Here is a 56,917-nt window from a genome sequence, read left to right as displayed (position 1 = left end):
TGGTGGTTGTAGTCATTCCGCCAGGCTTCGATCCGAGACCGGGCATCGGCTATGGACAGGAACCAAGAGGCGTTGAGGCATTCGCTGCCCAGGCGGGCATTGAACGCCTCGATGAAGGCGTTGTCCGTCGGCTTTCCAGGCCTCCAGAAGTCCAACTCGACCTTGTTCAGGTAGGCCCACTGGTCGAGCATTCGACCGGCGAACTCCAGGCCGTTGTCCACCCGAATGCTCGTCGGCTTGCCGCGAAGGGCGACCAGCCGGTCGAGTTCCTCGGTGACCTGATACGCCCGAAAGTTCGTCCTCGCACAGGTCGCAAGAGCTTCTCTCGTATGGCAGTCGAGGATCGTCAGGATCCGGAACGGCCGATCGTCGAACAGCCGGTCCGACACGCGCGTCCATCGACCAGACCTTGTTGGCATGCTCCGCTGCAGCCCGCCCCACCCTGTACCGCGATGACCGACGGCGCTTCGGGCTGCGCGTGCGGCTCGACAGCCCTTCCTCGCTGTAGAGCCGATAGACTTGGCTGTGGTTGATCACCCAGCCCTCCCGCTGGAGCAGGACGTGCAGACGTCTGTACCCATAGTGAACCCGGCTCGCGGCCAAGTCCTTCAACCGCATGCGCAGCGCCGGCGCTAAGATCGCGGCGCGACTTGTAGCGATAGGAGGCCCGTCCAAAGCCGCTGGCTTGGCAGGCCCGGCGCTCTGACACGGCGAACGCCGCTTGAAAGTGCCGGACTTGCCTCGCGGCGCCGGACGGGCTTCACCACTTTTTTTGCAGGGCATCCTGCAGCATCGTCTTGTCCAGGCTGAGATCCGCGACCAGCCGCTTCAGCTTCGCGTTTTCCTCTTCGAGCTGCTTCAGGCGCCGGATCTCCGAAACGCCCATCCCGGCATAGACCTTCTTCCAGCGATAGAACGTCGCCTCGGCAACGCCCGTTCTCGCGCCGATCGATCCACTGGACCGATCGGTCTTCGCTCGAACTGCGGCAGATCTCGCCAACCAGCGTGCCGTTCTCCGCTTGGCCGCAGGGCAAAGGCGATCTGCTCGTTCGTGAACCGTTTCTTGGGCATCGGCTCTCTCCTCTCGTCGAGAAAACGTGCCCGAAAATTCTCACACAGTCCGGACCAGTTTCACGGGTCAGGACCACTGGCATGCTTTTCGACTTGCGATAAATGCAACGTTGCTTAACCTTGATGCTTCAGGCGGAATATTTACGGCACGAGGGGCGACTGAGGGTTGGTTCAACCCATCCGGCTCACCGATGGGATGCCTGGGTCGTCAGTGACTTCGCGCCATTCCCCCAGAAGCATTTCAAGAAAATGTCCCGCGGCGGGTGACAAGCGGCTCTGGCGACGGCGCACCACTCCGATCGACCGCGACACGTCCGGCTCCACCAGCGGACGAGTGGTGAGGTAGGGATGATCGTCCTGCGGCGTCGCCAAGCTTGGAAGCACAGAAACCCCGAGACCGGCCTCAACGAGGCCGAGCGAGGTCGACAGATGGGTCACCTCGTAGAACCACTGCAGGCGCAGGTTCGAACGCGCCAGCGCCGCGTCGAGCAGCGTCCGGTTGCCGCTGGTGCGCCCGACGGTGATGAGTCGGTGTCCCTCCAGCTCGGACCACCGGATCGGGCCTCCCGTTGCGGCCAGCGGATGGTCCTTCCGGCACGCCAATACGAACGGATCGTCCATCAGCGGCATGAACTGGAGGTCGGGATCGGACGAGGCCGACAGGTTGATGCCGAACTCGACCTCACCGCGCGCGACGCTCGCAAGTCCGTCCGAGGCGCTGAGATCGAGGATCCGGAAACGGATCTGCGGGTACTGCTCGTTGAACCGCTTGATGACGCGCGGTAGGAAGTAGAAGGCCGCCGTTGGCAGGCAGGCGATCGTCACCACCACCGACTGCCGCTGCCCGAGCTCGCGCACCGAGAAGAGCGAGGTGTCGAACTCGTCGAGCATACGCTTGACGAGGGGCACGAGTTCACGCCCGACCGCGGTCGGCGCCACGCGGCGGGTCGTTCGCTCCAGAAGCGAGGCACCCACCGCCGCCTCCAGCTTCTGGATCCGCCGTGTCAACGCGGGCTGGGAGAGGTTGAGCGCCTCCGCGGCCTTGTGAAACCCCTCCAGCTCGACGACAGCAAGGAAGGCCCTGAGGTCCAGCATTTCACAATTGATGCTCATGTCGCAACAAACCTCTGAATCTTTGCATTTAACGTCTCAGCTTGTCCGGCGTATTCGCATCAATACAGGTCATTGGTGCATCGGACGCAAGAGCCATGTCGATCCAGTCGCATTTCCCGCGCAAGCGCATTCCCACCGTTCTAATGCGGGGTGGAACGTCGCGTGGTCCGTTCATCCTGGAACGCGACCTTCCAGCCGATCCCGCCAACCGCGATCGTGTGCTGATCGAGATGATGGGTTCGCCCGATCCGCTCCAGGTGAACGGCATCGGTGGCGGCGACCCCCTGACCAGCAAGGTCGCGATCATCTCGCCGTCCGAGCGTCCCGATATCGACGTCGAGTACCTCTTCGCCCAGGTCGGCGTGACGCAGGCCGTGGTCGATACCAATCCCAACTGCGGCAACATGCTGTCGGCCGTCGGTCCCTTCGCGATCGAGGCCGGTCTCGTCCAACCCGGAGAGAGCGAGACCACGGTCCGCATCTTCAACCGCAACACGGCCAAGAGCATCCACGCGGTGGTGCAGACGCCGGGCGGCGCCGTGACCTATGACGGCGTCGCCGAGATCGACGGCGTCGCCGGATCGGCGGCTCCCATCAAGCTGACGTTCCTCGACGCGACCGGCTCGAAGACGAGCGGCCTGTTCCCGACGGGCGAGCGGCGCGAGACGATCGATGGCATCGAGGTGAGCCTCGTCGACTACGCCATGCCGATGATGCTGGTGCGCGCCGCCGACTTCGGGCTGGCTGGCAACGAGACGCCGGACGAGCTCGACGCCCGGCGCGACCTCTTCGGACGGCTTGAGATCATGCGCCGCGAGGCCGGGCGGCGAATGGGTCTTGGCGACGTGTCCAACGCCGTCGTGCCCAAGATCGGGATCCTGTCGGAGCCGCGCCGAACGGACGGCACGATCACCTCGCGCTACCTCGTGCCCCACCGCACCCACAAGGCGCACGCCGTCACCGGCGCGCTGTGCGTGGCCGTCGCGGCCCGCACCCCGGGAACCATCGCGTTCGATCTTGCAGCCGCCGACGACGTCGACGGCACGGGAACCGTCCTCGTCGAGCATCCCAGCGGCAAGATCGACATCGAACTCGAGACCGCCGAGGACGGCACCGTGCGCCGGGCGAGCCTCATCCGGACCGCCCGTCGGATCTTCGAGGGCAACGTCATCCTGTCCGACTCCGTCGCGGAGCTTGCGGCAGCTCACTGACCACAACCAGACAACGCATCCTTGGGAGGATTCAAATGCTGAACCGTCGCCTATTCTGTGCCCTGGCGCTTGCCGCCACCTCGCTCCTGTCCGCGCCCGCCGCCTTCGCGCAGTCGGATGACTACCCGAGCCGCCCGGTCAAGCTGATCGTGCCCTATGCCGCTGGCGGCGGCACGGACGCGATCGCCCGTCTCGTAGCCAACGGCGTCGGCGAGAAGCTCGGCCAGTCCATGGTGGTGGAGAACAACGGCTCGGCAGGCGGCAACGTCGCCTCGCAGCAGGCCGCCAACGCCGATCCCGACGGTTACACCGTCCTGATGGCCAACCAGGGCCCGATGGTCGTGAACCCGCACCTGTTCAAGAACATGAAGCTCGACCCGCTCACCGCCTTCGATCCGGTGACGTTGATCGCCGAGTCGCCGCTGGTGCTCGTGGTGTCGAAGAACTCGCCGTACAAGTCCTTCGCCGACCTCGTCGCCTACGGGAAGGCGAACCCGGGCGAACTGACCTACGGCTCGGCCGGCAACGGCTCGGCGAGCCACCTCGCCACCGAGCTCTTCCTGTCGCAGGCCGGCCTCGAAGCGGTACACGTGCCCTACAAGGGCGCGGGACCGGCGCTCAACGACATGCTGGGCGGTCGCGGCGACTTCATGGTCACCACCCTTCCCTCCGTACTCGGCCTCATGAACAGCGGCGACATGGTGCCGCTGGCCGTGACCACGACCGAGCGTGTCGCCTCGCTGAAGGACGTTCCGACCATCGCCGAGAGCGGCTATCCCGACTACGTGTCGGCCGCCTGGTACGGGTTCGCCGTCCCCAAGGGCACGCCGGCCCCGATCATCGAGAAGCTGCGCACGGCTACCGTCGAGGCCCTCGCCGCCCCGACCGTGAAGGAGCGCCTCGAGGCGGAGGGCGCCGTCATCGTCGGCGATACCCCGCAGGAGTTCGGCGACATGATGAAGGCCGAGTCCCAGCGCTGGGCGTCCTTCCTGACCGACGCCGGCATCAGCATCGACTGACCCGTCCGGGCGCCCGACCCGGCCCGGGCCGGGGCAGGCGCATTCCGAGCAGTCGCGGCGGAACCGCCGCCGATCGCCTCCGCAGAAAACGACTGCGGCGCCGTCCAGCCGGGAGGCATGAACGGTGGGGCGCTTCGACAAGATCAGGGAGAGATACGCCCATGAACACCGCAAAGGGTTCGGTGGTGCCGCACGCGCACCCACGCGCGGGCGCCGATCCGCGAAACATCGCCGCCGGCCTCGTGCTCATCGCCCTTGCCGCGCTGGCCTTCTGGCTGACCTCGGACATCTCGCGCGGAACGCTGCGCTCGGTCGGCCCGGCCGTGCTGCCGCAGGCCGTCGCCGTGTTGATCGCCATCTGCGGCGTGGCGCTCGTCGTGGCAGGCGCGACGCGCCGTTCGGATGCCGAACCGGTCGTCTGGACGCTGCGCGGGCCGTTCTTCGTCATGGCTGGCATCGCGCTCTTCGCCCTCACCATCAAGCCGATGCACTTCTCCAGTTTCGACACGGTGGAACTCGGGCTCGTGTTCGCCGGACCGCTCGCCATCGTCGTGGGCGGCTTCGCCTCCCCGCATGCGCGGCTGCGCGACCTCGCCATCCTCGCGCTCAGCCTCACGCCGTTCTGCATGCTGCTCTTCGGCGACATGCTGAACCTGCCGATTCCGATCATGCCGCGCCCGCTTGCCGACGTGCTGTTCTCCGGCTGGTCCTACAAGACCGCGCTTCGCGTGACCTCCGCGGTCTTCTTCGCCGCAGCCGCCCTCATTTTCCTGGCAACCCGCGGCAAGGCGCCTCCGGCGATGGATGTCGCCGGCCATGACGGGACGATCTGAGCCATGATGGACCTCATCTCCAACCTCGGCCTCGGTTTCGCCGTCGCCCTGACCCTCAAGAACATCGGCCTCTGCCTCGTCGGCTGCATCGTCGGCACGCTGGTCGGCATCCTGCCGGGCGTCGGCCCGATCGCCACGATCTCGATGCTCCTGCCGATCACCTTCGGCCTCGACCCGGTCGGCGCGCTGATCATGCTGGCCGGCATCTACTACGGCGCCCAGTACGGCGGCTCGACCACCGCCATCTTGGTCAACATTCCGGGCGAAGCGACGGCCGTCGTCACCACCCTCGACGGCCACCAGATGGCCCGGCAAGGCCGTGCCGGACAGGCGCTCGGCATCGCGGCGATCGGCTCCTTCATCGCGGGCACGGTCGCCACGCTGACGATCGCCGCTCTCGCCAAGCCGCTGACGGGTCTCGCCCTCGTGTTCGGCCCCGCCGAGTACTTCTCCCTGATGGTCATGGGCCTCGTCTTCGCGGTGGTGCTGGCGCATGGCTCGATCCTGAAAGCGATCGCCATGATCCTTGTCGGGATCCTGCTCTCGTGCGTCGGCGTCGACATCGAGACGGGCGAGTCGCGCATGACGCTCGGCCTCGACTTCCTCTACGACGGCATCGATTTCGCTGTTCTGGCCATGGGCGTCTTTGGCATTGCCGAGATCCTGCGCAATCTCGACAATGTCGAAACGCGCGACGTGGTGCGCCAGACGATCGGCCGCCTCCTGCCGGGCCGCGAGGAGTTCAGGCAGTCCGCCGCGCCGATCGCACGCGGCACGCTCATCGGCTCCATCCTCGGCATCCTGCCGGGCAACGGCGCAGTGCTTGCGCCGTTTGCCGCCTATTCGCTGGAGAAGAAGATCGCCAGGGAGCCAGGCCGCTTCGGCAAGGGCGCGATCGAAGGCGTCGCCGGGCCGGAAAGCGCCAACAATGCGGGTGCCCAGACCTCGTTCATCCCGCTCCTGACCCTCGGCATTCCGCCGAACGCGGTGATGGCCCTGATGGTCGGCGCGATGACCATCCACGGCATCGTGCCGGGGCCGCTGGTGATGACCAACACGCCCGATCTCTTCTGGGGCATGATCGCCTCCATGTGGATCGGCAACCTGCTGCTCCTTGTCATCAACCTGCCGATGATCGGCATGTGGGTGCGGCTCCTGAAGGTGCCCTACCAGTTGATGTTCCCGGCGATCCTGATGTTCTGCTGCATCGGCATCTTCTCGATCAACTCCGAGCCCGTGCAGGTGCTGATGATCGCCGTCTTCGGCTTCATCGGCTACCTGATCTCGAAGCTCGGCTTCGAGCCCGCCCCGCTGCTCCTCGGTTTCGTGCTCGGACGTCTCATGGAAGAAAACTTCCGCCGTGCACTTCTGATGTCGCGCGGCGACCTGATGACCTTCGTCGAGAGTCCGATCTCGGCCTCGCTGCTCGTGATCGCCGCTGTTCTCCTTGTCGTCTCGCTCCTGCCGAGCCTGCGCAAGAGCCGCGACGAAGCGTTCCAGGAGTAGCTTGCAGCGCATCCGCCCGGATAGACGACCCGACGCGCCCGCCACTCCGTTCTGCGAAGATCGGTCGTGGCGGGCGCTCTCGCATTGGCGCGACGGCAGCCATCGAGCCAATGCGGTCCCTGAAGCCGTTCCATGTGGGCGACGAGGTCGACCTCTATACCAAGACCCCGGATGTCGACCGCACCTCGATGCACACTACCGTCCAGGCTCGGCATCGAAGTCAGAAGGGAGCGAAGCTCGGACAAGTCACCGAGGTCGACTTTCCCATCGACGCCCGGCGCAAGCTGAGGGCGATCGACCCGGCGAGGGAGGCCAGTGAAGTCTTGGGATTCGACGGCTGCTATTCGCGTTGTTCGTCCAGAAGCGGATAATCAGAAGACTACCCAGTCCCGCCGCAAGGGAACGACGCAACCGGACCGGAAGCGGACCGGCATCTCTCCTCCGAGATCGGCGAGGAAGCTGCCGGGCGATGCCGAATACGAAGGAGACGCTCCTCTATCACGAACCGCGACGTTCCGTGATTTGAAGAGTTTGACCCTCGACACGCTTTCATGGATGGAAGATCCTGCCGGCCGGCCGTTCCATGACCAAGCGCCCGCTCTTCCACGATGCGATCGGTGCAGCGATTTGTCGGACGGCAGCGGATGAGCTTGCGACGTCCAGCAAGGCAAGGTCCGCCGGACCGCCGATCCGAAGACCATAGGCGCGCCCCATCAGCCGCGCCGCATCCGCCGAGACCATCGCAAAGACGGCGTCCATCTCATCGTCGCGGGCGAGTTGCGCGACGTTGGCGTAGAGGTTCGCCATGCGGATCAGCGAGGCATCGCCGAACGGCGTGAACGGGTTGAGGACGTTGTTCGTGGCGATCGTCGCGGTGACGCCGAACTGGCGCAGGAGGTGGGCAGGTGCCACACCGCGCGGCACGAGGCGTCTGGCGTCGCGGCCTGTGAGGAAGAGATCCGTCGCGGGCAGGACGGTCACGGCGATGCCGGTCGCTGCCAGACGCCGCGCCATCGCTTCCACCGCATTCGGCTCCAACGCCGAAAGCTTCGTCGCATGGCCGACCGAAACGCGCCCACCAAAACCGCGTCGCTCCGTTTCCGCGATGATGTGGGGGAGCGCGGACCCTTCGGGATCGAGATCGAAATCAGCATGGAAGTCGACCGGCGTGCCGAAGCGTTCCGCAAGATCGAAAATGCGCCGGACGTGCTCCGCGGGATCCGGATCGGTGTAGGGGCAGCCACCAACGAGATCGGCGCCGGCAGCCAGCGCCTGCGACAGAAGGTTCTCCGTCTCGGGTTCCTGCGTCAGCCCTTCCTGGGCGAAGGCGCAGATCTCGATGTCGACGGCGAAGGCGTAGTCGTGCTTGATGCGCCGGATCGCGGCCAGCGACCGAAGCCCGGCGCGCGGATCGACCTCGACGAACGTGCGCAAGAGCATCGTCCCGTGCAGGATCGCCTGCTCGACCAGACGGGCGGCGCGGGCGTAGACATCCTCCTCGGTGAACGCCGCCTTCGCGCGCGCCGTCTCGCGCACGGCCTCCGCCAGCGTGCCTTCGCAGATCGTGCAGCGGTCGAGGATGTAGGCTTTGTCGAGATGGATATGACAGTCGACGAAACCTGGAAACACCAGCCGTCCCGCCGCGTCTCGCTCGGAAGCGGCAGCACCAAGGTTCGGCGCCATCGCGGCGATCCGACCGTTCCTGACGCCGATATCGACGAGGTCGCCGTCCGTCACGACGCGAGCATTGCGCAGCACGAGATCCATCCGGCTCAAGTCTCCCTGGCCAGACCCAGCGCGCAGCCGTCGCTGCGCGGATCGTGCGCCCCGGTCACGTTGCCTGCGTCGTCCACCGCGATGACGCCGGCCTGCCCCGCCAGAGGACTGAGAACGTCCAATGCGGAAACCTCATGGCCGCGCCGCCGAAGATCTGCGAAGGTCGTCTCGCCGACGGAAGCTTCCAGCTTCAGTGCGTCGCGCGCGTCGGAAAAGGTGCGCCCGAGCAGGAAACGGGGCGCCGTGAGCGCGGCTTTCGGATCGAGGCCGCAATCGATCAGCCGCGCCAGCAGGAGGGCGAGCGTCTGGGGTTGGCCGTCCGCACCCTGCGTTCCGTAGACAAGCGCCGGCGCGCCGGCTCTCAAGGCGATGCCGGGGTTCAGCGTATAGAATGGACGTTTGGCCGGTTGCAGCCGGTTGGGACCGGTGGCACTGCGATCGAAGGCGGCACCGCGGTTCTGCCAGAGGATCCCAGTATCGCCGACGACGACGCCGCTTCCCCAGTCGTAGTAAAGGCTCTGAAGGAGTGCGACCGAGCGCCCTTCGCCGTCCACGACCCCGATGAAGGCGGTGTCGCCGGTGCGAACGACATGCGGCCAGGGGAGCGCCCGTCCCGCATCGATGGCGGCCGCCTTCGCACCGAGACGCTCCGGGTCCAGCATGCGCTCCAGCGGCACGGCGGCAAAGTCCGGATCTGCGATCGCGCCACGGTCGAGAAAGGACTGCTTCACCGCCTCGACGACCAAGTGCAGAAAATCCGCGCTGCGGTCGTCGACACCGGCCAACGACGGCAGCCGGCCGAGGATGCCCATGATCGCGAGCGTCGTCGCGCCCTGCGTGGGAGGCGGGGGCGCCAGAAGTTCGAAGCCACGATACGCCATCCGAAGCGGCGGCGCCTCGCGCGTCCGCGTCGCCGCCAGATCCGTGGCTCGAAGCGGGGAGCCGGCGTCCTCGAGGCCTCGGGCGATGCGCGCACCGAGTTCCCCCTCGTAGAACTCCCGCGCCCCACCGAGAGCCACGGCGCGAAGGGTTGCGGCAATGCCTGGCTGGCGAAACGGGCTCGAAGCTTCGCCGATGGAGAACAACGCGTCGAAGCGTGGCCAGCCGCTTCTTTCGGATGCGCGGAAGTCGATCCAGAACCGCTGCGAGTCGGACATCGGGAAGCCGCCGTCGGCCAGTTCGATCGCATCCGCCACGAGCCCGTCGAGCCCCTCAGACCCGCCCCAAGACCGGCGCGACCAGTCCAGCGCTGCGCCCCAGGAGTCGACGAGGCCGGCGCTTGTCAGCGCCGACAGGGGGCCGCGCGTCGGGATCGGGTCGGCATCGGGGAGCTCTTGCGCAGCCTGACCGATACCGAGGAGGCACACCGAGTGACCCGTACGGTCGGCCAGCATCCAGACGCCGTCGCCGCCGAGCCCGCAGAAATGCGGATAGGCGACAGCGAGCGCCGCGCTCGCCGCGACGGCGGCTTCGATGGCGTTGCCGCCCCTGGCCAGAACTCGCCGGCCGGCTTCGCTGGCCAGTCGATGCGGTGTCGTCACCATCGCCCTGGATGGGCGGGGTGCTGGCACCGGGGCGATGGAAAGGTTCGCGATCATGTAGTCCACCTAGCGCGCGATGGGTCGCTCATGCCGCCTCCTTTCGCGATGTCCGGGACGCGTGCAGTAAACCGGGTTCGATCTTCTACCCGATCGTCGCGGTCCGACCACCCGATATAAGCTGATCGGTGCTGTGCACTCTCGGTGCCATATCGTTTCGAAACGTGCGGGGATGGGCGCCTCGTCGCTTGCACCGAGCGCAGGTTACAGCCCGTTGGCCTGTAAGCCGAGCGTGCCGATGACACCGTGGACGTTCCACCAGCAGGTCTCGGCCGGAAGGTCCGCAGGATCGACCCCGACGTTGCGCGGCTCCCGGTGTGGCTCGGTCGGTCGGCGGGTCAGGGCGACGACTTGGGCGACGCGGGCGTCGGGGGGCGACAAACGACGTGCCTGGCCGCCGACGAGACCCGTTATGCCCGCGAGGAGGTCAGCGTTGTCGAAGCTCGAAGGCGTCGACTTGATCCGTCATGAGTTCGCCTTCGCGAACTCCTCGCGATGATCGCGGACGAAATCCGCGAAGCTGCGCGCTCGATCGCCCGTCAGGCGCTCGATCTCGAAGGTCGGGTCGATGTCGTGATGACCGGCGACGACATCCGCAAACTGCACGACCAGACCCTTGGTCATCCAGCGGGAGTTGCCCGTGAGCCGAAGCAGCGCGCGGAACAGGGGCTTCGGCAGGTTCAGGTAGCGGACCCTGTGCTCCACGACCTCCGATATGTGCCTGGCCGCTCCTTTCATGTCCAAGGTCTCCGGCCCCGTCAGGAAATAGGTCGCCCCTTCATGGCCATCCTGGGAAAGAACCGTCGCGGCGACACGGGCCACGTCACGCGTATCGACCCATGAGACCGAGCCCGTCCCCGTCACCTGCGGCAGAAAGCCCCTGGAGACCGGGTCCTTGAACCATAGGAAGTTCTGCATGAAGGCGGTGGGCTTGAGGAGCGTCCAGCCGATGCCGGCCGAGCGCAGGTGATGATCGATGAGGGCATGCGTTCGTGCCCACGGCACGGGAGAGCGCACGTTGCCGTCGGAGGCCGAGATCTTCACGATCCGGCCCACACCCGCGCGCTTGGCGGCGTCGATGGCCGCCGTTTCCTGTGCGAACTGGTCCGGTGTCGGCGGCGTGACGAGGAACATGACGTCGCAGTCCCGCAACGCGGCCGCGAGCGTATCCGGCCTGTCGAAGTCACCGAGGACGGCATCCATGCCGCCCCGCCTGAGGGTCTCCACCTGTTCGGGCTTGCGGGCCATCGCGCGGAACGGCGTTCCGGACGCCTCGAGCAGGCGACAGACCTCGCCGCCGATACCGCCGGTCGCGCCAGATACCAGGATCATGTCGGTCGGTCCTTCTGGGTTGTGGGTTCAGTGGTCGTCCGGGCCGTCCAGCCGATCCGAAATGACGCGCACCATCGCCTGGATGGTCGCTGTCGCTTCGCGGATGCGCGCCGCGCCGATCTCATCGACGATGGCCTGGTCGAGCGATGCAACCGCTCGCTCAGCCCCGAGGAGCGCGTCGGCTCCCGCGGGGGTCAGGATGGCAAGCTTCGCCCGGCGATGGTGCGGGTTCGGTCTGAACGCGACCAAACCCCGCTCGGCGAGGAGGTCGACGATGCGTTGGACCGCCTGCCGCGTCAGTCCCATGTTGCGCGCGATCGAGGCGACGGCGAGCGGAACGGGCGAGTAGCGAAGGGCCGCCAGAACCTGCCACCAGGCACTGGTGAGCCCCAGGTGAGCGACGAGATCGTTACCCGCACTCACCAGACGACCATTGGCCTCGAAGATCGCCAGCGCGAGTTCGCGCACGTCCGGATCGAGGTCGCCCATTCGCAGCAGACTTCCAAATTGACAATACGTTGTCAAGAATGCGGTCGTTGCGCGATGGTTCCAATGTGTGCAGACGCGCCGGGCAGGTTTCCCGACTGCGACGGGCCGGCGCAAGACTGAACTCGGCCGGTTAGGTTCGCCTGCGAGATCGCGGCGCGTGCGCTGCGTGGAGTGTCATTGAGGTCCGCACGGGTGCCGCAGGGCTCGAGCCGACACAGCTTCGGATCCGACGGTTCGCAGAGCCCGAAGGCACGTCGACCGCGCCCGCGCGGACCAGTCTTTGTCGGCAGGGGTTTGGACGGTGCAAAAGCGTAACCACGTCGTGTCGGGCGGATTGGGGCGCCGAGCCGCCCGACACGCACCGAAGCGACCGTTCACCGGATCGCGGCGACGGTGCCATCGCTTCCACGGGCCGACAACTCGCTGAGCAGAAGCGAGGCGATTCCCGCCAGGACGATGCCTCCCGCAAGAACCAGCACCGTGCCGTCGTAGAGGGCGCCGAGCCCCATCGCGAACAGCGTCGCGACCAGGCTCGATCCCGACGCGATCAGCGAGGCGCCCAGCCCTGCCAACTCGCCCAGCGCGCGCATCGCCATGGCGTTGAGGTTGCCGAACAGGACGCCGATCGCGAAGAAGGCCGCGAAGCCGGACCCGAGAAACAATGCGAGCGGCGGTCGGCCATCGAAACCGATCGAGGCGGCGAGCATCATCAGCCCGGCAAGCGTCAGGCCGAGAAAGCCGCCGCGCGCCATGGCGTCCATCCCGAAACGCCCGACGAGGCGGCCGTTGAGGTACGAGGCGAGTCCGATCCCGCCTGCCAGGAGGGCGAAGTAGACCGGAAAGGTCTCGCTGATGCCGTAGACGTCGGCGAAGAGGTCGGCGGCGATACTGAGATACAGAAGCTGCGCACCGAACACGAAGCCGGTCGCCACGATCAGAAGCGCGACACGCCGGTTGGCGAGAATGCGGGCGCCGTTGCGAACGAGGGTGCGGGGGCGCAGCGAAATGCGTCGTTCGGGCGGCAGCGTTTCGGGTTGGCGCAGCACGAGCCAGGCTCCCAACCCGAGGGCCAGCATGAAATAGAGCGCGAACATGCCTCGCCATCCGGCAAGCGCGATCACGCCCTGACCAAGGGCAGGCGCGACCATGGGGACGAGAATGAAGAGCGAGAACAGGAAGGACATGACACGCGCCATGGCCTCGCCCTCGAACTGATCCCGGATCATGGCGCGGGTCGCGATCTTCGGACCCGCCACGCCGATGCCTTGCAGGATGCGCCCGAGGATCACGCCTTCCAGCGAGGACGCGAACAGGGCAACCAGCGTCCCGACCGCGTAGACGCCAAGCCCGGCCACCAGAGCCCGCTTGCGACCGATCGCATCCGAGATGGGTCCGAGGAGCAGTTCGCCGAACACCATGCCGAAGATGAACAGCGTGACGACCTGTTGCGTGGACAAAGGTGGCGCCGCGCCAAGCTCGCCAGCAATATCGCGAAGCCCCGGCAGAAGCGCATCGATACTGATGGCGGTCAGCGCCGTGAGCGAGGCGTAAAGGACGATCCGCTCATGCGGGACGATGGGTGACATGCAGCCATGATCCTCGGCTGGAAGAGCTGTTTACCGTCTACCGTCCCGGCTCCGGATCGGAAAGCTGCGAGGGAGGTGTCTGCTTCTGGCTCGTGTCGACCCCGGCGGACAGGATCCGGACGGGTCGATAGCGGATGGACTGCCGAGGCGCGGGCGCCGCGACCTGCGATGGAGGCCACATTCTCTTCCGCTGCAAACCGCACTGTTCGCCGGGTCGGTCAGCGCACGCGCATGCCGGTGAAGAGTAAATCCACCAGATGGTCGACCCGCGGTGCCGGTGTGCTGTCCCGCTCGACCGCGATGGAGATGGCGCTCACGACGCAGATGACGTCGTCGAAGCTGGCATCCTCGCGCACGACCCCGGCCTCCTTGGCGCGTCCGAGAAGCCGATGCCCTTCCTCGGTGATCGCGTTGCAGCCGGGCGTCCCGTGCTGGATGACGGTCCCGAGCGAAGCGGCAAGGCTCTGGTAGACGCTCGTGTTCAGCGCGAGTTCTGCGAGGAAACGACGGAGCGCGTCTTCGGGCTCGTGATCCGCATCCCGCGCGCGACTCGCTTGCGCGACCGCCGTGAAGCGTTCGTTGCTGGTGGCGGCGAGAAGCGCCTCCCGCGTCGGGAACCGGCGGTAGAGCGTGCCGGCCCCGACCTTGGCTCGCTTGGCCACCTCGTCCAGCGACACGCTCGCCCCCCGTTCCAGGAAAAGCTCCTCCGCCGCGACGAGGATACGTTGGCGGTTCCGTTCCGCATCGGCGCGCAGCCCACCTTCGCTCATGCTTCCTTCCCCGGCTTGCAAAGTGGAGAGTGTCTCCATATCCTATGTGGAGACATTCTCCACTTGCTCGGATGATATGATGGCAAAGCGGTTCGAAGACAAGGTCGTGGTGGTCACCGGCGGAAGCGACGGGATCGGGTTGGCGTCCGCGCAGCGCTTCGCGCAGGAAGGCGCCCGCGTCTACATCACCGGACGGCGGCAGGACCTGCTCGACGAGGCGGTCGTCCGGATTGGTCACGGCGCGGTCGGCGTGCGGGGCGACGTCACGAGCCTTGCCGACCTTGCGTCGCTCTACGAGCGCGTCGGGCGTGACCACGGCAGGGTCGACGTCGTCTTCGCCAATGCCGGGATGCACCAACCCGTCCCGCTCGAGGCGATCGAGGAAACGCACTTCGACGCGACCTTCGGCCTCAACGTGAAGGGCCTGCTCTTCACGGTGCAGAAGGCGCTGCCGCTGATGGAACAAGGGGGCTCCATCGTCCTCAACGGCTCGATCGCGGGATCGAAGGCCTATCCCGGACAGTCGCTCTACAACGCCAGCAAGGCCGCGGTCCGCTCCTTCGCGCGAAGCTGGACCATTGATCTCAAGGACCGCGGCATCCGCGTGAACGTCGTCTCTCCCGGCGCGACCGAGACCCGCTTGCTGCGCAGCTTCCTCGACTCAGCGCCGGGGATCCAGGACGAAGTGGTGCGTGGGGTTCCGCTCGGACGCCTGGGTCACCTCGAGGAGGTCGCGGCTGCCGTGCTGTACCTCGCGTCGAGCGAGAGCAGCTTCGTCGCGGGCCACGAGCTCTTCGTCGACGGCGGGGTCGCGGCGGTCTGATCGGGCGCCGGACTGCACGCTGAATGACATGAGATGCCGGTTGGTCGGCAATGCAGGCTCTCGACGGGAAGGCGGCCGAAGGCGGACGGATAGGACAGCACCGATGCCGTCCTATCCGTCCGCGCGACAACGATGCGGAAGAGCGGACAAGCCGAAGGCCGCAAGCCCGATCACCCCGCCCAGCAACACTGCCTCCGTGGCCGCACGACCGGTCCGGTGCACGACGGCCGGGCAGCCGCTTCGACACACGGATGCCCGGAAGCATTCGCCGCTCACCCAAAAGCTGGAAGCCGACAATTCGAGTGTGCCGCCGATCGCAAGCCGCCTCGCCGCGACGCTGATCGCATTTGGAAAGCCGAGGGCCGTGCGGCCCGCCGAGACCGCCATGCCCTCCGCCCGCTCCCTTCAGGCGGCCAGCGCGAGGTCAGGATCAAACACCAGCGAACGGTGCGCGGCTGTGCCGGCCATCAAACCGGCCGCTGCGGCAAGGGTGGCGTTCGGCATGGGACTGGCGAGGTCGCCGGCGGCGAAGACGCCCGGGACCGTCGTTGCCTGCATGGCATCGACCTCGAGGTAGGGTCCCGTTGGCCCGTCCCTTGTCGCGCAGCCGAGCCGATTGGCGAGATCGCTGGACGGACGCGTCAGGGGGGCGACGAACAGGCCCGCGACCGGGATCGTCCGACCGTCGGCAAGCTGCACCGCCTCGAGCACCGGGGAAGGACCGAGGAGCGCTGTGACAGGCGTCCTCTCGACCCTAACGCCTCGGGCGTCGAGCGCCCGCTGCTGATCTCCAATCGGCACGAACGCCCCTTGCGTGAACAGCGTCGTCGGTCCCCAGTCCGGAAGCAGCATCGCCGGATGGAAGGCCATCTCGTTGCGCGCCAGGACCCCAACAGGCTGCCGGTCGAGTTCGTAGCCGTGGCAGTATGGGCAGTGCAGGACGCTCGTACCCCAGCGCTCGGCAAGGCCGGGCAGGTCCGGCAGGGTGTCGCGGACGCCGTAGGTAAGGATGAGCCGGCGCGCGGTGATTTCGCTCCCGGCGGCCAGCGAGACCGCGAACCCGTCGCCCTCTCGACGCGCCTCGACGGCGCCTTCGCTGGCGAAGGCCACCGTCGGATAGGCTGCAAGTTCGGCGCGGAGGGCCGCGCCGATCTCGGCGGGGCCCCGTCCGTCCTGCCCCGGGAAGCCGTGCGAGGTCGCGGCGAAGCGGTTGCGCGGCGCGTTCGTGTCGAGGACGAGCACGGTGCGTCGCGCCCTTGCCAGTTGCATGGCGGCCGACAGCCCCGCGAAGCTGCCTCCGATGACGACGACGTCATGGTCCATGGGACGATCCTTTCGATCCGTTACGACACTCGACGAGTTACATGACGGACAGCCTCGACGCAAGACATGACACTTTGCATGTTGCGTGATCTCGGCTACAACGTCCGCGCAGACAGGAAGGGTTCCCCAATGCCACGCGACCTGCGCATGTCCCGCATCCTGCACGTGCTCATCCACCTCGATCGCCACGTGCCGCTTGCGACTTCGGACGAGATCTCGAGGATGATCTCCACCAATCCGGTCGTGGTCCGCCGGATGATGGGCGGCTTGCGCGATCGCGGGATCGTCTCGTCCGAGAAGGGGCACGGCGGCGGATGGCAACTCGCCAGGCCGCTCGCGGACGTGACGCTGCGCGACGTCTACGAGGCCGTCGGTGCACCGCCCCTCTTCAACATCGGCTCCGGGGCGGAGCCATCCGAATGCTTGGTCGAAAGAGCCGTCGACGCCCGGCTCGACGCCTCCCTTCGCGAGGCCGAGGCCCGCCTGCTCGAACAGTTCTCGCAGGTCACCGTCGAGGACGTCGCCAGGGACTTCGAGCGCGACACCACCAGCCGCGGCGGAGATTCGGGGTGCTCAGGAGGCGGGCCTTCCCACAAGCTCGGCAACGGGACGATGTAGCGATCGGCATGGCGTGTGCCGGAGCGCTCATCACCCTGAAGACCTCAGAGAATGCGGGGTGCCGTCCGCCCGCCGAGGGCAGCGCAAACTTTGCGGCAGATCGATCTCCGTGCCACCCAAGATCATCGTCGCGGAGCCCTGAAAGGGGCGGAAACCCTGGCAGCAGCCTCGTCCGAGCCTTCGCAGCACCATCCGTTGCCCATGCGAGGCCGGTTTTCGCTCGCGAGTGGCGGGCGACGCTACCGGGCATATCGGCTTGTGTTGTCGGCGCGATGGCATTGCAGCTGTAGCCGATCCAGCAGGAAACGGTCACGCGGTTGTCATGTGCCTTCCTTAAGGGCAACGTAACGATTAATCGGCGCGGACCCGAGGTGAACCATGGCGACCACGACCGTCCTTGCGGGCCAGACCGTTTCCTCGCGCATCAACATCAGCGGCTCCGATCGCCTCGACGTCGAGGCGGGCGGCGCCGTTTCGGTCGGTTCCAACGCCCAGAGCGTGCGGTTCAACGCTCCGACGAACGGCGCCCTCATCGACAATGACGGGCTGATCGAGAACCTGCAGTCTAGCGGACGCGCCATCCGCTTCGAGACAAGCGTCGGCGTCACCTTGAACGCGACGATCGTCAACGGCGGCACCATCCGCTCGGCCGACGATGCGATCCAGATCCAGGCAGGCGCCGTCACCGGCGGCGTGGTCGAGATCGTCAACCAGGGGACCGTCCAGTCGACGGTCGGCCAGGCCGTGGACTTTGCCGGCGGGACCGGCGGCTTCACCACGGTGGTGAACAACGGTTCGAACGGCCGCATCACGAGCGACGAGAACGACGGCATCCGCATCGGCGGCGTCGGCGACATCACCAATTCCGGTCTCATCGACGGCGGCCGCAGCGCGACAGCCTTCGCTTCGGCCGACGGCGTCCAGTTCGAGGACGGCACGAGCGGCACCGTCATCAACGCCGGCACGATCTCCGGCGATCGCCATGGCATCAACGCCGGCGAGGGCTCCGACATTTCGGTCGAAAACGGAACGAACGGCGTCCTGATCGGTCGCAACGGTTCCGGTGTCGGTTCCGATGGCGCGGCCAGCGTGATCAATCGTGGATTGATCTCGGGCGGCTTCACGCCGGGCGTCGACATCAACAGCCCCGCCGGCGGCGGCACGCAGGACGGCGTCTTCGACGGCGACGGCGACGGCATCGACATCGACGGCCGGGCCGGGATCCTGAACTACGGCGTCATCGAGGGAACCGGGGCCGGCGGCAACGGCTCCGACGGCCTGCCGAACACGTCCGAGGGCATCGCGGCCGGTGGCGGATCGATCATCAACATGGCCGGTGCGATCATTCGCGGCCGGGGCCTCGGCATCCTGATCGACGACTCCTCGCAAGGGAACGCCCCCTTCGCGACCACGATCGTCAACAGCGGCACCATTTCCGGCGAGACGGGAACCGGCATCCGCATCGTCAGCGCGATCGGCGACTCCATCACCAACAACGGCACGATCTCCGGCGGGAACGGCATCGCCATCGCCTTCGGCACCGGCAACGACACGCTCTTCATCGGCGCCAACTCGGTGATCAAGGGTCTCAGCCAGGGCGGCGATGGCATCGATACGCTCGACTATCGCGTGTTCCAGGACGGCCGCAGCGTGAACGTCGACCTGTCGACGGGCACGGCGGACGGGACCGGCGGCGTCACCGGCTTCGAGAACATCATCGGCGGCAGCGGCAACGACACGCTGATCGGCGATGCGGGTCGCAACGTCATCCGGGGCGGTGCCGGCGACGACCGCATCGGCAGCGGCGGCGACGGCTCGGACTTCCTCGATGGCGGCAGCGGGGCCGACACCTACGTCGTCGGCCTCGGCCGCGGCGACACGCAATACGTCTTCGACAACGCCGGTGACAGGATCCAGACGGTCCGGGTGGACGGCACTATTACCGAAGGCGAGACAGCGGCCGGGGGTACCGACACCGTCTGGTCGTCAATCGACCTCGATCTGCGCCGCGACGACCTCGCCTTCGTCGAGAACCTGCGCCTCCAGGGGACCGCGAACCTCAACGCCACCGGCAATGGCCTCAACAACCTCATCACCGGCAATGCCGCGAGCAACACGATCGCCGGCGGCGCAGGCCGGGACAGCCTCTACGGCAAGGGCGGCGCGGACACGTTCGTCTTCACCGGAAAGGGTGCAGCGAACCGCGACTCGATCTGGGACTTCGACCAGGACGACAAGATCCAGCTCTCGCAGGCGACCTTCGCCAATCTCGATCGGGACGGCGACGGCCTCGTCGATGTCCTGTCGCAGACCGGCAAGGCCACCGGCACCGCCGCGCAGCTGATCTACAACAAGGCGACCGGCATCCTGTCCTACGATGCCGACGGCACCGGGGCGGGCGCTGCCGAAGACATCGCCTTCATCGGCGCGAAGCTCGCCTTCCTCGGCACCGACGACTTCATCCTTTCAGCCTGATCGACGCTGCAGCCGACATGCAGGCGCCGTCGGTCGCAAACCGGCGGCGTGTTGATCGGCATGAGCGATCTCATCGCCGATGGCTCTCCCGTCTGGGGGGTGTCCAGGCGAACGGCGCGATCCTTTTCTACCGCCCTGTCCACGACTGCAGGCACGTGGGTGGCGTCGCAAGCGTCGCGCGGATCGGCGACTTCGTCCTCACCCCTTCGCCACGCCGGGCTGGCCGCCGGTCTGGCGAACCATCCGAAGGCATCCGCCGCCCCGCGCAGGCAGGACCGCCAGCGCACCGGCCCGATAGAGGTCGGCGACATAGCCCTCCCGACGGCCGACGAACCGGGCGAAGTGACCGTCCCACTCGAGGATGGCGACGCTCTCCGGCAGCCGGACCGCCTCCGGCGAACGGGAAAACATCACGAGCACGGCCTCGGCCCGTTCCGTCGCCGCGAGGATCGCGGCATTCGCGCCGACCCACCCCGCAGCGATGAACCCGGCGAGCGCGAGCGTCCGGGCGACAGCGCGGCCGCGGCGTTCAATAGTCGAAGACATGCTCGACACGATAGCCGCCCTCCCCCTCGCCGCGCAGAAGCGGCGACAGGTTGGAAACCTTGGTGAGGACGAGCGTGCGGACTTCGCCGTCCGCTGGCGTATCGAACGTATGAAGTGCTGTCGTCTCGCCCGGGAGGCTCGCGCCGGGCGCAGATCGGACGGACACCATAATGTCGTCGTTGCCGGCGACCTCGAACGTCGATCCGCCGGCAGTCGCGATCGTCCGCAGGAGGGCCGTGAAAGCGGCGTAGCGGTCGCTCTCGATGATAACGCCGTCCGGCAACGCCGCCACGACGGCGATGCCCGGAATGGCGGCGAGCCGATCGGGAGCCAGATCGCGCACGACGCTGCGAATGCGCAGTTCATCGGGTCCCGTGGCGGCCACCGCGCGCGCGATCAGATCGGCATAGGCCTGCTTCACCCGCCATTCGCCACCAAGGGCGAGGTCGCGCTCCCAGGAGCGAAACCCGCCTCCCGGCGCTGCCGCAAGCCTCCGCGCCCATTCCGAGAAGGGAAACCGGTACCAGGGCGTCTGGTGCAGGAAGGCGCCGTAGTCGCGCGCCATCGTCGCCGCCACCTGATCCTGCGGCGTTTTCACCGGCCCGCGAAGCCAGGCTGCCAACCGGCCGATGGTCTCTTCGTAGGCCGCCTTGGCCGCCATCTCCAGGTTGAAGCTCGTGCCGATCGTATAGATCATCTGCCGGGTCGGTCCGTCGGCGCCGCCGTGCGCGTCCGCCTGGCGGTTGAGGACGCAATAGGAGGTCCAGAACGAGGCGACGCTCCGCCAGAAGGCGAACGCATGCTCGTCTCCCGTTTCCAGAACCGTCGCGAAATCCTCGTAGGCGTAGACCATGTGCCATTCGGGATAGGTGAGGAAGGTTCGGGACTCCGGCCTCTGCCAGGCGGCCTCCGTGATGACCGGTCGATAGGCGTCGTTGCCGGATGGACCTCGGCAGGCGGTCTCGATCGCAACGATGGGCGCCGCCACACAAGCGATCGCGGCGAGCGAGAGGATGCCCAGCGCCCAGCCGAGCTTGGCGCGCCGTCTCACGCGAGACGCGTCCGGCGCCCGTCGAGGAGCGCCGCGGCAAGAGCGATACCCCCCAGGGCGATATGCGGCAGGTTGGCCAGTACCTTGAAGCCGAGCGGCAGGTCCTGGATCCCGTAGTTCAGGATGCCGAGATCGAGATAGCCCGAGCCCGTGGCGAGCCCGAGCAGTCCGTCGGCCAGGTAGAGCGTACCGAACAGAAGCAGGAACGTGCGTGCCGCACGGTGCGACAGAAGGGCGGCGGTCAGAGCCCAGACGGCCGAGGCGAGGTGGAGGAGGTCGTCATAGATATCGAGCGCGAAGATGCCGAACGCGCGGCCCTCCGCGTCGGTCAGACCGGGCACGTAGTTGAGGCTGGCAGCGCCCAGAAGAACGATCGCATAGGCGATGCAGAGCAGGCGAAGCTTCGTCACGCGTCGGCTCCATCGGAGAGATACTGGTCCCAGAAGGGAGAGCGGAACGTCGGCCCGGGATCGACGCTTCGCTTGAAGGCGGCGAACCGGGCATGATCCGGATAGGCGCGTCGAAACTGCGAAAGCGTCGCATGCGGGCGGTATGGCAGGTAGTAGGTGCCCCCGCACGCCAGCACGCGCTCGATCAGCTCCCGCGTCATCCGCTGCATGTCCTCTTCGGCGCGCCGGCTCATCTCCTGCGAGAAGAGCATGACGGCCGCGATGCGCGGGCCTGTCGCGTAGCGCAGGACGCTGTCCGGGTCCTCAGCGACGTAGCGCAGGGTCACGTTCAGGAGTTCCTGGTAAGACGACGGGATCACGTCCCGGCAGGCGGCCACGAAGTCGGCGAACCGGTCCGGCGGGACGAAGTACTCGTGTAGGATGTCGGTCCGCGACGCATCGCGGTCATCGAGGGTCGCCACCGGCTCGTTGAGAAGGCTGTTGCGCGTCGCGGCGCCGTAGAGGCGCGGCGCGAGCCGTGTCTCGATCCCCCAGCGCAGCCGCTTCACCGCATCCGAGCCGACCTGCTCGCGAAAGACGATGCGCGACGCGCGGCTGAGGAAACCCGAGCCAACCGCCTCGGGAATGAGGCCCTGCTCGGCGGCCGAACGGTAGGAAACCAGCAGGGCTTCCTCGAAGAAGGAGCCGAGCGTCACGTCCAGGTGGCCATAGGCCATGTGGACCGAGGGCTCGTTCGCCGTCACCGGGAAGCGTGTGCCGAAGTCGGCCGCCGGCATCCGCTCGAAACGCGGCTCCAGTTGTTCGTTGCGCGTCATCTCCACGTCGAGATCGAGGATCACGCCCGTCAGCCCGTAGCCGCCCATCGTCGCTCGAAAGAGTTCGGGCTCCCGTTCGCGCGAGCACTCCACGACATCGCCCGTCGCCGTCACGAGCCGCAGCGAGCGTACGGTGGAGCCGAACGGCCCGTGGGCGACCGGCCAGCCGTGGGCGTTCACGCAGAAGGTGCTCGCGACGCCGAAATCGTTGTTGGACTGCATGACGCTCGGCGACCAGCCGGCGGCGTCGAGCGCACGGATGACATCGATCCAGCGGGCTCCGGCGGGCACGCGGTAGAGGCCCTGCCCGGCATCGATCTCGATCGCCTTCTGGTCGAGAGTCGCGACCGTGCCGGCGGACGCAAGGCTGTGCGCCCCCATGGAATGGCGCGCCGCGCTCGCGATGAACGGACGGCCCGCACTGCGCGCCTCGGCGAGTTCCCGCCGCAGGGTGCCGAGCGCTTCGTCGCCCGTGTCGGATATCGTCACATGCCGCGCGACCGTCACCGGGCTGAGGCCGCTTGCGTCGTTCATCCTGTCCGGAGCAAGAACCGCCTCGGCCGCGAGGCGACCGGCCTGCGGCGCCTCCGCTCCGAGAGCCAGGACCGCCCCACCCCCGACAAGCGCGCCGCCGCCGACCAGCAGCGTCCGGCGCGTCAACTTCGTCAACGGTCGCGCCACGATGAGCCCCCGACGAGGTTTCCAGCCCTGCCTGCGCCGGCCTCGCCGCCCATGTGGGGCGCGGTCGGAGCGACATCGAGCGCGCGCACATCCACGCCGTTGTCCATGTCTTCCTTCTTCCGTCCTTCGGGGTCCGCCCCTCGTCGGCGATCCCAAGACCGATGCCGCATGCCGGCGAGCGCCCCGCCCCCCAATGCGAGGTCGAACCAGCGACCGTGAACTCGACCGACGCGGTGCTGCCTGTCAAGGCAACAGGTCGGCGGGCGGCGGCACGACCGGCCGACCGGCGGAAGGAGCGGGGCAAAAGACTGTATCGGCCGGGAGCGGGCCGAGCGGGACAGCGTCAGCCCCGGCGCTCGACAGCTTCGATCATCGCCCGATCGATCGGTGCGCGGGCTTTCTCGAAGCCGGCCCACGGATCCGGCTCGGCGAGGCGATCGAGAACGTCGCCGGGCCCGAAGCCGTTCGCGCCGTGGAGATCTGCCAGTTCCGTCCAGGATACGGGCGTCGCAACCGGAGCCCCGTCCCTCGCCCGTGTCGAGTAGGGGGCGACCGCCGTCTGCCCCCGTTCGTTGCGGAGCCAGTCGATGAAGATGCGACCGCGTCGCTTCGCCTTCGACATGGTGGCGACGAAATGATCCGGGTCGCTCGCGGCGATACGGCCGGCCAGCCCCTTGGCGAAACGCGCGACGTCCTCGAAGTCTGCCGTCGGAGCCAGCGGCGCGACCACATGGATGCCCTTGCCACCGGTCACCATCGCAAACGCGTTCAGGCCCAGCGCCTCCAGCGCGCCGCGCACCAGTTCGGCCGCATCCCGCACCGCGGCGAAACCGACGGACGGATCGGGATCGAGGTCGAACACGAGGCGGTCGGGGATCTCGACAGCCTCGTTGCGCGAACCCCAGATGTGGAACTCCAGCGCCCCCATCTGCACGGCCGCCGCAAGGCTCGACGGATCGAGAAGCGTCATGTAGCGCGCCGGCTCGCCATCGTGCTCCAGAAGATCGACCGTTCCCATCTCCGCAGGGAAGCCCTCGCCCACGTGCTTCTGGAAGAAGCAGGGTCGCGCCATGCCCGACGGACAGCGCTTCAGGCTCAGCGGGCGGTGGCCGGCATGAGCGAGCATGCGCCCGGCAACGCGCTCGTAGTAGCGGGCCAGATCGCCCTTGGTGACGGCGCCTGCGCGATAGACGACGCGATCGGGATGCGAGATGCGCACGCCCGAGACGACGAGACTTGCGGCCTTCGATCCGGCCTGTGGGGCCGCGGGCCTCTCGGCACGCTCGTCCACGACGTCATCGACCGGCTTGTCCGCCCTCAAGCCCTTGAACACGCCGTGGCGCACCTGCCGGTCGGCCGTCAGTTCTGCGAAGTCCACCTCGGCGACGAGGTTCGGCCGCACGAAGCGCGCGTTGCGCGCGACGGGTCGCGGCAGGTCGGCGAAGGGCGATGCCTTCGTCCCGCTCGCCCGGAAGCGGGCGGCGAGGTCTTCGAGGGCCTCGGCGTCGAAGCCCGATCCGACGCGGCCGCGATAGACGAGCCGCCCCTCCTCCATGACCCCGACGAGGATCGAGGAGAAGGGCCTCCCGGGCTTGGCCGACGGCGACCAGCCGCCGATCACGAACTCCTGCCGCCGCGTGCATTTCACCTTCAGCCAGTCGCCGTTGCGTGAGCCCACGTAGGGCGCATCGGCACGTTTGGAGACGAGGCCCTCCTGTCCCGCTTCGCAGATGCCCCGGAAAACGGACGGGCCGTTGCCGCGCACGTGCTCGCTGTAGAGGAGCGCGCCGTCCCCACCCGCCTCGAGCAGCGCCTTCAGGAGCGCTTTGCGCTCGACGAGCGGCGCGCCGCTCAGGTCGTTGCCGTCGAGTTCGAGAAGGTCGAAACAGAAACAGGACAGGGGGGATTTGTCGCCGAGCGCCTTCTGGAGCGTGGAGAAGTCGGCGCGCCCGTCGGCGTCGAAGGCGACGACCTCGCCGTCGATCAGCGCGCTCCGGCAGGGCAGCGCCAGCGCCGCGTCCGTCAGGCTTGCAAAGCGCGTCGTCCAGTCCTGCTCGTTGCGGGTCGAGAAGCGCACCGCGCCGCCACCCAGCGCGATCTCGACACGGTAGCCATCGTACTTCACCTCGTGCAGCCAGTCGTCGCCTTCGGGCGCGGCGTCGGTCAGGAGAGCCAGTTGCACGGGACGGAAGGCGGGAAGCTCAGCCGGCCGCCCCTTCGCCTTGCGTCGGCTCGCCTTCGGGCGTGCCACCGGCTCCGACGCCTCCCCGGCCGGCCGCGCTGCCTTCCTTGCAGGACTTCCCTTCGCGATCTCATCGAGGCTGCGTCCCGTCTTGACGCTCCGGTCGAGGGCGAGGAGGTCCTCCCCGGGAGCAGCGTCCTCGTCGCGTTCCTTGATGAGGAGCCAGTTCTCGCGCGAGCCGCGGTCCCTGCCTTTCATGCGCACCAGCGCCCAGCGGCCACGCATCTTCTCGCCGTGGAGCCGCATCTTGAGATTGCCGCGTTCCAACCCTTCGCTGGGGTCGCCTTCCGGCTCCCACCAGCCCCGATCCCAGAGCATCACCGTGCCGCCACCGTACTCGCCGGCGGGGATCGTTCCCTCGAACGTACCGTAGTCCAGCGGATGGTCCTCGACGCGTACCGCCAGCCGCTTGTCGGCCGGGTCGAGGCTCGGGCCGCGCGTCACCGCCCAGCTCTTGAGGACGCCCTCCCATTCGATGCGGAAATCGTAGTGCAGGCGACGCGCGTCGTGCTTCTGCACCGTGAAGGCGAGCCGCTCGCCCGTGTTGCTGCCGCCCTCGGGCTCGGCGGTCCGCGTGAAGTCCCGTTTCTCGCGGTAGCGCTTCAGAAGCGTGTCGGCGCGCGAGGCCACGGGGCCGACCCAGCCTCAGGCTCGCTTGCGCTTGGGCGCGGGCTTCGCCTTGCCTGCCGACTTGCGAGCGGGTGCCGTGCCGCCCTCGCCCCGGCTGCTTTCCAGACTCTTCTTCAGGCTGGCCATGAGATCGACGACGTTGGACTTCGCGTTGCCCTTGGGCGCCTCGTCCGGCTCGTCCTCGATCTCCACCTCGCCATGCTTGCGGCGCTTCTCCTCGACCAGCGCCTTCACGGCCGCAAGATAGTGGTTCTTGAAGGCCCCGGCCTTGAACGGATGGGTCTTGCGCTCGATCAGCTCCTGCGCGACCGCGAGGAGATCGTCGTCGGTCTCGCCCTTGGCGATGTCCTCGAAGAGCTCGTCCGCCTTGCGGATCTCGTCCGCGTAATGAAGCGTCTCGAGAAGCAGCCCCGTCCCGTAGGGACGCACGGCGGCGAGGTATTCCTTGCCGCGCATCGTCATCTGGCCGAGCCCGGTCTTGCCGCCCTCCTTGAGGGCATCGCGCAGCACACGGAAGGCATCCTCGGCCAGTTCGTCCTGCGGCACCACGTAATACGGTTTGTCGAAGTAGAGCGGCGGGATTTCCGTCGCCTCGACGAACTGGACAAGCTCCAGCGTCTTCTTCGTCTCCAGCTTCACCGCGTCGAGCTCCTCGTCGGTGAGGATGACGTACTGGTCCTTCTTCACTTCGAAGCCGCGCACGATGTCCTCGGGCGAGACCGGCTTATGCCCCTCGACGACCTTGTCGTAGTGGATGCGCTGACCGCTCTTGCGGTCGATCTGGTGGAAGCTCACCGTGCCGGTCGAGGAGGTCGCCGGAAAGATCTCGACGGGGATGGAGACGAGGGACAGGCGGATCTGGCCCTTCCAGATGGGACGCCGCGCCATGCGAGAACTCCGAACCGAACAATGGCAGACAAACGTGCGCCGTGGCCGCCGCGTTCCTGCAATGCGGCCGGCGGAAACCGGTCATGGGAAACGAGGTCAGGAGCCCTCCGGCGCGGCCGGTCAGGACCCGTCTTCCAGCCGTTCCTCGACCTTGCGCCGGCTGTTGCCGACCGCCTTCACCGCATCCTTGACGTCGGCCTTCGAAACGCCCTCCTTGCCGGCCTCGTAGCGGACCTCGTGATCCTGACCGGCTGCGACGCGAGCCCGGTCCTGGGCGCGACCACGGGATGTATGCTCGTTCGGCATGGTGCTCTCCCTTGCCTCCGGGTTCGGACGCGCAGACCGTCGGCGGCCGGGCCACCCGGGTGTCGGTCCAGCAACGCGACACCCAACCGTGGGTTGCCGCCGTCGCGCCTGAAGTCTTTTGACGGCTCCGGGCATCCACCAGACCGGAAGCATACGGCGTGGCCGGTCGGGTCATGGCGGTCCTGCGTGCCGACAGTCCGAACGAAACGGTTCGCCCACAGGTCAGTTTGCGCGCGCGATGGAGCCATCCGCGACGCCGCCCCGTCAGGGCATCAGCGGGTCGGTGGCACCGGCTCGTCGCGCAGCAGCGGCAGCAGCGTCCGCCCTTGCCGCTCGATCTCGCGCAGATACGGCGTGTCGGACAGGATGAAGGTCGAAATGCCGAGGTCGCGATAGCGCCGGAGCGACGCTGCGACCTCCTCGGCCGAGCCGACGAGCCAGGTCGTGCCGGCCCCGCCGCCGCCGAAGCGACCGGGCGCCGTGTAGAGGTTGGTGTCGAGAACGTCGCCGCGCGCCTGGAGGTCGAGAAGCCGCTGCTGTCCGACCGCGACCTCGCCCTTGTGATCGTGCCATCCGGCGCCCGCCGTCTCGGCCATCCGGGCGACCTTGGCCTCGGCGTCGCGCCAGGCTTGCGCGCTCGTCTCGCGCACGAGCGTCGTGATGCGCAGACCGAAGCGCAGGGGCGCATGCCGGCGCCCGACCTCGCCTGAAAGCCGCTTGAGCCGCGCGATGCGCTCGGCGATGTCGGCGAGCGGTTCGCCCCAGAAAAGCTGCACGTCGGCTTCCGCCGCGGCGACGCGCTCCGCGGCGTCCGAAGCGCCGCCGAAGTAGAGGGTCGGGTGCGGGCGTCCTGGAAGGCTCGGCGGACGCGGCCGCAGCGTCGATCCGGAAAGCTGGTAATGCTTCCCTTCGAAACGAACGTCGTCCTCGGTCCAGAGCCTGCGCAGGATCTGCATGAACTCGCGCGTCCGCTCGTATCGCCCGGCCTTGTCGAAGGCGCCGTCGCCGTAGGCGGCGGGATCGTCGATGCCCGACACGATGTTCACCCGGACCCGGCCGCCGGTGAGGTCGTCGAGCGTCGCCAGAGCGGACGCCGCCAGGGCCGGTGGCCAGAAGCCCGGCCGGATCGCGATCAGCGGCTCGAAGCTCGTGGTTCGTGCGGCGAGCGCCGCGGCGACCGTGAACGTATCGGGCCGCCCCCAGCCAGCGCCGAGCAACGCGCCCTTCCAGCCGTGGCGCTCGATGGCTTCCGCCTGCGCAACGAGGGTCCCGAGGCTGTTGTGGCCGGGCTCGGCCGTATCGCCGCGATGCCCGGCAACGGACTGGTTGGGGATGTACCAGAGATAATCCATTCGTGCCCTTCCGGCATGCCGCCCATGACGTGTCCGATCCGGCGAGATCGACGCGGTCGACGATCCGAGCCGACCCGGCAACTTCGCTGCCCCGCTCATCGGACCAGCGACGCCGGACCGCTTGTCACCTCCCGTTCTCGCAGCAGGACGCTGCGCGAGGGGAGAGAGGCCGCGCCGCCTTGTCCGCCAACGATAGCCCGGCGGCCTTTGAAGACCGAGGTCAGATATTGTCCACTCTGGCGGTAGAATGAGTAGTCTTTTTCTCGCGATCGCTTCCTGCGGGTCCTAGTCTCCTCCTGTCGCGCTTGCGGCGCCGACCGGTCCGCATGGAGACGCCCCTGATGTCGCCCACCAAGATCCGATATCTCAAACGTGCCGTGCCCGCGACGACCACCGGGTTGCCGTTCTGATGCTGGCTCGCCCCAATGCGGTCGATGTCGGCATATCCTTCGAGGCGCGTGGACTGACGATCGACTTTCCTGTTGGTGGGAGCACCGTCCGCGCCGTCGACGACGTGAGCTTCTCGGCAGCGGAGGGCGATCGTCTCGTTCTTCTCGGGCGCTCGGGCTGCGGCAAGTCGTCGATCCTGAAGTCTGTCGCAGGCTTCATCCAGCCCGTTGCCGGAGACATCCGGGTGAAGGGGCGCCGGGTGTCGGGTCCCGGACCCGACAGGATCGTGGTCTTCCAGGAGTTCGACCAGCTTCTTCCCTGGAAGACGGTGCGCGAGAACGTCGCCTTCCCCTTGCGCGTCTCGGCGCGGGCGGGCGGAAGGGTTCCGAAGGCCGAAGCCCGGGAGCTTGCGGCCGAAGCCCTGCGCAAGGTCGGCCTGGAGCGGGTGATCGATGCCTACCCCCATACCCTGTCCGGCGGCATGAAGCAGCGCGCGGCCATCGCGCGGGCCCTCGTCACGAATGCCGACGTCCTCCTGATGGACGAACCCTTCGCAGCACTCGACGCGCTCACCCGGCGGCAGTTGCAGGAGGATCTCCTCGCCCTCGCCGAGGCGGAGCGCTTCACACTCCTGTTCGTGACCCATTCGATCGAGGAGGCGATCCTCATCGGAACGAAGCTGCATCTCCTGTCCCCTCACCCCGGCCGGACGATCGCCTCGTTCGACACGTCCGAGTTCGGCCTCGGCAACAGCGGCGGGGCCCGGTTCGAGAGCGTCGTGCGGGAGGTGAACCATCTCCTCTTCGGCGCGAGGCCCGAGCGGAGCCCGGTCCATGTCTGATGCAATCGCAACGACGACCCTGCCGCGACCACGGCTGTCGGACGGGTCCACCAGCTTCCTGCGCAAGCTCGCGATCTTGGCGCTCCTCGCCGCGCTCTGGCAGGGGGCAGCGCTGTGGACCGGCAAGCCGATGCTTCTTCCGAGCTTCACCGACACGATGCGGGCCCTTGTTGCCGGCATTCTCGAGGACGGGCTCCTCGCCTCGTCCTGGCGGTCGCTCACCGTGCTCATGAAGGGCTATGCGATCGCCGTCGCGTTTTCGCTCGTTCTCGTCTCGCTGGCGGTCGCCAACAGCTTCGCCCGTGAGGCGTTGCGTACGCTCATCTCCATGTTCAACCCGCTGCCCGCCATCGCGATCCTCCCCCTCGCGATGCTGTGGTTCGGCCTCGGCGAGGCGAGCCTCGTCTTCGTGCTCGTCCATTCCGTTCTCTGGCCCTTCTCGCTCGCGACGCTCGGCGGCTTCGACGGCGTTCCGGAAACGCAGCGCCTCGTCGGGCGGAACTACGGCCTCAAAGGTCCCGCCTATGTCGCGCTCATTCTCGTTCCTGCCGCGCTCCCGTCCGTCATCTACGGGCTGAAGATCGGGTGGGCCTTCGCTTGGCGGACCCTGATCGCCGCGGAACTCGTGTTCGGCGTCTCGGCGGGACAGGGCGGCCTTGGCTGGTACATCTTCCGCAACCGCAACGAGCTCTTCACGGACAAGGTCTTCGCCGGACTGGTGCTGGTGATCGTCATCGGCCTCCTCGTTGAAGGCGTTGTGTTCCGCCTTCTGGAATCCCTCACCGTCCGCCGTTGGGGCATGCAGCGCTGACGCGGCCTCCTCTCCCGACGCACTTCCTCATCTCCCATCAGCAGAAGGCCTTCTCCCATGAGTTCGCGTCCCGACCGCATCCCCACCTGTCGCAGGCTTCTCCTCGCGGCAACGACCTTTGCCGCGCTGCTGGCCGCCCTTCCCTCGGCAGCGCTGGCGGAGGGCAAGATCCGCATCGCCCAGCAGTTCGGCATCGCCTACCTCATCCTTGACGTCGTCCGGGACCAGAAGCTGATCGAGAAGCATGGCCGCGAGGCCGGGATCGACATCGCGGTCGAATGGGCGAGCATCTCCGGCGCGACGGCCATGAACGAAGCGCTCCTGTCCGGCTCGCTCGACATCGTATCGGCCGGCGTTCCGCCGGCGCTCACGATGTGGGACCGCACCAAGGGCAGCGGCCAAGAGGTGAAGCTGGTATCGTCGCTGGGCTCGCTGCCGAACTACCTCATCACCAACAACCCGGCGGTGAAGACGCTGGCCGACTTCGGACCGAACGACCGCATCGCCGTCCCGGCCGCGGGCGTCGGCTTCCAGTCGCGCACGCTGCAGATCGAGACCGCCCGGCAGTTCGGCGCGGAGAACTTCAAGAAGTTCGACGACATCTCGGTGAGCCTGCCCCATCCGGACGCGACGGCCGCCCTGGTCGCGGGCGGCACTGAGATCAACTCGCACTTCTCCTCGGCGCCCTTCTATTACCAGGCGCTCGCCGCCAACCCCGCGGTCCACAAGGTCCTGAGCTCCTACGACATCCTCGGAGGGCCGGCGACGTTCAACGTCCTCTATGCCACCGCGCCTTTCCACGACGAGAACCCGAAGACCTACAAGGCGCTCTACGCGGCCCTCGGCGAGGCTGCCGGCTGGATCGCCGCCAACAAGGACGCCGCCGCTGAGACCTTCATTCGCCAGCAGAACTCCAAGCTCTCGCCCGAACTCGTGTTGGAGATCATCAACGACCCCGAGAACGACTTCACCATCACGCCGGAGAAGACCGAAGTCTACGCGCGCGAGTTGCACAAGCTGGGCGTCCTCAAGAACGAGGCGGCGTCGTGGAAGGACTTCTTCTTCGAGGAAGCCGCGGCCGGAAGCGGCAGTTAGACGCGAGCTCCGGCACGGGTTCGCATCATGGCGGGGGTCGTCGATCGATAGCATCGGCCGATCCTCACCATGGAAGCGGAAGGACCGGCCCCGACCGTCGATACCGCGGTTCTCGACATGAGCGACAAAGTGAACTTCAAAGTGGAACGGCCTTTGGCGTAGACGCCCTGAGGGTCCGGCCGCGCCGCTTGCCCGTCGCAGCCTCACGCCACCCGTGCGTTGTCGCGCCGTGATTCGACACGGGGTGGTCTGAAGGATGTTCGATCGTGCCGCCTCGCCACAGCCGGCATCCCTTTTGCCAACGGTCCGGACCACGAAGACCGAAGAGGTCGCAGCGAGCGTCGATCGACAAGCGTCGCCCCTGCCCTCGCCGAAGCGGCCGTCGTCACCCGTCGCTACGGCCCGCTTCGAGAGCGGGCACCTGACATGCGCGGACGGTCAGCCGCTTCGCAGGCTTCCAGCTGTTGGCCGAGGATATGGGCGACGAGTTCGGCATGGGCCGTGACCTGCGGCAGTCCCATCAACTCGCCGAACGTGCCGCGAGCCAGCGGTCCGGCAATGAAGAGACCGGGCACGACGGAGCCGTCCCGGCGCAGGGCACGGTGCTCGGCGTCGACATGCAGGCCGAGACCCACACGGTCGAGATCGATGAGACCCGCCTCGAAGAGCGAGCGAACCGGCTCTCGCTCCACGACGGCGCGATGGGCTGGGCCGGTCGTGTTGACGACGATGTCGAAGTCCCGGTTCTCGATCGCCCGTCCGCCGCGCGGTCGATAGGCCACGGTGAGCCCCGCGTGCCCCGACTGCGAGGAGACGAGCGAGGCTGCGACGAGGCGCAGCCGCCCCTCCCCTTGCGCGCGGTCGAGGACCGCGGCCACCTGCGGCGCGATCCGGAAACGGTGGACGTCCCAGAAGCTGCGCAGCCGACGCACGAGCTGGCGTCGTTCCCGCTCGGGAAGAGCGCTCCAGATCGTCGGCCCTCCCGTCCGCAGGGCGTCGAGCACCGCGTGCCAGCTGATGCCCATCGCGGCCGCCTCGTCGATGGCGTAGCGGGTGTTGCGCGTCAGTTCACGGACCGTACGCGCCGGCGCCGAGGTGAAGTCGCCGAAGGGTTCGACCGCCGACGGGGCGTGGCCGCGCGAGCGCAAGCCGTTGCGCGACAGCATGAGGATCGGGCCGCGATGCCCGCGCCGGTCGAGCGAGGCGACCATGTCGGCGGCCGTCAGCCCGCTGCCGACGACGAGGACGCGCGCATCGCGTGGCACCGAATCCAGCACGCCCGGCTCGCCGGGATCGACGACGAAGCGCGGATCGCCGGACAGGGCGCGCAGCGCCGCCGGCACCGCCGGCGGCGGATGCGTCGTCGCCACGACGAGGAGATCGGCATGGAGCACCCCGTCCGCCAGAGCGACGTCGAACGTCCCGTCGGGACGGCGCGCGATCGCCTCGGCCGCCGTGCGGCGGTGGACGATCCGGCCGCTCGCGACGAAGGGCGCGAGGGCATCGGCGACGTAGCGCCCGAAGAGGCCCCGCTGCGGAAAGGCCTGGCCCGACGCGCTCACGGCGTCCGGATCGTCCGCGATAGTGCCGGTCGCCCGGAGCCAGCGCGCGAAGGCGTCCGGGTCCTGCGTGTCGAGGCTCATCCGGTCGGCGGGCACATTGATGCGGTGGGCGGGATCGCGCGTCGAATAGGCGAGCCCCGCCCCCAGCACCTCGCGCGGTTCGACGACGACGATCTGCGCCCGCCGCCTCGCCGGGGACCGCGCGAGATGGTAGGCGACGGCCGCGCCGGTGAAACCGCCGCCGATGATGGCGAGCGTCGTCACGACTGGCTGGCGATCCGCGTCGGGCGGCTGTCGCCGGCGATCGTCTCGCCGAAGGGGCCGGTGTTGACCCCCGCCGAGCGCGCGCGCAGCGGATGGGCCAGCGGCAGCCGCGGCAGGACGAGTTCGCCGAAACGGTAGGCTTCCTCGAGATGCGGGTAGCCCGACAGGATGAAGCTGTCGATGCCGAGGCGGCGGTACTCGTCGATCCGCTCCGCCACCGTGTCGGGGTCTCCGACCAGCGCGGTGCCCGCGCCGCCACGCACGAGGCCGACGCCCGCCCACAGGTTCGGGCTGACCTCCAGCTTGTCGCGCCGGCCGCCGTGGAGGCGGCTCATGCGGGCCTGTCCGACCGAGTCCATCCGCGAGAAGACCTCCTGCGCCTGCGCGATGGTCGCGTCGTCGAGACGGCTGATCAGGTCGTCGGCCGCTTCCCAGGCCTTGGTCGTCGTCTCGCGGACGATCACGTGGAGGCGGATGCCGAAGGAGACCTCGCGCCCCTTCTTCTCCGCCAGCGCGCGCACGGTCTCGATCTTCTCGGCGACGAGCGCCGGGGGCTCGCCCCAGGTCAGATACTTGTCGATCTGTTCGGCCGCGACGTCGTTGGCCGCTTCCGACGACCCGCCGAAATAAAGCGGCGGATAGGGCGTCTGGACCGGCGGAAAGAGCAGCCGGCCGTCCGAGATGCGGAAGTGCTTGCCCTCGTGCTCGACCGTCTCGCCAGCGAGCACGCGCTTGTAGATGTCGAGGAACTCGCGCGTGACCTCGTAGCGCTCGGCATGGCTGAGGAAGATGCCGTCGCCACCGTTCTCCTTGGGATCGCCGCCGGTCACCACGTTGATCAGGAGCCGGCCGTTGGAGATCCGGTCGAGGGTCGCCGTCATGCGCGCGGCGAGCGTCGGGGACTGGAGGCCCGGACGCACGGCCACCAGGAAGCGCAGCCGCTCCGTCAGCGGCGCGAGCGCCGAGGCGATCACCCAGGAATCCTCGCAGGAGCGGCCGGTCGGCAGCAGCGCGCCGTAATAGCCGAGCTGATCGGCGCCCTGCGCGATCTGCTTGAGATACGGGAGATCGACCGACCGGCCGCCCTCGCTGGTGCCGAGATAGCGGCTGTCGCCGTGCGTCGGCAGGAACCAGAGGACGTTGATGGCGTCGGGAATGGAATGGGGCATGGGCTCGGGACCTCCTCGATCGATGCGCCGGGCGTCAGACGGCCGCGCGATAGGCGCCGTAGCGGCCGTGGCTGTAGACGAGCGGATCGCCCGCCCCGAGGCGTACGGCCCTGACCGCGCCGAAGACCAGCGCGTGGCTATGGTGCTCGATGATCCGCTCGACCTCGCAGTCGACCACGGCGAGCGCCCCTTCGAGAAGGCTCGCGCCGGTCTCGAGGATGGTCCAGTCGGCACCGAGATAGCGGTCGGCGCCCTTGGCGCCGCCACGTCCGGCGAAGCGGTCGGCGACGCCCTCCTGGTGTGCCGCCAGGAGGTTGACGCCGTAGTGGCCGAAGCGACGGACCACCGGAAGCGTCGAGGACGAGAGGTTGAGCGAGACCAGCATGGTCTCCGGCTCCATCGACAGGGAATGGGCCGAGGTGACGGTGGCGCCCGTCCGATCCGCGCCGGTGCCTGCGGTGACGACGCAGACACCGCCGACGAGGTGGCGCATCGCATCCTTGAGGCCGGGCGCGGCCGGGGGCGCGGCCAGCTTGCCGGCGTGGAAATGGCTGCGGATGAAGGGAGCGGTGACGGACATCACGAGACCTTGAGCGACAGATGGGAGGCAGGCGCGGCGGCAGACGCCGTGCGCGCAGACAGATGGGCGGACGCGCCGGCATGGCGCGGGGCTAGGCGATCACCCTCGCCCAAAAGGCGGCGGCGCAGCGTGCCTTCGGCGTAGGCGGTCTTGTAGCGGCCCCTCGCCTGCAGGGCGGGAACCACGAAGCGGGTGACATCGTGCCAACATTCCGGCACGACGGTTCGGGTCAGGTTGAACCCGTCGATCTCGCCCTCGTCCACCCAGCGCGCCATTTCGGCCGCCACCGTGTCGCCGGAACCGACGAGGAGCGGATAGCGGCCGCCGAGCTTCAGCCCGTCGAGGAGCTGGCGCTTCGACAGGCCCTTGCGGCGTGCCGCGGCGGTGGTCGACTGGATGGCGTTGGTCGGGCCGTAGGCGATCTCGTCGTCGGGGCCGTAGCGCGAGAAATCGATGCCGCTGCCGGCCGCAAAATGCGCAAGACCTGCCTCCGGGCTGGCATGGGCGACATAGTCGAGAAGTCGCTCCTCGGCCTCGGCGTCCGTCGCGCCGGTGACGACGCTGAGACCCACGAAGATGCGGATGTCGTCGGCCTGACGCCCGGCAGCGACGACGGCCGCACGAAGCTCGCGCGCGGTGCGGCGCGCGGCCTCCGGGTCGGAAGCCGAGATGAACACGCATTCGGCATGGCGCGCGGCAAAGCGCTGCCCCCGGCCCGAGGTGCCGGCCTGAAACAGGACGGGCGTGCGCTGCGGCGAGGGCTCCGACAGGTGATAACCCCGCCCCTGGTAGTACGGACCGTCATGCCGGATCTCGTGGATCGCGGCGGGGTCGGCGAAGACGCGCGCGTCCTTGTCGCGGCGCACGGCGTCCTCGTCCCAGCTCGTTTCCCAGAGCTTGTAGAGGAAGTCGAGATAGTCGTCCGCCCGATCGTAGCGCTCGTCGTGCTCGGCCATGGCATCGCGCCCGACGGCTCGGGCTGCGCTGTCGAGATAGCCGGTGACGATATTCCAGCCGATCCGCCCGTCCGTCAGGTGATCGAGCGTCGAGAAGCGGCGCGCGAAGGTGTAGGGATGTTCGACCGCCGTGTTGACCGTGACGCCGAAGCCGAGATGCTCGGTCACGGCGGCCATCGCAGGCACCAGCAGCGTCGGGTCGTTCACCGGCAACTGGATCGCTTCACGCGCCGTCAGGTCGATCGAGCCGCCATAGACGTCGTAGACGCCGACGATATCGGCGATGAACACGGCGTCGAAGAGACCGGCCTCCAGCGTGCGGGCGAGTTCGGTCCAGTAGCCGATCGTCGTGTAGTCCTGCGACCGGTCGCGCGGATGCGTCCACAGGCCGTGGTTGATGTGGCCGACGCAGTTCATCGTGAACGCGTTCAGAAGGATCTCTTTGCGGGCCGTCATGCCGTGTGCTCCTCGGGTCGCGCCGCGGCGCGACGGGCAACGGTGCGCAGGGAAGGTATGGTCGCGGGCGCTCTTCCGCCACGTCGAGAGGCCGGGAAGAGGGTCGCCGCGACAGGCACGAGCGGGTGGAAGCGGTTCATCGCCGTTTTCCCGGTCAGCGAGCGCGCAGGCGGCGGACGGCGAAATCGCCCGCAAATTGCACCACCGAGACCAGCGCCACCAGGATGACGATGACGACCAACATCAACGTCGTGTCGAAGCGCTGGTAGCCGTAGCGGATCGCCAGATCCCCGAGCCCTCCGGCCCCCACCGCCCCGGCCATGGCCGAGGCGCCGATCATGGTGACGAGCGTCACCGTGAAGCCGCCGACTAGGCCCGGCAGCGCTTCGGGCAGGAGGACGTGGCGGATGATGTGCCGCCGCCGGCATCCCATCGCCTGCGCCGCTTCGATCAGGCCGCCGTTCACCTCGCGCAGCGAGACTTCCGCGATGCGCGCGAAGAAGGGCGTCGCCGAGATCGACAGCGGGACGATCGCCGCCCAGACGCCGATCGTGGTGCCGGTCAGAAACCGTGTGAGCGGCAGGAGCGCGACGAGAAGTACGATGAAGGGCGTCGCGCGGAAGCCGTTGACGATCGCCGACAGGACGCGGTGCGCCACGGGCGCCGCCACGATGCCGCCCGGCGACGAGAGGACGAGGAAGAGCGCCAGCGGAACGCCGGCCAGAAGCGCGATCCCCGCCGAGATGCCGACCATCGAGAGCGTGTCGAGAAGCGCCTGCTGGAGGCGCGCGATCATCGCGTCAGACATAGCCGAGAACCTTCGCCTGCGTGTTCGGGATGGCGTTCACCTTGAGCCCTTCGGACCCGAGCCTGACTGCCAGGAGGAGGCGCCCCTGCGTATGACCGCCGATCCGCTCGATCGCGGCGTCGACGAGGCGCAGGCCGCCGGGGAAGCGCGCGGCGAGGAGCGCGAGGTCGGGCTCCGACGTGCCGAGATAGCGAAGTTCGACCAGCGCCTCCTCGTCGTCCGTGCCGCGCGCTTCCAGCGACAGGCGCGCTGCGAGATCGTCGGGCAGGCCCCGCGTCAGCGGTGCGAGCAGCGCCTTCGTCGCCGGATGAGCCGGCCGACCAAACACCTGCCAGACCGGCCCGGTCTCCGCGACCTCGCCGCGGTCGAGCACGAGAACGCGGTCGCAGATCTCGCGGATCACGCTCATCTCGTGGGTGATCAGGATGACCGTGAGGCCGAGCGTGCGGTTGATGTCCTTCAGGAGCGAGAGGATCTGCAGCGTCGTCTCGGGATCGAGCGCCGAGGTCGCCTCGTCGCACAGAAGGATCTCCGGCTCGGACACCAGCGCCCGCGCGATGCCGACGCGCTGCTTCTGCCCGCCCGACAGGCGCGAGGGATAGACGCCCTCCTTGCCTTCGAGCCCGACCAGCGCCAGCACCTCGGCGACGCGCCGGTCGATCTCGGCACGCGGTGCGCCGGCGACGCGCAGCGGCAGGGCGACGTTCTCGCGCACGGTCTTGGCCGATAGGAGGTTGAAGTGCTGGAACACCATGCCGACCCGGCGCCGGAAGGCGACCAGCGCGTCGGTGCCGAGCGCTGAGACGTCCTCGCCGTCGACGAGGACGCGGCCTTCGGTCGGCTCCTCCAGCCGGTTCACCAGCCGCAGGAGGCTCGACTTGCCCGCGCCCGACCGGCCGATGATGCCGAACACCGAGCCCTCGGGCACCTCGACGTCGATGCCGCCGAGCGCCCTGACGTCGCCGGACGCGGCGCGATAGGTCTTGCCGACGCCCTCAAAACGCACCGAACCGGCGCGACGACCTGCGAGCGGGCGCTCCGCCGTCCTCGACGCCTCGCGCGCGAACGGGGGAAGCGAGGCGGCAAAACCCGATCGGGCGAGGGGAAGGGCGAGTTCGGACATAACATTACCTTCGGATCGGAACCGGGACACGGGCGGCGGGCCGGGGCCTCAGTTCTCCCAGGCGATCGTGTAGAGCTTCGGATCGTTGGCGAACGCCGTGCCGATCGCCTCGCGAACCTTGGGCGAGGTCTGGAAGATCTTGACGAATTTCGCGATGTCCGGGTCCGCGGCGCGGTCCTTGGCGACCACGAAGCGGATCGCGAACTGGCGGTCGTCGATGCCGGAATAGATGAGGCCGCTCGCCGGATCGAAGGCCTTGGCCGCGACGATGAAGTGCGGATAGCCGAGCGCGAGGTCGACGTCGCCGGTGACGCGCACGAGTTGCGGCCCCTCGACTTCGGTGAAGCTGAGGTTCTTCGGGTTCTCGACGATGTCGTCGAGCGTGCCCTTGAAGCCGACGCCGTCCTTCAGCTTGATGAGGCCCGCCTTTCCCAGAAGCAGGAGGCCGCGCCCCTGGTTCACCGGATCGTTGGCGATGGCGACCGTTCCGTTCTCGGGGATCTCGTCGAAGCTTTTGTGCTTCAACGAATAGAGCCCGATATTGGCGAGCGTGCCGGTGCCCACCTCGGCGAACTCGTAGCCGCGCTCCGCCACGGCGTTGTCGAGGAAGGGCTTGTGCTGGAAGTAGTTGACGTCGATGTCGCCGGCCGCGAGCGCGATGTTGGGTGTCGTCCAGTCCGAGAACTCGACCACCTCGACGTCGAGCCCCTCGGCCTTCGCCTCCTCCGCGGCCGCCGCGACGGAATCGGCATAGGCGCCAGGCGTGACGCCGACCTTCAGGGCGTCGGCATGGGCCAGGGAGGACAGCCCGAGGACGGCGGTGGCGATGCTGGCGAGAAGAAGCGTCTTCATAGGTTCCGGGCTCGAGCTTGCGGTGGGTGGCATCAGCCCGCGCCGTGCTGACGGCGTCGAACATGTCATCAGGGTAAGCCTTCAATATCTACCGACAAAGTATATTATTCTGTTTCTGTCGGACGGGACGGATTCCTTTTTCGGCGTCCTGAACCTCTCGGCGCCGGAGGGATGCAGCACGCCCTGAGCGCCGCAGCAGGGCCTTAGATAGATCGCCGCGGGCGGCCGGGCGCGGCCGGCTTCGATCTGGTCCCCCGGCTGCACGGGCATACGGGAGCCGCGCGCATACGCGCGAACTCGACGCCTTAAGCTATTCTGTCGAACGAGAACGGTGCGGCCCTCGATCCGCAACATCGACCGGCTTGCCTTATGCTCCCGTTCATCCGATCGGCCGCCCGAAATTTGCGTCCCGGCCATCGAAATCAATAAAATCTACCTGTGAAGTAGATAATAGCCGCGTAAGCTTTCAGGCATCCAGCGACCTGAAGGGTTCCGCTCATGACCGTCCGCATTCTCGGCATCTCCGGCAGCGTCCGCCGCCCATCGCGCACCACGACGCTGGTTGCGCAACTGACCGATCGCATCGCCCGAGCGCTCGGCGGAACGGGCGAGGTGATCGAACTCGTCGATGCCGCCCCCCACCTTTTTTCGGCCTTGGAGCGCGATGCCCTCGGCGAGACCGGCCGCGACCTGATCCAGCGGATCGAGACCGCCGATGCGCTGGTCGTCGGCACGCCGGTCTATCGGGCCTCCTACACGGGCGCCCTCAAGCACCTCTTCGATCTCGTCGATCACCGGGCCCTCTCCGGCCGGCCCGTCGTGCTCGCGGCGACCGGAGGCAGCACGCTGCATGGCCTCGTGACCGAGCACCAGCTTCGCCCGCTCCTCTCCTTCTTCGGCGCGCTGACGCTGCCGACGACGCTCTACGCCACCGAGGCCGACTTCGAGAGCTTCGCGCTCACCGACCCCGCCATCGCCGCCCGCGTCGAGCGCGCCGCGCGCGAGGCCGCTCAGCTGATCGCGGCGCAGCGCCGCGCCCCGACCGCCGTCCCCGCCCCGATCGCCATCGGCGGTTGATCCAACCGTTCCGCCAGGGAGAACCGACATGAGCCATTCCGACGACAACCAGCCCACGAAGTTCGCCTACTGGGTACCCAACGTGTCCGGCGGTCTCGTGATCTCGAACATCGAGCAGCGCACGAGCCACGATCCGCAATACAACGTCGAGCTGGCGCAGGTCGCCGAGGCGGCGGGCTTCGACTACGCCCTCAGCCAGATCCGCTTCACGGCCGGCTACGGCGCCGACGAGCAGCACGAGAGCGTCTCGTTCAGCCACCACCTCCTGGCGAACACCACGAGCTTGAAGGTCATCGCGGCCATCCTTCCCGGCCCGTGGAATCCGGCGCTCGCCGCCAAGCAGCTCTCGACGATCAACATCCTGACCGGTGGGCGCGTTGCCGTGAACATCGTGTCCGGCTGGTTCCGCGGCGAGTTCCACGCGATCGGCGAGCACTGGCTTGATCACGACGAGCGCTATCGTCGGTCGGAGGAGTTCATCCGCTCGCTGCGCGGCGTGTGGAACGAGGACACCTTCTCCTTCCGCGGCGACTTCTACCGCTTCAACGACTACGCGCTGAAGCCCAAACCCGTCGATCCGCAGCCGGAAATCTTCCAGGGCGGCTCGTCGCGTGCCGCGCGCGACATGGCCGCTCGCGTGTCGGACTGGTACTTCACCAACGGCAACACGCCGGAAGGGCTCGCCGCGCAGGTTCAGGACATCCGGGCCAAGGCCGCCGAGAACGGCCGTTCGGTGAAGGTCGGCATCAACGCCTTCGCGATCGTCCGCGACACCGAGGAGGAGGCGATGGCGGTGCGCGACGAGATCGTCGCCAAGGCGAACCCGGAGGCCGTCAACGCCTTCGGCCACGAGGTGAAGAACGCCGGCAAGGCGTCTCCCGAGGGCGAGGGCAACTGGGCGAAGTCCACCTTCGCCGACCTCGTCCAGTATAATGACGGCTTCCGCTCCAACCTGATCGGCACGCCGCTCCAGGTCGCCGAGCGCATTGTGGCCCTCAAGCGGGCGGGGGCCGACCTGATCCTTCTCGGCTTCCTCCACTTCAAGGAAGAGGTCGAGTATTTCGGCCGCACGGTGATCCCGCTCGTGCGCGAGCTGGAAGCCGCGGGCGAGGCCCGGGCCATCGCGGCCGAATAGCCCCGCATCGGCCGCCGGACGGGCGGCCGACCCCTCCCATCGTCAGGACCACCGAGATGACGGCTTTCCTTCTGGATGTCGCGCAGGGCTTTGCTGCGCCGTCCGACCAGTCCGGCGTGCGGGCCGAACCGCAGGTCGCACACCTCGAGCGCGGCGGTGCGGCGCTCGCCCTGTCCGGCGTTTCGCTGTCCTTCGGCGGCGTCAGCGCGCTGTCGGGCATCGACCTCGCAGTGCGTCCCGGCGAGATCCGCGCGATCATCGGCCCGAACGGCGCCGGCAAGAGTTCGCTGGTCAATGTCCTCAGCGGCCTCTACCGGCCCGATCGCGGCGAGATCGGGATCGGTGATGAGAGGTTCGCCCGCGTCAGGCCGAGCCGGCTGGCGCATCTTGGGCTCGCGCGGACCTTCCAGAACCTCGCCCTGTTCCGCGGCCTGTCGGTGCGCGACAACGTCGCCACCGGCCTTGCCCACCGCCGACGCGCCACCTGGCTCGGCAACGTCCTCGGGACGCCCGGCGCGCGCCGCGACGCGCGCGCCGTGGCCTGGGCGGTGGACGAGGTGCTGGCGGAGCTGCGGCTCGGCGCGATCGCCGATCGGCCGGCCGGCGCCCTGCCCTACGGCCTCCAGAAGCGGGTCGAGCTCGCTCGCGCGCTCGTCGCGCGGCCGAGGGTGCTAGTCCTCGACGAGCCGATGGCCGGCATGACCGCGACGGAAAAGGCCGAGATGGCAGCCGACATCCGGGCGGCCCACGCCCGCCTCGGCTGCACGATCGTCCTCATCGAGCACGACGTCGGCATCGTCATGAGCCTGTCCGATCGCGTCGCCGTCCTCGACTACGGGCGCAAGATCGCCGACGGCACGCCCGCTGCCGTCTCGACCGATCCCGCGGTCATCGACGCCTATCTCGGCACCGTCCACGCGGAGGCCGCGTGATGACCGACGGTTTCGACTGGCTGTTCTTCACGGAGGTGCTCGTCGGCGGGCTCCTGTCCGGCGTCATGTACGCCCTCGTCGCGATCGGCTTCGTCCTGATCTACAAGACGTCGGGCGTCCTGAACTTCGCGCAAGGGGCGATGCTCCTCTTCTCGGCGCTGACCTTCGTCAGCCTCGTGGAGCGCGGCGTGCCCTTCGCGCTCTCGCTCGTCGCCACGCTCCTCGTGATGGCGCTCCTCGGGCTCGCGATCGAGCGCGCGGTCCTGCGCCCGCTCACCAACCGGCCGCCGATCACGCTGTTCATGGCGACGCTCGGCCTGTCCTACATGATCGAGGGCGCCGCACAGCTCCTCTGGGGCACACAGGTCCACGCCCTCGACCTCGGGATCGAGGACATCCCCTTCGACGTCGGCGGCGTCTTCGTCTCGCAGTTCGACCTCTTCGCCGCCGGGACGGCCGCGACGCTGGTCGCCGCCCTCATCGCCTTCTTCCGCTGGACCCGTATCGGGCTCGGCTTCCGGGCCGTGGCCGACGACACCTACGCCGCGCTCGCGGTCGGGCTGAAGCTACCGGTGATCTGGGCGAGCGTGTGGATGGCGGCCGGCGTCGTCGCCCTCGTCGCGGGGCTTCTCTGGGGCGCGCGGCTCGGCGTCCAGTTCTCGCTGTCGCTGGTGGTGCTGAAGGCCCTGCCCGTCCTCGTCCTCGGCGGCTTCGACTCGATCCTCGGCGCCATCGTCGGCGGCCTCCTGATCGGCGCCGGCGAGAAGCTCGCGGAGGTCTATCTCGGCGAATATTTCGGCGGCGGCATCGAAAGCTGGTTCGCTTATGTCGTCGCCCTCGCCTTCCTTCTGGTTCGTCCCGGCGGCCTGTTCGGCAAGCCGGCGGTGGAGAGGTATTGACCCATGTCCACCATCGCTGCAGCTAGCGTCGCGATCGGCCAACCCGCGGTCCAACCCCGCCTGCAGGTCCCCCTCCTTCCGCTCGCCTCGCTCATCGTCGCCTACGGCGTCGTACCGTTCGTGGGCACCGACTACCTCTTCGACGCCCTCCTCACCCCGTTCCTGGCGCTCAGCCTCGCCGCGCTCGGGCTCAACCTCCTGACCGGCTATGCCGGGCAGCTCTCGCTCGGCTCGGCGGCCTTCATGGCGGTCGGCGCGTTCGCCGCGTTCAACTTCGACCTCCGGGTTCCCGGCCTGCCCATCCTCGCCTCGATCGCGCTTGGCGGCCTTTCGGCCTCGGCCGTCGGCCTCGTCTTCGGGCTGCCGAGCCTTCGCCTGCGCGGTTTCTATCTCGCGGTCTCGACGCTGGCCGCGCAGTTCTTCGTCGCCTGGGCGCTGACGAAATTCGGCTGGTTCTCCAACGGCAGCGCCTCCGGCGTCATCGACGCGCCGGTGCTGCGGGTCGCCGGATACACCTTCGCCTCGCCCGTCGAGCGCTACCTCTTCGCCCTGACGCTCGTCACCGGCCTGACCGCCCTCGCGTGGCGGTTGGTCAACTCGGCCACCGGGAGCGATTTCATCGCCGTGCGCGACGACGAGGCGGCGGCCCGCATCATCGGCGTGCCGGTGCTGCGCACCAAGCTCCTCGCCTTCGCCCTGTCGTCCTTCGTGATCGGCGTCGCCGGCGCGCTCTGGGCCTTCGCCTACCTGCGCACCGTGGAGCCACACGGCTTCAACCTCGATCGCTCGTTCCAGATCCTCTTCATCGTCATCATCGGCGGGCTTGCGACCCTTCGCGGCGCCTTTCTGGGGGCGGCGCTCATCGTCGTCTTCCCGCTTCTCCTGTCGCGCGCCGGCCAGTTCCTCTTCGGCGGCGTCTTCGACAGCGGCGCGCTGGAGATGACGCAGCGGATGATCCTCGGGGCCCTGATCATCGCCTTCCTGATCCTCGAGCCGAACGGCCTCGCCGCGCTTCTCGACCGACTGACGCGGCGCCTTCGCCCCGCGGCCTGACGCCCCACCGACAACCCGAACAACAAGGGAGCCGGAGCGGTGTCGCTTCGGACCACAGCTGGAGTCTGTCCCATGACAAGCCTGAAACGCCTGCGCACCGCGGCCCTCGCCACCGCGCTCGCCCTCACCGCCCTCGGCATCGCCGTCCCCGGTTCGGCGCGCGCCGACGAGCAGTACTTCCCGCTCCAGAGCTACCGCGTCGGGCCCTATGCCGCCGGCGGCACCGGCTTCTTCGGCGGCTTCATCGACTACCTCAACCTCATCAACACCCGCGACGGCGGCGTGAACGGCGTCAAGCTCACCTGGTCGGAGGGCGAGACGCAGTACGAGGTTGAGAAGGGCGTCGAGGTCTACGAGCGCCTGAAGGACGAGCCGAACATCGCCGCCTGGAACCCGCTTTCGGTCGGCATCGCCTATGCGATGATCGATCGGATCACGCAGGACAAGGTGCCGCTCGTCACCATCAACCACGGCCGGACCGACAGCACCGACGGCCGCGTGTTCCCCTACGTGTTCCCGCTTCTCCTCAACCCCTACAGCGAGACGTCGGGCATCGTGAACTATATCGCCTCCAAGGAGGGCGGGCTCGACAAGCTGAAGGGCAAGAAGATCGCCGTCCTCTACCACGGCTCGCCCTACGGCAAGGAGACCATCCCGATATACGAGCTGCTCGCCGAGAAGTACGGCTTCACGCTGACCCAGATCGAGGTGCCCCACCCCGGCAACGAGCAGCAGGCGCAGTGGCTGACGATCCGGCGCGCCAAGCCCGACTATGTCGTCCTGCGCGGCTGGGGCGTGATGAACCCGGTGGCGCTGAAGACGGCCCAGAAGACGGGCTTTCCCGTCGACCACATCGTCGGCAACGTCTGGTCCAATTCGGAGGAGGACGTGAAGCCGGCGGGCGATGCCGCCAAGGGCTACACCGCGATCACGACGCAGGCCTCGGGCAACAGCTATCCCGTGGTGCAGGAGATCGTGCGCACGCTCTACGACAAGGGCGAAGGGAACCTCGCCGACAAGGAGCGCATCGGCTCGGTCTACCACAACCTCGGCATCGTCAACGGCATCCTCAATGTCGAGGCCATCCGCATCGCTCAAGCGAAGTTCGGCCAGCGCACGCTGACGGGCGACGAGGTGCGCTGGGGCTTCGAGCACCTGCAGCTCGACCCCGCCCGCGTCGAGGCGCTGGGCGCCAAGGACCTCTTCCATTCGATCAACGTCACCTGGGACAACCACGAGGGCGACGGCTACGTGACCTTCCAGCAATGGGACGGCGCCAGGTGGAACGTCGTCTCCGACTGGATCGCGCCGGACTGGGCACTGCTTCGCCCGATCATCGAGAAATCCGCCGAAGCCTATGCCGCCGAGAAGGGCATCACGCTGCGCACCGCCGCCGACGCCGAGACCGTGGCGAGCGGCAAGCAGGCAGCCGCGCAGTAGCGCGGCGAAGGGAGCCGCGTCCCCTTCGCGGCTCCCGCCCCTTTTTCCGAACCATCGGAGGCCCGCATGTCCGTCGCCGCACCGCCGATCCTTGCGCTTGAGGCAGTCCACGCCGTCTACGATGCGTCGATCCTTGCCCTCTCCGGCGTCTCGCTCGCCGTCGGACACGGCGAAATCGTCGCGATCCTCGGCTCGAACGGGGCCGGCAAGTCGACCATCCTGAAGGCGGTGTCACGCCTCCTCAAGGCCGAACGCGGGCGGCTGACGGACGGGCGCATCCTCTTCGAAGGCGGGGACACCGCGTCCCTCTCGCCGGGGAATCTCGTGCGCCGCGGCCTCGTGCCGGTGCTCGAGGGGCGCCACTGCTTCAAGTCGCTCACCGTCGAGGAGAACCTCGTGACCGGTGCGATCGGCCGCGGGTCCTCGCGAACCGAGGCGTCCGAGGATCTCGCCCGCGTCTACGCGACCTTCCCGCGCCTTGCCGAGAAGCGCCGGCTCGCCGCCGGACTCGTGTCGGGCGGCGAGCAGCAGATGGTGGCGATCGGCCGCGCCCTGATGGGCCGCCCCCGCCTTCTCGTCCTCGACGAGCCGTCGATGGGGCTGGCGCCCAAGGTCGTCGAGACGATCTTCGACGCGCTCACCGAGCTCAACCGCCGCGACGGGCTGTCGATCCTCGTCGCTGAGCAGAACTCGGCGGTCGCGCTACGCCACGCCAATCGCGCGGTCGTCATCGAGCACGGCGCATCCGTCCTGGCCGGCACCGCCGCCGAGCTTCGCGCCCGAGACGACATCCGCGCCTTCTACCTCGGCCTCGGGTCTGCCGCCCCGGCCAAAGCATCCCATCCCTGATTTGACGACAAGGAGCCGTCCCATGACGATCGCCGGACAGAAGATCGAAGCCGCCGGACAAGCCGTTCCGGGCGTGCCGCGCCCGACCACGCCCGCCCACATCATCCGGGACGACGCGGAGGCCATCGCGGTCGCCCACGCGATCGCCGAGCGCATCCGTCCCGGCGCCGCCCGGCGGGACGCCGAGCGCATCTGGCCGGTCGAGGAGCTCGACGCCTATTCGCAGTCCGGCCTCTGGTCGATCAACGTGCCCAAAGCCTTCGGCGGTCCCGAGGTGTCCTACGCGACGCTCGCCAAGGTGATCGAGATCGTCTCGGCCTCCGACCCCTCGATCGGGCAGATCACGCAGAACCATCTCGGCGTCGTGGCCGCGATCCGCACCGTCTCGGACGAGGCGCAGAAGGCGCTTCTCTTCTCCGAGGTCATGAAGGGCGTGCGCTTCGGCAACGCCTTCTCGGAGTTCGGCTCCAGGCGCGCCGCCGACTTCGAGACGCGGTTCGTCGATGCCGGCGACCACGTGGTTGTGACGGGTCGCAAGTTCTACTCGAGCGGCGCCCTCCTGGCCCATCTCGTGCCGATCGTGGCGCTCGATGAGGAGGGTCGCGCCTGGTACGCCATCGCCGATCGGAACGCCGAGGGCCTGACCGTGATCGACGACTGGTCCGCCTTCGGCCAGCGCACGACCCTGTCGGGAACGGTCATCCTCGACGGGGTGAAGGTGCCGAAGACCCATCTCGTGCCGGGCTACAAGGGCTACGAAGTGCCGACGGCCGACGGCGCGATCTTCCAGATCATCCAGGTCGCCGTCGACACCGGCATCGCGCGTGCCGCGATCGAGGACACGATCGACTTCGTGCGCACGAAGTCGCGCGCCTGGGTCGATTCCGGACTGGAGCGCGCCTCCGACGATCCCTACACGATCCAGGCCGTCGGCTCGCTGACCGTGCGCCTCCACGCCGCGCAGGCGCTGCAGGACCTGGCCGGCCACGCGGTGGACCGCGCGGTCGCGGACCCGACCGCCGAGAGTGTCGCGGCCGCCCAAGTCGCGACGGCCGAGGCCAAGATCCTGTCGACCGAGATCGCGATCGAGGCGACCAACAAGTTGTTCGAGCTCGCCGGCACGCGCTCGACGCTCGCCGAGCACGGCCTCGACCGCCACTGGCGCAACGCCCGCACCCACACGTTGCATGATCCCGTGCGCTGGAAATACGCGATCGTCGGCCAATACGCCCTCAACGGCGTCAACCCGCCCCTCCACGCCTGGAGCTGATTGTCTCCCCTTCGAAGGATTGTCCCATGTCGGAACACAGCTATAAGCTCGTCGAAGTGGTCGGCTCCTCGCCGGTCTCGATCGAGGATGCGATCTCGAACGCGATCGGCGACGCCTCCCGGTCGCTGCGCCACATCCGCTGGTTCGAGGTCGTGGAGACCCGCGGCCATGTCGAGGACGGAAAGGTGGCCCATTACCAGGTGACGCTGAAGATCGGTTTCACCCTCGAGAGCTGACGGCGCCAAGGCCCGCCGTCACAGCCATCCAACGGAGCGTTCCATGCCCGAATCCCGCTTCGCCTTCGTCAAGGCGCAGTGGCACGCCGACATCGTCGACCGTGCGCTTCTCGGCTTCACCGAGATCATCCCGTCCACCCGGGTCGACGTCTTCGACGTTCCCGGCGCCTTCGAACTGCCGCTGATGGCGCGCGATCTCGCCGCGACCGGCCGCTACGACGCGGTGGCGGCCGCCGCGCTCGTGGTCGATGGCGGCATCTACCGCCACGACTTCGTGGCGCAGGCGGTGGTCGACGGGTTGATGCGCGCGGGGCTCGATACCGGCGTGCCGGTGCTGTCGGTCTCGCTGACGCCGCATCACTACCAGGAAACCGACCACCATCGCGGCATCTTCCGGGAGCACTTCGTCGAGAAGGGGCGCGAGGCCGCCCGAGCGGCCTTGGCGATCGTGGCCCAGCGCCGGCGCTTGGCCCCTCTCCCCGTAGCTGCCGCCTAGCTGCCCGCTCAGCCCGGCGCCGGCGCGGCGTGTCCGCCTTCGGCTCCGGGCGACCGATCCTTCGACGTCTCGCCATGTCCGTCCGGGTGCCCCGTCTCGCTCGGTTTGATGCGGAACCAGGCGACGTAGAGCGCAGGAAGAAACAGGAGCGTCAGGACGGTTCCGACGATGATGCCGCCCATCATGGCAAAGGCCATCGGCCCCCAGAAGATCTCGCGCGAAATCGGGATCAGGGCGAGCGAGGCGGCGGCGGCCGTCAGCAGGATGGGCCGCATGCGGTGCTCCGTGGCATCGAGCACTGCGTCCCAGCGGCCCCACCCCTCGCGGATATGGTCCTCGATCTGCACGATGAGGATCACCGAGTTGCGGATCAGGATACCGATCAGCGCGAGCACGCCGAGGATGGCGACGAAGCCGAGCGGCGCGCCCGAGGGAACCAGCGCCGCGACGACGCCGATGAGGCCAAGCGGCGCGACGGCGACGACCATGAAGAGCCGCTGGAAGCTCTGCAGCTGGAACATGAGGATGGTCGTCATCGTCAGGAGCATCAGCGGCAGGACGCCTGCGATCGGCCCTTGCCCCTTGGCGCTCTCCTCGACCGCGCCGCCGACGGCGATCGAGTAGGACGCCGGAAGCTTGGCGCGCAGCGCCTCGATCTGCGGCGCCAGTTCCTGGTCGATCGTGGCAGGCTGCACGTCCGAGATCACGGTCGCCTTGACGGTGATCGTCGGCACGCGGTCGCGTCGCCAGATGAAGGGCTGTTCCATCTCGTAGTCGAAGGTGGCGACGGCGGCGAGCGGGATGACACGGCCGTCCTGTGTGTTGAGCTGGAGATTGCGCAGCGTCTCGATCGAGTTGCGCTCCTCGTCGCTCGCCCGGCTGACGACGTTGACGAGATAGATCGCATCGCGGATCTGGGTGGCCGTGGTGCCGCCGACGACGTTGCCGAGCGCCGAGGCGATGTCCTGTGAGGAAATGCCGAGCTGGCGGGCCTTGTCCTGCAGGACGTTCACCTTGACCACGCGTGCGGGCTCGTTCCAGTCCATCGTCACGCGGCCCATGTTGGGATTGCCGCTGACGATGCCGGCCACCTCCTGTGCCCGTTCGCGGACCGCCTCGAGATCCGGACCGCTGACGCGGTACTGGATCGGCCGCCCGACGGGAGGGCCGAGGTCCATCGTATGGACGAAGACGTCGGTTCCCACGAACTCGCGCTCGCCGATGTCGCGGAGCTTGGCGATCACGCGGTCTCGCGCCTCGACGTCGGGCGTCATGATGACGATCTGGCCGTAGTTCGGGCTCGACGGCTGCACGTCGAAGGACAGGACGAAGCGCACCGCCCCCTGGCCGACATAGGACGACCAGTAAGTGACGTCCGGATCGTCCCGCAGGTTCGCCTCGAAGCGGTCCATCTGCGCGCGCGTCTCGTGGATCGAGGTGTTCTGCGAGGCCGTCCAATCGACGATCACCTCCGGTCGGTCCGAGGTCGGGAAGAACTGCTGCTGGACGAAGCCCATGCCGAAGATCGAGCCGGCGAAGAGCGCGACCGTGACGAGGATCGTCAGCCATTTGAAGCGCACGCAGAACCGAAGAAGCCCGGCGAAGACCCGCCCGAGCCAGCCCCGCTTCTCGGAATGCTTCTTCATCGACTTGGGCATGAACGTCACGCCGAGGACCGGCATGAAGAAGACGGCGACGATCCACGACACGATGAGCGACACCGCGATCACGACGAAGAGCGTGAAGGTGAACTCGCCGGCGGCGCTGCTGTTGAGCCCGACGGGCATGAAGCTCGCGACCGTGACGAGCGTTCCCGTCAGCATGGGAAAGGCCGTCGAGGTGTAGATGTAGGTCGCCGCCTTGTGGAGGTCGTCCCCCACCTCCAGCCGTGCCACCATCATCTCGATGGCAATCATCGCGTCGTCGACGAGGAGGCCCAGCGCGATGATGAGGGCGCCGAGCGAAATGCGCTGGAGCGAAATGCCCGCATACTCCATGACCATGAAGGTAATGGCGAGGGTCAGGGGAATCGCCAGGGTGACGATGAATCCGGCGCGCAGGCCGAGGCTGACGAAGGACACTGCCAGAACGATCACGATCGCTTCGGCAAGGGCGGTCGTGAAGCCGCCGACCGCCTCCTCGACGACGTGAGGCTGGTCGGAGACCAGATGCAGGCCGACGCCGATCGGAAGCTCGGCCTCGACGGCCCGCATCTCGGTCGACAGCGCCTCTCCGAACTCGAGGAGGTTCGCCCCCGCCTTCATGCCGATCGCCAGCCCGAGGGCCGGTTCGCCCTTGTAGCGGAACAGCGCCTGCGGCGGGTCCTCGTAGGTGCGCACGATCCTTGCGACGTCGGACAGGCGGAAGAAGCGGTCGTTGATCCAGAGATTGACGTTGCGCAGGCTGTCTTCCGAGGCGAACTGGCCGTTGACGCGCACCGTGATGCGCTCGCCGTCGGCATCGATCGTTCCGGATGGCACCACCGCATTCTGCGCGGCCAGCGCATCGATGATGGTCTGCTGGCTGAGGCCGAGGGACGCGATCTCGCGAACCGAGAACTCGAGATAGATCACCTCGTCCTGCGCGCCGATCAGGTTGACCTTCCCGACATTCGGCACGCCGAGGATCTTGGCGCGGGCCGCCTCGGCATAGTCCCGCAGCTGGCGCGGGGAGACCCCGTCCGCGGTGAGGGCGTAGATGTTGCCGTAGACGTCGCCGAAGTCGTCGTTGAAGAAGGGACCCTGGACGCCCGAGGGCATCTCGGGCTGGATGTCGCGAATGAGGTTGCGCGCCCGCACCCATTGCTGCGGCACGTCCTCGGCCTGCGTCGTGTCGAGCAGATAGAGGTAGACGGTGGTCGAGCCCGGCGACGTCAGGCTCTTGGTGTAGTCGATCTGCGGAAGCTCCTCGAGCTTCTTCTCGATCCGCTCGGTGACCTGATTGACCGTGTCCTCGAGACTGGCGCCGGGCCAGTTCGCCTGGATGATCATCGTCTTGATGGTGAAGTTGGGATCCTCTTCCCGGCCGAGGTTGAGGTAGGAGAGAGCGCCCGCCACCGCGAAGACGATCATGAAGTACCAGGCGAGCGAGCGATGCTGCAGGGCCCATTCCGACAGGTTGAAACCCTTCAACGCACGAGCTCCTGTTCGATCTTCACCGCCTGGCCTTCCTCGAGCGAGTTCACGCCGGCCGTGACGACGCGCATGCCCGCATCGAGGCCGGACGTGACGCGGATATCGCCGCCGTCGGTCGCCTCGAACGTGACCGGCCGGCGGGTGACCTTCGGCCCCGCTTCGTCGACGACCCAGACGAAGGCTCCGTCGCCGGCCTTCAGAAGGGCCGTCTCCGGCAGCCGCATCTCCCCCTCGCTCCCGCTGTCGAGCCTTGCATCGACCGTCGTGCCCACGCGAAACGACGGTGGCGGATCGAGAAGGGTGATCAGGACGCGCCGCGTGCGGGTGGCCGAATCCGACCGCGGTGCGATCTCGCGGACCTTTCCGGCCGCTTCCTGGCGTGGATCGATCTGGAGGGAGACCCGGAACGGCTGGCCCACGCCAAGCGAGCCGACATATTCGTCGGGGACATCGACGGCCGCCTCGCGGACATCGGCCTGAGCCACCGTGATCGCGGCCTGGCCGACTTCCACGACCTGGCCGACCTCGATCGCGACGCTGGTGACGATCCCATCGGTTTCGGACAGGAGGCGGGTGTAGCCGAGTTCCTGCTTCGCCTTGTCGAGGGCGGAGCGGCGACTGCTGACAGCGGCCTCGGCGCTCGCCAGCTGCTGGTTCGCACTGTCGAGCTGCGCCTGCGGACTGGCGTTCAGCTGCACCAGCGCGACCTGCCGGTCCCGGGTCTTGCGGGCGTTCTCCGCCTGCGCCTCGGCCGCGGCGAGTTCGCCCTGCAGTGAGCGGACGGACAGGGCCTGCGCCTGCGGATCGAGGGAGGCGAGGAGTTCCCCCGCCTCGACGGTGTCGCCGACGTCGACGTCGCGGCTGACGACACGTCCGGCGATGCGGAATGCGAGGTCGCGCGAATAGCGCGGCTCGACGGAACCGGCGAATGTCGGCTCGGCCCGCGCCGACCGCTCCACGACGATCGAAAGGACGGGACGCACGGGAGGAGCGGCCGGCTGTTCCTCGCCTTCGCTGCAGGCCGAAAGTGCGGCGACCGCCAGCGCAAGGGCGAGATGTCGGAGCCGGATCATGCGGAAGCGTCCTGCGCCACGTCGACGACCTGGCCTTCGCGCAGGAGCTGGGATCCGGCCGTCACGACCCGCTCCCCCGGCTTCAGGCCCGCTTTGACGAGAATGTAGCCCGTCCGGTAGCTGTCGACCTCGATGGAGCGCAGCGAGACCGCGCGCGTCGTCTCGTCGACGACCCACACGGCCGGCCCCTTGGCGTCAGCCGTCAGCGCCCTCCACGACAGCATCGCAAGATCCTGCCGGCGTCCCTGCCCGACCCCGACGACGGCCGCACCCAGCCCCATCTGCGGCGGCGGGTTCAGAAGCGTCAGGCGCACGCGAACCGTTCCGGTCCGATCGTCGAATGTCGGCGAGATCTCACGGACCCGCGCCTTCGCCTCGACGGCGGGATCGCTCACCAGCCGCACCGTCAGTTCGGTCGACGGCGAAGGCTCGTCCAGGAGAAGCGCCTCGTAGACGTCGAACACGGCCTCGCGCTCGCCGTCGTGGGCCAGGGTGAAGACGGGCTGGGCCGCCGCGGCGACCTGACCGGTTTCGGTGCGCCGCTCGGTGATGATGCCGTCGGCATCCGCCCTGAGCTCCGTGAAGGTCAGCTGCTCGCGCGCGTTGCCCAGCGAGGCGCGCGCGCTGTTCAGGCTGCCTTCCGCATTGCGAAGGTCCTCGCGCGCGTTCTCGAAACTGCTTCGCGTGGTGGACCCGCTCTCGAGGAGCTGCTGCTGGCGCTGGAAAGTGGTGCGGGCCTGATCGAACGTCGCCTCCGCCGAGGCGACACTGGCCTGCGCCGCCTCGACGTCCGCCTGCTGCTGGGCCGGATCGAGGCGGGCCAAGAGATCCCCGGCGCGCACGCGGTCGCTGACATCGACGAAGCGCTCGACGACGCGGCCGTTGATCTGGAACGACAGCTGGCTTTCGACGCGTGCCGCGACCGACCCCGTCAGCGACAGATCCGCCGCGGTCGGCTCGAAACTGACGACCTCGGTCGCGACCCGCTCCGGCTTCTGTTCCGGTGCGGGTGCCTTGTCAACACAGGCTGTCAGCGCACCGAGCACCACCGCCCCGAGCATCGCCCGGCGCAGTCGATAGCCCGTGATCAAACGTAGCGGCATGCCCATCCGCATCGGCCCCCAAGACATGACGATGCCCCCACGGGGCGAGACGGGGCCAGCGACGCTCGTTCCGCTCGACCCCGGCCCGCCGCCGCCGGCCCCCCATTGAGCGCGGTCATATGCTACGTCTCCGTTCCTTTTCAATGGAGCGGGGTGACGGGCCAGACGACAAACCACGCGCCCTCTCGCGGCAATCTGTTCCCCCGTTTCGTCTTTCAGCCAACAGGATTGATACGCGACCGTTCGATAAACTGCCCTAAGTCGGCTAGACCCGTTCCGAATCCCGCCCCCCGCGCCTTCGTCGCGCACCCGCAGCGACAGAGCCCACCCGCCTTCCAGCATCCACGACGCGTCCCAATGCCGCACAGCAAGCAACCGGCAGATGCCGACCGAACCCCGCCACCGCCGATGAAGGTCGGATCGAGGACGCGCGGACGGCCCTCACCGCAGGAAGCCCAGCAGCTGACTGAACTGATCCTGTCGATCGCGCGGCGCCTCTTCATCGAGAAGGGCTTCGAGGAGACCAGCATCGACGAGATCTGCGCCATCGGCAAAATGTCGAAGAAGACGTTCTACGCCCGCTTCGGGGAGAAACAGGATCTCTTCCGCGCGGTCGTCGGCGTTCTCGTCAACGAAATCATCCTCGACGCTCGCTCGAAGGTCGGAAGGCGCCCCGACGAGAATCTCCACGATTACCTGACACGCGTCGCGTTGGACCTCCTGTCCTACGCCATCCGCGCGGATGTGGTCGCGCTGGACCGCCTGATGATCGCGGCAACGCCGAAGTTTCCCGGCCTGATCAAGACCTACGAGGGCGCGCGTCGATCGGCCGCCGATCTCATCGTGCCCTTCATCGCCGAAGCGCAAGCGCGGGGCGAGATCCGGGAAGCCGATCCGCACAAGGTCGCCGAGCACTTCCTCGGCTTCACCGTCATGGAACGCATGAGGACCGCAAACTTCGGCGTCGAGCCGAACCATGTCACCGACGAGGACGTGGCCACGACGGCGGAACGCGTCGACGTCTTCCTGAACGGATACCTCCGCCGGACGCCCATTTAGCCGCAACGTCCAGCGCTGGCCGAAGGACGAGACGCACCTCGCAGACGGCGAAGCCGCTCAGCCGACGTCGGGCCCGGCGCCGCGCGGGTCTCCGCCCTCTCCTCTCGTCCCGGGATGCCGATCGCGGCTGCGGTCGCCAGCGTTGGCTCGACCGCAAGGGTGATGACGGCCGGGACCGCCTGATCGAAGGCAGCGAAGGATGCCGCGCGCAGCGCTTCGGCTGCCGCGTCCGGCGGGCGAGCGGACGCAGGGCTCGCCTTCGGCAAGTCGAAGGATCGAGGCGCCCGCCTCGCCTTTCTCGCCACCGAAGGCGTCCAGACGCACCTGCCGTGCAACGTCCAAGATGATCGCGCGACGGTTTCTCTCGGGTGCCGCCCCGCTGCCTCTCCGGCAAACGTCCGATCTACCGCGCAACACCTCGGGCGCACTTTTCAGTTGGCTAAAGTCTTAAGTTTATCGTGCGACGATTGGAATGATCTTCCACACGTCTCGGGGATGGCAATGCTACGGACCGTTCGGCAGAAGCTCTTGGCGATCAGCGTTGCGGTGCTGTTCCTCATCGTCGGGGGCATGGGTCTGGGGCTCTGGTCGACGGGTCGGCTCGGCGCCGCGCTCGATGCGTCGGATACGGCTGGCGATATCATGCAGAACCATATGCAGGCCGACATGATGCACGACGCCTTGCGCGCCGACGTCCTGTCCGCGATCGTCGGGCAGACAGGCGAGTACAAGATCGACCTGGCGAAGGTGCGCGCGGAGACCGCGGAACACGTGGCCGACTTTCAAGCAGCCATCGAACGCAACCGCCAACTTGCCACCGCAGCCGAAATCCGCGGCGTCCTCGACGCCCTGACCGCACCGTTGCAGGACTACAGCGCGGCGGCCAGCACGATCATCGACCGTATCGGGCGCGGCGAAACGGTCGCGCAGCCCGTTCTCGACGACTTCGTGCACCGGTTCGACGTGCTCGCCGAACGCATGGAAGCCGCCTCCAACGCGATCGACGGGATGGTCGTTCGAGAGAACCAGAAGGCCGACGGCATCCAGTCGCTCAGCCAGCGCATCTTTCTGGCGCTGATGGGCGTCGGGCTCCTGTTCTCGGCGGGCCTTGCCGCCTTTGTCGCGTTCGCCGTCTCCCGCCCGATCCGCGTCCTGTCCAGCAACATGCGCGCTCTGGCCGGCGGAGATCTGGACGTGCGCCTCCATGGCGCGGACCGTCGCGACGAGGTCGGCGAGATCGTGCGCGCCGTTCGCGACTTCCAGACCTTCCTCACCGCCAGGGCGAGCAGCGAGGCGGAAGCGGCAAGCGAGCGACAAAGCCGCGAGCGCGAGAGCCTCCAGCGCCAGCAGGCGATCGACAACGCGAAGGCCGACGATCTTCGCGCCTTCGTGCATGCGGTGGAGGCGGGCTTCGCGCGCCTGTCGGCGGGCGACCTGACGGTACGCATGGGCGAGGCCGTGGCGCCCGAGTTCGAGCCGATCCGCGCCCAGTTCAACCAGTCGGTGGCCCAGCTCGAGGCGACCATCGGCGACGTCGTCCAGGCGGTCGGCGCGATGCGCTCAGGCCTGTCGGAGATCACGGTCGCGGCGGGCGATCTCTCCCAGCGCACCGAGCAGCAGGCGGCGGGCCTCGAGGAGACGGTGGCAGCGCTCGGAGAGGTGACGCGCGGCGTCGGCGAGACGGCGGCCCGGGCCGATGCCGCCCGCCAGTCGGCGTCCACCGCCTGCCGCGAGGCCGAGCGGGGCGGCGAGATCGTCGGCCGCGCGGTGGCGGCGATGGCCGAGATCGA

Annotated in this window: 50 protein-coding genes and 1 pseudogene (1 of these 51 cut by a window edge); 22 read left to right on the top strand and 29 right to left on the bottom strand. The window is 68.0% G+C overall.

Annotation, left to right across the window (positions count from 1 at the left end):
- Both BM175_RS17835 and BM175_RS17830 read right to left on the bottom strand, forming a co-directional pair.
- Positions 1-1,071, bottom strand: a pseudogene (locus tag BM175_RS17835) (IS3 family transposase) (it extends 67 nt beyond the left edge of the window).
- 171 nt (positions 1,072-1,242) lie between these two features.
- Positions 1,243-2,184 (bottom strand): LysR family transcriptional regulator, encoded by a 942-nt coding sequence (locus tag BM175_RS17830; protein ID WP_090965450.1) that lies wholly within the window; start codon positions 2,182-2,184, stop codon positions 1,243-1,245.
- A 95-nt stretch (positions 2,185-2,279) separates the two neighbouring features.
- On the opposite strand from BM175_RS17830, the gene BM175_RS17825 reads away from it, so the two are divergent.
- The 4 genes from BM175_RS17825 (at position 2,280) to BM175_RS17810 (ending at position 6,753) form a co-directional block, all read left to right on the top strand.
- Positions 2,280-3,395, top strand: a complete 1,116-nt coding sequence (locus tag BM175_RS17825; RefSeq protein ID WP_090965448.1) for a 4-oxalomesaconate tautomerase — start codon at positions 2,280-2,282, stop codon at positions 3,393-3,395.
- A 35-nt stretch (positions 3,396-3,430) separates the two neighbouring features.
- Positions 3,431-4,414, top strand: coding sequence for a Bug family tripartite tricarboxylate transporter substrate binding protein (locus tag BM175_RS17820; RefSeq protein WP_090965446.1), 984 nt, complete (start codon positions 3,431-3,433; stop codon positions 4,412-4,414).
- 161 nt (positions 4,415-4,575) lie between these two features.
- Positions 4,576-5,247: a tripartite tricarboxylate transporter TctB family protein gene (locus BM175_RS17815; RefSeq protein WP_090965444.1), complete on the top strand. Its 672-nt coding sequence runs from the start codon at positions 4,576-4,578 to the stop codon at positions 5,245-5,247.
- A gap of 3 nt (positions 5,248-5,250) precedes the next feature.
- A complete protein-coding gene (locus BM175_RS17810; protein ID WP_090965442.1) occupies positions 5,251-6,753 on the top strand; it encodes a tripartite tricarboxylate transporter permease in 1,503 nt (500 codons plus the stop codon).
- A 549-nt stretch (positions 6,754-7,302) separates the two neighbouring features.
- On the opposite strand, the gene BM175_RS17800 is transcribed toward BM175_RS17810, so the two are convergent.
- The 7 genes from BM175_RS17800 to BM175_RS17775 form a co-directional block, all read right to left on the bottom strand.
- On the bottom strand, positions 7,303-8,520 hold the full coding sequence (locus BM175_RS17800) for an amidohydrolase family protein (protein ID WP_090965438.1): 1,218 nt from the start codon (positions 8,518-8,520) through the stop codon (positions 7,303-7,305).
- Between the two features lie 5 nt (positions 8,521-8,525).
- Positions 8,526-10,073, bottom strand: a complete 1,548-nt coding sequence (locus BM175_RS17795; RefSeq protein ID WP_090965436.1) for a gamma-glutamyltransferase family protein — start codon at positions 10,071-10,073, stop codon at positions 8,526-8,528.
- A 258-nt stretch (positions 10,074-10,331) separates the two neighbouring features.
- Positions 10,332-10,508 (bottom strand): hypothetical protein, encoded by a 177-nt coding sequence (locus tag BM175_RS22800; protein WP_175526901.1) that lies wholly within the window; start codon positions 10,506-10,508, stop codon positions 10,332-10,334.
- Between the two features lie 84 nt (positions 10,509-10,592).
- Entirely contained in the window at positions 10,593-11,459 is an 867-nt protein-coding gene (locus BM175_RS17790) for an SDR family oxidoreductase (protein WP_090965434.1), read from the bottom strand.
- 27 nt (positions 11,460-11,486) lie between these two features.
- On the bottom strand, positions 11,487-11,927 hold the full coding sequence (locus BM175_RS17785; protein WP_342029298.1) for a MarR family winged helix-turn-helix transcriptional regulator: 441 nt from the start codon (positions 11,925-11,927) through the stop codon (positions 11,487-11,489).
- A 395-nt stretch (positions 11,928-12,322) separates the two neighbouring features.
- Positions 12,323-13,534, bottom strand: coding sequence for a multidrug effflux MFS transporter (locus tag BM175_RS17780; protein ID WP_090965430.1), 1,212 nt, complete (start codon positions 13,532-13,534; stop codon positions 12,323-12,325).
- A gap of 218 nt (positions 13,535-13,752) precedes the next feature.
- The gene (locus BM175_RS17775; protein ID WP_090965428.1) at positions 13,753-14,304 is read right to left on the bottom strand and encodes a TetR/AcrR family transcriptional regulator; all 552 of its coding nucleotides are present in this window, start codon (positions 14,302-14,304) and stop codon (positions 13,753-13,755) included.
- A 79-nt stretch (positions 14,305-14,383) separates the two neighbouring features.
- Here BM175_RS17775 and BM175_RS17770 point away from each other — a divergent pair, with 79 nt between their 5' ends.
- The gene (locus BM175_RS17770; RefSeq protein WP_090965426.1) at positions 14,384-15,127 is read left to right on the top strand and encodes an SDR family NAD(P)-dependent oxidoreductase; all 744 of its coding nucleotides are present in this window, start codon (positions 14,384-14,386) and stop codon (positions 15,125-15,127) included.
- Positions 15,128-15,532: 405 nt separating this feature from the next.
- On the opposite strand, the gene BM175_RS17765 is transcribed toward BM175_RS17770, so the two are convergent.
- The gene (locus BM175_RS17765) at positions 15,533-16,450 is read right to left on the bottom strand and encodes an NAD(P)/FAD-dependent oxidoreductase (RefSeq protein WP_090965424.1); all 918 of its coding nucleotides are present in this window, start codon (positions 16,448-16,450) and stop codon (positions 15,533-15,535) included.
- Between the two features lie 129 nt (positions 16,451-16,579).
- Here BM175_RS17765 and BM175_RS17760 point away from each other — a divergent pair, with 129 nt between their 5' ends.
- Both BM175_RS17760 and BM175_RS17755 read left to right on the top strand, forming a co-directional pair.
- The gene (locus tag BM175_RS17760) at positions 16,580-17,068 is read left to right on the top strand and encodes an RrF2 family transcriptional regulator (protein WP_090965422.1); all 489 of its coding nucleotides are present in this window, start codon (positions 16,580-16,582) and stop codon (positions 17,066-17,068) included.
- Positions 17,069-17,446: 378 nt separating this feature from the next.
- A complete protein-coding gene (locus BM175_RS17755; protein WP_090965420.1) occupies positions 17,447-19,543 on the top strand; it encodes a beta strand repeat-containing protein in 2,097 nt (698 codons plus the stop codon).
- Between the two features lie 198 nt (positions 19,544-19,741).
- On the opposite strand, the gene BM175_RS17750 is transcribed toward BM175_RS17755, so the two are convergent.
- The 9 genes from BM175_RS17750 to BM175_RS17715 all read right to left on the bottom strand — a co-directional run bounded on the left by BM175_RS17750 (position 19,742) and on the right by BM175_RS17715 (position 28,464).
- Entirely contained in the window at positions 19,742-20,089 is a 348-nt protein-coding gene (locus BM175_RS17750) for a hypothetical protein (RefSeq protein ID WP_090965418.1), read from the bottom strand.
- Complete coding sequence (locus BM175_RS17745) at positions 20,073-21,140, bottom strand: hypothetical protein (RefSeq protein ID WP_090965416.1); 1,068 nt, start codon at positions 21,138-21,140, stop codon at positions 20,073-20,075. The genes BM175_RS17750 and BM175_RS17745 overlap by 17 nt, the downstream gene beginning before the upstream one ends.
- Entirely contained in the window at positions 21,137-21,550 is a 414-nt protein-coding gene (locus BM175_RS17740; RefSeq protein ID WP_090965414.1) for a DUF4383 domain-containing protein, read from the bottom strand. The genes BM175_RS17745 and BM175_RS17740 overlap by 4 nt, the downstream gene beginning before the upstream one ends.
- Positions 21,547-23,034 carry an FAD-binding oxidoreductase gene (locus tag BM175_RS17735; RefSeq protein ID WP_090965412.1) on the bottom strand — a complete coding sequence of 496 codons (1,488 nt, stop codon included), beginning with the start codon at positions 23,032-23,034 and terminating at the stop codon, positions 21,547-21,549. The genes BM175_RS17740 and BM175_RS17735 overlap by 4 nt, the downstream gene beginning before the upstream one ends.
- Entirely contained in the window at positions 23,031-23,153 is a 123-nt protein-coding gene (locus BM175_RS23250; protein ID WP_280141126.1) for a hypothetical protein, read from the bottom strand. The genes BM175_RS17735 and BM175_RS23250 overlap by 4 nt, the downstream gene beginning before the upstream one ends.
- A 236-nt stretch (positions 23,154-23,389) precedes the next feature.
- Entirely contained in the window at positions 23,390-25,918 is a 2,529-nt protein-coding gene (ligD, locus tag BM175_RS17730) for a DNA ligase D (RefSeq protein WP_090965410.1), read from the bottom strand.
- A gap of 15 nt (positions 25,919-25,933) precedes the next feature.
- A complete protein-coding gene (gene ku / locus BM175_RS17725) occupies positions 25,934-26,806 on the bottom strand; it encodes a non-homologous end joining protein Ku (protein WP_090965408.1) in 873 nt (290 codons plus the stop codon).
- Positions 26,807-26,926: 120 nt separating this feature from the next.
- Positions 26,927-27,112 carry a DUF3606 domain-containing protein gene (locus BM175_RS17720; protein WP_090965406.1) on the bottom strand — a complete coding sequence of 62 codons (186 nt, stop codon included), beginning with the start codon at positions 27,110-27,112 and terminating at the stop codon, positions 26,927-26,929.
- 272 nt (positions 27,113-27,384) lie between these two features.
- Positions 27,385-28,464, bottom strand: a complete 1,080-nt coding sequence (locus BM175_RS17715) for an LLM class flavin-dependent oxidoreductase (protein WP_090965404.1) — start codon at positions 28,462-28,464, stop codon at positions 27,385-27,387.
- A 409-nt stretch (positions 28,465-28,873) separates the two neighbouring features.
- Here BM175_RS17715 and BM175_RS17710 point away from each other — a divergent pair, with 409 nt between their 5' ends.
- From BM175_RS17710 to BM175_RS17700, 3 genes are read left to right on the top strand one after another with little or no spacing between them, the layout of a single operon-like run.
- Positions 28,874-29,695: an ABC transporter ATP-binding protein gene (locus tag BM175_RS17710; protein WP_090965402.1), complete on the top strand. Its 822-nt coding sequence runs from the start codon at positions 28,874-28,876 to the stop codon at positions 29,693-29,695.
- Positions 29,688-30,506: an ABC transporter permease gene (locus tag BM175_RS17705; RefSeq protein WP_090965400.1), complete on the top strand. Its 819-nt coding sequence runs from the start codon at positions 29,688-29,690 to the stop codon at positions 30,504-30,506. Before BM175_RS17710 ends, BM175_RS17705 begins: the two co-directional genes overlap by 8 nt.
- 57 nt (positions 30,507-30,563) lie before the next feature.
- Positions 30,564-31,601 (top strand): ABC transporter substrate-binding protein, encoded by a 1,038-nt coding sequence (locus BM175_RS17700; RefSeq protein WP_090965397.1) that lies wholly within the window; start codon positions 30,564-30,566, stop codon positions 31,599-31,601.
- Positions 31,602-31,996: 395 nt separating this feature from the next.
- On the opposite strand, the gene BM175_RS17695 is transcribed toward BM175_RS17700, so the two are convergent.
- The 7 genes from BM175_RS17695 to BM175_RS17665 form a co-directional block, all read right to left on the bottom strand.
- Entirely contained in the window at positions 31,997-33,427 is a 1,431-nt protein-coding gene (locus tag BM175_RS17695) for an FAD/NAD(P)-binding protein (RefSeq protein WP_090965395.1), read from the bottom strand.
- Complete coding sequence (ssuD, locus tag BM175_RS17690; RefSeq protein WP_090965393.1) at positions 33,424-34,596, bottom strand: FMNH2-dependent alkanesulfonate monooxygenase; 1,173 nt, start codon at positions 34,594-34,596, stop codon at positions 33,424-33,426. Before ssuD ends, BM175_RS17695 begins: the two co-directional genes overlap by 4 nt.
- A gap of 34 nt (positions 34,597-34,630) precedes the next feature.
- The gene (locus BM175_RS17685) at positions 34,631-35,176 is read right to left on the bottom strand and encodes a flavin reductase family protein (RefSeq protein ID WP_090965391.1); all 546 of its coding nucleotides are present in this window, start codon (positions 35,174-35,176) and stop codon (positions 34,631-34,633) included.
- Positions 35,176-36,588 (bottom strand): LLM class flavin-dependent oxidoreductase, encoded by a 1,413-nt coding sequence (locus BM175_RS17680; protein WP_090965389.1) that lies wholly within the window; start codon positions 36,586-36,588, stop codon positions 35,176-35,178. Before BM175_RS17680 ends, BM175_RS17685 begins: the two co-directional genes overlap by 1 nt.
- Before the next feature lie 154 nt (positions 36,589-36,742).
- The gene (locus BM175_RS17675; RefSeq protein ID WP_090965387.1) at positions 36,743-37,396 is read right to left on the bottom strand and encodes a methionine ABC transporter permease; all 654 of its coding nucleotides are present in this window, start codon (positions 37,394-37,396) and stop codon (positions 36,743-36,745) included.
- Positions 37,389-38,519 (bottom strand): methionine ABC transporter ATP-binding protein, encoded by a 1,131-nt coding sequence (locus BM175_RS17670; RefSeq protein WP_090965385.1) that lies wholly within the window; start codon positions 38,517-38,519, stop codon positions 37,389-37,391. Before BM175_RS17670 ends, BM175_RS17675 begins: the two co-directional genes overlap by 8 nt.
- A gap of 48 nt (positions 38,520-38,567) precedes the next feature.
- Complete coding sequence (locus BM175_RS17665) at positions 38,568-39,371, bottom strand: MetQ/NlpA family ABC transporter substrate-binding protein (RefSeq protein WP_090965383.1); 804 nt, start codon at positions 39,369-39,371, stop codon at positions 38,568-38,570.
- A gap of 498 nt (positions 39,372-39,869) precedes the next feature.
- On the opposite strand from BM175_RS17665, the gene msuE reads away from it, so the two are divergent.
- The 10 genes from msuE (at position 39,870) to BM175_RS17615 (ending at position 48,758) form a co-directional block, all read left to right on the top strand.
- The gene (gene msuE / locus BM175_RS17660; RefSeq protein ID WP_090965381.1) at positions 39,870-40,448 is read left to right on the top strand and encodes an FMN reductase; all 579 of its coding nucleotides are present in this window, start codon (positions 39,870-39,872) and stop codon (positions 40,446-40,448) included.
- Positions 40,449-40,476: 28 nt separating this feature from the next.
- On the top strand, positions 40,477-41,583 hold the full coding sequence (gene sfnG / locus BM175_RS17655) for a dimethylsulfone monooxygenase SfnG (protein WP_090965378.1): 1,107 nt from the start codon (positions 40,477-40,479) through the stop codon (positions 41,581-41,583).
- A 56-nt stretch (positions 41,584-41,639) separates the two neighbouring features.
- On the top strand, positions 41,640-42,515 hold the full coding sequence (locus BM175_RS17650; protein ID WP_090965376.1) for an ABC transporter ATP-binding protein: 876 nt from the start codon (positions 41,640-41,642) through the stop codon (positions 42,513-42,515).
- Entirely contained in the window at positions 42,515-43,414 is a 900-nt protein-coding gene (locus BM175_RS17645; RefSeq protein ID WP_090965374.1) for a branched-chain amino acid ABC transporter permease, read from the top strand. The genes BM175_RS17650 and BM175_RS17645 overlap by 1 nt, the downstream gene beginning before the upstream one ends.
- 3 nt (positions 43,415-43,417) lie before the next feature.
- Positions 43,418-44,467 carry a branched-chain amino acid ABC transporter permease gene (locus BM175_RS17640; RefSeq protein ID WP_090965372.1) on the top strand — a complete coding sequence of 350 codons (1,050 nt, stop codon included), beginning with the start codon at positions 43,418-43,420 and terminating at the stop codon, positions 44,465-44,467.
- Positions 44,468-44,539: 72 nt separating this feature from the next.
- Positions 44,540-45,907 carry an ABC transporter substrate-binding protein gene (locus tag BM175_RS17635; RefSeq protein ID WP_090965370.1) on the top strand — a complete coding sequence of 456 codons (1,368 nt, stop codon included), beginning with the start codon at positions 44,540-44,542 and terminating at the stop codon, positions 45,905-45,907.
- Positions 45,908-45,973: 66 nt separating this feature from the next.
- Positions 45,974-46,756, top strand: a complete 783-nt coding sequence (locus tag BM175_RS17630; protein ID WP_090965368.1) for an ABC transporter ATP-binding protein — start codon at positions 45,974-45,976, stop codon at positions 46,754-46,756.
- 22 nt (positions 46,757-46,778) lie between these two features.
- Positions 46,779-48,026 (top strand): SfnB family sulfur acquisition oxidoreductase, encoded by a 1,248-nt coding sequence (locus tag BM175_RS17625; protein ID WP_090965366.1) that lies wholly within the window; start codon positions 46,779-46,781, stop codon positions 48,024-48,026.
- Positions 48,027-48,052: 26 nt separating this feature from the next.
- Positions 48,053-48,262 (top strand): dodecin, encoded by a 210-nt coding sequence (locus BM175_RS17620; protein WP_055888766.1) that lies wholly within the window; start codon positions 48,053-48,055, stop codon positions 48,260-48,262.
- A 43-nt stretch (positions 48,263-48,305) separates the two neighbouring features.
- Positions 48,306-48,758 carry a 6,7-dimethyl-8-ribityllumazine synthase gene (locus BM175_RS17615; RefSeq protein WP_090965365.1) on the top strand — a complete coding sequence of 151 codons (453 nt, stop codon included), beginning with the start codon at positions 48,306-48,308 and terminating at the stop codon, positions 48,756-48,758.
- Positions 48,759-48,766: 8 nt separating this feature from the next.
- Here BM175_RS17615 and BM175_RS17610 read toward each other — a convergent pair whose 3' ends face one another.
- From BM175_RS17610 to BM175_RS17600, 3 genes are read right to left on the bottom strand one after another with little or no spacing between them, the layout of a single operon-like run.
- Positions 48,767-51,889, bottom strand: coding sequence for an efflux RND transporter permease subunit (locus tag BM175_RS17610; RefSeq protein ID WP_090965363.1), 3,123 nt, complete (start codon positions 51,887-51,889; stop codon positions 48,767-48,769).
- The gene (locus BM175_RS17605; protein WP_090965361.1) at positions 51,886-52,965 is read right to left on the bottom strand and encodes an efflux RND transporter periplasmic adaptor subunit; all 1,080 of its coding nucleotides are present in this window, start codon (positions 52,963-52,965) and stop codon (positions 51,886-51,888) included. Before BM175_RS17605 ends, BM175_RS17610 begins: the two co-directional genes overlap by 4 nt.
- A complete protein-coding gene (locus tag BM175_RS17600) occupies positions 52,962-54,068 on the bottom strand; it encodes an efflux RND transporter periplasmic adaptor subunit (protein ID WP_090965491.1) in 1,107 nt (368 codons plus the stop codon). Before BM175_RS17600 ends, BM175_RS17605 begins: the two co-directional genes overlap by 4 nt.
- Positions 54,069-54,425: 357 nt before the next feature.
- Between BM175_RS17600 and BM175_RS17595 the strand changes: the two genes are divergently transcribed.
- Positions 54,426-55,127: a TetR/AcrR family transcriptional regulator gene (locus BM175_RS17595; protein WP_090965359.1), complete on the top strand. Its 702-nt coding sequence runs from the start codon at positions 54,426-54,428 to the stop codon at positions 55,125-55,127.
- A 501-nt stretch (positions 55,128-55,628) separates the two neighbouring features.
- On the top strand, positions 55,629-56,917 hold a 1,289-nt coding region (locus BM175_RS17590; protein WP_090965357.1), incomplete at its 3' end, for a HAMP domain-containing protein.

The organism is Aureimonas phyllosphaerae (assembly GCF_900113065.1).
Taxonomy (GTDB): domain Bacteria; phylum Pseudomonadota; class Alphaproteobacteria; order Rhizobiales; family Rhizobiaceae; genus Aureimonas; species Aureimonas phyllosphaerae.
The sequence above is the reverse complement of the archived record's forward strand: the minus strand, read 5'-3'. Positions and strand labels throughout refer to the sequence as shown.

Bases quoted from the DNA above. Each gene is read 5' to 3' on its own strand.
- BM175_RS17830 (WP_090965450.1), bottom strand. From the start codon at position 2,184: ATGAGCATCAATTGTGAAATGCTGGACCTCAGGGCCTTCCTTGCTGTC.
- BM175_RS17825 (WP_090965448.1), top strand. From the start codon at position 2,280: ATGTCGATCCAGTCGCATTTCCCGCGCAAGCGCATTCCCACCGTTCTA.
- BM175_RS17820 (WP_090965446.1), top strand. From the start codon at position 3,431: ATGCTGAACCGTCGCCTATTCTGTGCCCTGGCGCTTGCCGCCACCTCG.
- BM175_RS17815 (WP_090965444.1), top strand. From the start codon at position 4,576: ATGAACACCGCAAAGGGTTCGGTGGTGCCGCACGCGCACCCACGCGCG.
- BM175_RS17810 (WP_090965442.1), top strand. From the start codon at position 5,251: ATGATGGACCTCATCTCCAACCTCGGCCTCGGTTTCGCCGTCGCCCTG.
- BM175_RS17800 (WP_090965438.1), bottom strand. From the start codon at position 8,520: ATGGATCTCGTGCTGCGCAATGCTCGCGTCGTGACGGACGGCGACCTC.
- BM175_RS17795 (WP_090965436.1), bottom strand. From the start codon at position 10,073: ATGGTGACGACACCGCATCGACTGGCCAGCGAAGCCGGCCGGCGAGTT.
- BM175_RS17790 (WP_090965434.1), bottom strand. From the start codon at position 11,459: ATGATCCTGGTATCTGGCGCGACCGGCGGTATCGGCGGCGAGGTCTGT.
- BM175_RS17780 (WP_090965430.1), bottom strand. From the start codon at position 13,534: ATGTCACCCATCGTCCCGCATGAGCGGATCGTCCTTTACGCCTCGCTC.
- BM175_RS17775 (WP_090965428.1), bottom strand. From the start codon at position 14,304: ATGAGCGAAGGTGGGCTGCGCGCCGATGCGGAACGGAACCGCCAACGT.
- BM175_RS17770 (WP_090965426.1), top strand. From the start codon at position 14,384: ATGGCAAAGCGGTTCGAAGACAAGGTCGTGGTGGTCACCGGCGGAAGC.
- BM175_RS17765 (WP_090965424.1), bottom strand. From the start codon at position 16,450: ATGGACCATGACGTCGTCGTCATCGGAGGCAGCTTCGCGGGGCTGTCG.
- BM175_RS17760 (WP_090965422.1), top strand. From the start codon at position 16,580: ATGCCACGCGACCTGCGCATGTCCCGCATCCTGCACGTGCTCATCCAC.
- BM175_RS17755 (WP_090965420.1), top strand. From the start codon at position 17,447: ATGGCGACCACGACCGTCCTTGCGGGCCAGACCGTTTCCTCGCGCATC.
- BM175_RS17750 (WP_090965418.1), bottom strand. From the start codon at position 20,089: ATGTCTTCGACTATTGAACGCCGCGGCCGCGCTGTCGCCCGGACGCTC.
- BM175_RS23250 (WP_280141126.1), bottom strand. From the start codon at position 23,153: ATGGACAACGGCGTGGATGTGCGCGCGCTCGATGTCGCTCCGACCGCG.
- ku (WP_090965408.1), bottom strand. From the start codon at position 26,806: ATGGCGCGGCGTCCCATCTGGAAGGGCCAGATCCGCCTGTCCCTCGTC.
- BM175_RS17720 (WP_090965406.1), bottom strand. From the start codon at position 27,112: ATGCCGAACGAGCATACATCCCGTGGTCGCGCCCAGGACCGGGCTCGC.
- BM175_RS17715 (WP_090965404.1), bottom strand. From the start codon at position 28,464: ATGGATTATCTCTGGTACATCCCCAACCAGTCCGTTGCCGGGCATCGC.
- BM175_RS17710 (WP_090965402.1), top strand. From the start codon at position 28,874: ATGCTGGCTCGCCCCAATGCGGTCGATGTCGGCATATCCTTCGAGGCG.
- BM175_RS17705 (WP_090965400.1), top strand. From the start codon at position 29,688: ATGTCTGATGCAATCGCAACGACGACCCTGCCGCGACCACGGCTGTCG.
- BM175_RS17700 (WP_090965397.1), top strand. From the start codon at position 30,564: ATGAGTTCGCGTCCCGACCGCATCCCCACCTGTCGCAGGCTTCTCCTC.
- ssuD (WP_090965393.1), bottom strand. From the start codon at position 34,596: ATGCCCCATTCCATTCCCGACGCCATCAACGTCCTCTGGTTCCTGCCG.
- BM175_RS17685 (WP_090965391.1), bottom strand. From the start codon at position 35,176: ATGTCCGTCACCGCTCCCTTCATCCGCAGCCATTTCCACGCCGGCAAG.
- BM175_RS17680 (WP_090965389.1), bottom strand. From the start codon at position 36,588: ATGACGGCCCGCAAAGAGATCCTTCTGAACGCGTTCACGATGAACTGC.
- BM175_RS17675 (WP_090965387.1), bottom strand. From the start codon at position 37,396: ATGTCTGACGCGATGATCGCGCGCCTCCAGCAGGCGCTTCTCGACACG.
- BM175_RS17670 (WP_090965385.1), bottom strand. From the start codon at position 38,519: ATGTCCGAACTCGCCCTTCCCCTCGCCCGATCGGGTTTTGCCGCCTCG.
- BM175_RS17665 (WP_090965383.1), bottom strand. From the start codon at position 39,371: ATGAAGACGCTTCTTCTCGCCAGCATCGCCACCGCCGTCCTCGGGCTG.
- msuE (WP_090965381.1), top strand. From the start codon at position 39,870: ATGACCGTCCGCATTCTCGGCATCTCCGGCAGCGTCCGCCGCCCATCG.
- sfnG (WP_090965378.1), top strand. From the start codon at position 40,477: ATGAGCCATTCCGACGACAACCAGCCCACGAAGTTCGCCTACTGGGTA.
- BM175_RS17650 (WP_090965376.1), top strand. From the start codon at position 41,640: ATGACGGCTTTCCTTCTGGATGTCGCGCAGGGCTTTGCTGCGCCGTCC.
- BM175_RS17645 (WP_090965374.1), top strand. From the start codon at position 42,515: ATGACCGACGGTTTCGACTGGCTGTTCTTCACGGAGGTGCTCGTCGGC.
- BM175_RS17640 (WP_090965372.1), top strand. From the start codon at position 43,418: ATGTCCACCATCGCTGCAGCTAGCGTCGCGATCGGCCAACCCGCGGTC.
- BM175_RS17635 (WP_090965370.1), top strand. From the start codon at position 44,540: ATGACAAGCCTGAAACGCCTGCGCACCGCGGCCCTCGCCACCGCGCTC.
- BM175_RS17630 (WP_090965368.1), top strand. From the start codon at position 45,974: ATGTCCGTCGCCGCACCGCCGATCCTTGCGCTTGAGGCAGTCCACGCC.
- BM175_RS17625 (WP_090965366.1), top strand. From the start codon at position 46,779: ATGACGATCGCCGGACAGAAGATCGAAGCCGCCGGACAAGCCGTTCCG.
- BM175_RS17620 (WP_055888766.1), top strand. From the start codon at position 48,053: ATGTCGGAACACAGCTATAAGCTCGTCGAAGTGGTCGGCTCCTCGCCG.
- BM175_RS17615 (WP_090965365.1), top strand. From the start codon at position 48,306: ATGCCCGAATCCCGCTTCGCCTTCGTCAAGGCGCAGTGGCACGCCGAC.
- BM175_RS17605 (WP_090965361.1), bottom strand. From the start codon at position 52,965: ATGATCCGGCTCCGACATCTCGCCCTTGCGCTGGCGGTCGCCGCACTT.
- BM175_RS17600 (WP_090965491.1), bottom strand. From the start codon at position 54,068: ATGCCGCTACGTTTGATCACGGGCTATCGACTGCGCCGGGCGATGCTC.
- BM175_RS17595 (WP_090965359.1), top strand. From the start codon at position 54,426: ATGCCGCACAGCAAGCAACCGGCAGATGCCGACCGAACCCCGCCACCG.